Origin of the sequence: Pseudidiomarina aquimaris (assembly GCF_003987395.1) — a bacterium.
GTDB classification, from domain to species: domain Bacteria; phylum Pseudomonadota; class Gammaproteobacteria; order Enterobacterales; family Alteromonadaceae; genus Pseudidiomarina; species Pseudidiomarina aquimaris.
The window spans coordinates 56,782-114,452 of the sequence record NZ_PIPT01000004.1; the positions used below are offsets into that span (position 1 = coordinate 56,782).

Here is a 57,671-nt window from a genome sequence, read left to right on the forward strand (position 1 = left end):
GTAACAGGGCGCGTAAATACAGATCGTTTTGCAAAGTGCTCATAGCGTTAGGTTACCTATCTTGCGGTGCGACTCATAAAATAAAGGCCGTATTCTACCAGCCTCACGCAGAGGATTCTCGATCTATTTGCGCTTTTACGGCTTGGATCAACTTATTTGCGATAGTGCCGGGTAATGGAATATCTGGCAGCTCTGCAAAGCTATACCAAGCGCCGTCTTCGAGCTCGAACGGGTCGAAGTGCAAGTCGCCAGCAGCCCACTCTGCAGTGAAACCCATCATCAGCGAATTGGGGAATGGCCAGGGTTGACTACAAACATACTGTAGATTTTTCACTTCAATCCCAGCTTCTTCCATCACTTCGCGCGCGAGTGTTTGCTCTAAGCTTTCTCCGGCTTCCACAAAGCCCGCCAGCACCGAGTAGAGGCCTGGACGATGCCGCTCGCCGCGCGCCAGTAATATCTTGTCACCTTTACGAATAGCTACAATAATGCACGGCGAAATCCGCGGGTAGCAACGATGCTGACAAGCGTTGCATTGCATCGCTAGTTCCCAGTCAACTGCCTGCATGCGGGTACCACAACGGCCACAGTAACGATGTGTAGTTAGAAACTCGGTCACTTGTTTAGCTCGCGACGCCATCATGAACATTTCTTCATCGTTGGCAGCGACCAACGGGCGCAGAGACTTGAATTCACCTAACGCACTAAAAGCATCATCATTCAGATCGGCAACGACGAGGTAACAACTGCGTTCACGCAACTCGCCGAGCCATACCACTTGATAGTCATCGAGCTCGGGCATAGGCAGGTCTTGCAGACGCCCATGCGGAGGTAAGTCTTTGTCATCTAATGTGAGTTCGCCTGCTGAACAAATAAACCACCAAGCCGGTTCATCTGCTGAGGGGCGTTGATAAGGTTTTGTCATAACAGCCATTTATCGGTAAAGTAAAAACTATTGACGTAAGCTTAACATCATCGGTAGATTGACGGTAAGCATAAAAACTGGGAGTAAACCATGCTAAAGCGACAACAGGAAGCCAAACAACGCTGGGGTGGTGCCCATAAAGCAGTCGATACTTGGTTACATGAACGCCAAGCCCTATTGATTGAGTATTTTAAACTCGCTGGGTTGCCGCCTTATGAGCGCGATAACCATGCCCTCCCGGCACTACCAGATATTCGCAGTTTTTGTGGCTTACTCATGGATTATGTGTCAGCCGGCCACTTTGAGATCTACGAACAAATCATTTCGAACTGCCAAGATGCGCCGCAGGCAACCCAAGAACTTGCCGAGGAAGTCTTCCCCCTGATCAGCGATACCACTGAAATCGCCTTAGACTTTAACGATAGTTACGGCGATTTGGATGACGATAATCACCTCAATGGCTTTGACCAGGATCTTTCTTCTCTGGGCGAGGCCTTAGAATTGCGGATGGGTTTCGAAGACCGTTTGCTGCATGCGCTGGAGCAACACCGTTTACTCTAAACTGAATACTTTAAAACAAAAAACGCCGCTCAAATGAGCGGCGTTTTGCTATGCTAATTCAGGTCGACTTACGCGCCGCCCTCACCTTCAGCTTCAACTTCAACGTCTGCTTTTGGTGCTTCTGGTTTATCTTTTACGTCAATCAACTCAACTTCAAAGATAAGCGTCGATTTCGGCGGAATCGTACCACCACCTACTTCACGATCACCGTAAGCCAATTCAGGCGGAATCACAAAGCGGTACTTGTCACCAACACTCATTAATTGAACGCCTTCAGTCCAACCTGGAATCACACGATTCAGCGGGAATACTGCTGGTTCACCACGCTCAATTGAGCTGTCGAATACCGTACCGTCAACCAAGGTACCTTCGTAATGAACTTCAACAATATCGTCGGCTGCAGGCTGTTTACCGCCGTCTTCACCTTCAGTCAGGATCTCATATTGCAAGCCAGACTCAGTGACCATGACGCCTTCTTTCTTCTCGTTTTCAGCGCGATAAGCGTCGCCTTCAGCTTGAGATTCAGCACCCAAAGTTGCAGTTTTGGTTTCGGTATACTGCTGCTGCATTGCTGTCAGCAGTTGCTCCGTTTCTTCTTCAGTCAGCTTTGACTTGTCTTTCAGCGAGTCAACAAAACCAGCAATGACCAAGTTACGGTCAAGCACCATTTCCATTTTGTCTTGCTCGTCGAGATTATTACCGACAAAAGTCCCAACTGATGCACCTAATGCGTAAGCCATTTTCGCTTGCTCTTCGGTCGGAGCTTGCTCACTTACCGGATACGCTTCTTGCTTCTCTTGTGTACACCCAGTAATTGCGAGAGCGACAAGGCTGACCGCAAAGGTTTTCTTTAAATAACTCATTCCTTTCTACTCCAAGATTGAATTCTTGCTATTAACAAGGTCTAATGCGTTGCATTCCTATACTACACATAAACAGGGGCCTTTGCCTATGCCTGAGCAACACTCTGACACAATACTCACACAACTTGCTGACCTTGAGAGTCGCTTGGCATTTCAAGATGATACTATCGAGACACTCAATCAGCTGGTGATCCAACAATCTGACCAACTGCAGCGCTTGGAACAAAAGATGAAACTCTTGGGCCAACGACTCCAGCAATTACAAGAACGTAACGATGACCAGCAAGGGAACGACCCAGCCGACGAAGTCCCGCCGCATTATTAATTGCTTCGCCATAGTGTGCATATATAGGCTAACTTGACCCCAGTCGCCTGACCCCGTATAACAATCATTCTACTTTTACGGAGTCACTATGTCGGTCAAACATCCAATCATTGCGGTTACAGGCTCTTCCGGTGCGGGTACTACCACCACCAGTCAGGCCTTACGCCATATTTTCCGCTCTCAGCATATCAATGCAGCGTGCGTTGAAGGCGACAGCTTTCATCGTTATTCACGCCCGGAAATGGATGTCGCTATTCGTAAAGCACAAGAGCAGGGCCGACACATCAGTTATTTCGGGCCTGAGGCCAATGATTTTGATCGCCTCGAAGCACTCTTCCGAGAATATGGGGACTGCGGCAATGGTGAGGTCCGCCGTTACCTGCATAGCTTCGACGATGCCGTGCCTTACCATCAGATGCCTGGCACTTTTACTCCTTGGGAAGCGCTGCAGGACGATACCGATCTGTTGTTCTACGAGGGGTTGCATGGTGGCGTGAAAACCACCGAGTACGATGTAGCGAAGTATGTCGATTTGCTTATCGGCATGGTACCCATCGTTAACTTGGAGTGGATTCAAAAGCTTCTGCGCGATACGGCCGAGCGTGGACACAGCCGCGAAGCCGTGACACAGAGTATTGTGCGCAGTATGGAAGATTACATCCACCATATCGTGCCACAGTTTTCGCGAACGCATATTAACTTTCAGCGCGTCCCAACGGTAGATACGTCCAACCCTTTTAGCGCCAAAGATATTCCATCACTGGACGAGAGCTTTGTGGTCATTCGCTTTCGCGGTATGCGCAACGTCAACTTCCCATATTACCTGCAGATGATCGACGGTTCGTTTATGTCGCGCATGAACACCTTGGTTGTGCCGGGCGGCAAAATGGTTTTTGCGATGGAGTTGATTCTAGCGCCGCTCATTGAAGAAATGATGTTTGCCAAGCAGCACGGCGGCAAACCTGGCTGGCTGAAAAGCTAACCCTCGAGCAGCCAACTGCCCTGCCATTCGGCCCCTTGGTCCTGAGCTAACAATGGCGTAATAAAGTCCATAATGGTCGCCATTTGCTGCACCACCCCATAAGGTGGATTCACAAACAACATCCCGCAGCCATTCATTTTGCTTGGGTCTTGCGCAGTGCGCACGAGCATATCGGTGCAATACACTTTACTCACCGTAGTCAGGTCGGCAACTCGCTGCTGAAACTCACTCACCGCTACTGGGTCTTTTATCGGGTACCACACCACATAGCTGCCATTCGCCCAACGCTTCGTTCCTTCGTGCAGCGCTTGCACTACTTGAGCAAATTCGTCGCGTTGCTCAAATGGCGGGTCAATCAACACCATGCCGCGCTTTATCGGGGGTGGTGTTAATGCTTTTAGCGCTGCATAACCATTACGGCCAGCTTCAACGTGTATCGTCCCATTGTGCGGAAAGTCATTGGCGACATTCTCGCTGAGTTCTTGTGCATCTGCAGGGTGCAATTCACATAACGTCAGCGCATCTTGCGCGCGCAACTGCAATGCCGCGAGATAGGGTGAGCCTAGGTACCAACGCAACGCTTGGTCTGGATTGAGCTGTCTTACTGCTGCAAGATATCCCGCGAGCTCGTCCGGTGGGTTAGGGGCTGCTAACACCTTAGCTATACCCGCTTGCCACTCACCGGTTTTGCTGGCTTGCTCGCCCAGCAAGTCATACATGCCGATACCTGCATGGGTATCAAGCAACCAAAAAGGTTTGTCTTTCTGCTGTAAATACGACAAACACGCCCATTGCAGGGCGTGTTTCATAACGTCGGCGAAGTTACCGGCATGATAGCTGTGGCGATAATTCATCGTGCAGTTTAATCAGCTTGTTCGATACTAAAGCTATGCGTCAAGGTAACCGAAGCCTCGAGCATCTTCGCGACTGAGCAATATTTCTCAGCAGACAACTGTACCGCACGCTCAACATGCTTCTCGGCAACGTCACGGCCAGTTACTACAAAGTGCAGATGAATCTTGGTAAACACGGCTGGTACCGCATCGGCGCGTTCACCGTGAACTTCACAACGACAGGCCGTGACTTCTTGACGAGCTTTTTCCAAAATACTAACTACATCGACCGAAGAACAGCCACCCGCAGCTGCAAGCACCAGCTCCATCGGTGATGCTGCCTCAGTCTTGTTGCCATCCATGTGGACGGTTTGTCCTGAGCCAGTCGTAGCAGTAAAAACCAAGTCCTTCTGCCACTGAACATTTGCTTGCATTGCTGCGGCCATCAGTTAGCCCTCACTCTTATTAAAGTGTAAGCCCGGTGCGGTTTTCTCTGGCATCGTGACCTGCTCTGCTTCTACTGAAGCAACAGGATATGCGCAGTAGTCTGCTGCATAGTAAGCGCTCGCACGATGGTTACCGCTAGCACCGATGCCACCAAATGGAGCAGCACTACTTGCGCCCGTGATTGGCTTATTCCAGTTCACGATGCCGGCACGGATACGCTTGAAGAAGTAGCGATAGGTACTTTCTTCGTCACAAAGAATACCTGCCGAAAGGCCGAAACTAGTATTGTTAGCTTCTTTGATAGCAGCATCGAAATCAGTGTAACGATACACTTTCAAAAGCGGCCCGAAGTGCTCGATGTCAGGCATTTTTTCGACATTGGTGACGTCCAAAATACCAGGTGTAACAAAGCCTAAGTTGTGGTCTTTCTGCTGCATACGCAGCAATACGTTAGCACCGGCTTCAGCCAAGTCATTTTGCGCCTTGACCATATCGTTTGCAGCCTTCGCAGAAATCATTGCGCCCATGAACGGCTGAGGATCTGCTTCGTAGTCACCCACTTCGATTTGCTTGGTAACTTCGAGTAAGCGCTCAAGAATCGCATCGCCATTTTCGCTGCGCTCGATGAACAAGCGGCGCGCACAGGTGCAGCGCTGACCTGAGGTAATAAACGCCGACTGCACGATGTCATGCACAGCACCATCGATATCTTTCACATCTTTGACGATCAATGGATTGTTACCACCCATTTCCAGTGCCAAGATTTTGTCTGGGCGACCGGCGAATTGTTTGTGCAATAAATGTCCAGTGGTCGAAGAACCAGTGAAGAACAAGCCATCAATTTGTGGATGTGCAGAAAGTGCTTTGCCGGTTTCTACTAAACCTTGTACAAGGTTAATAGCGCCCTTCGGCAAGCCTGCTTTTTCCCACAGTTTCACGGTGAATTCAGCTACTTTTGGCGTCATTTCACTTGGTTTGAACACAACTGTGTTACCCGCCAATAACGAAGGCACAATGTGACCGTTTGGTAGGTGTCCAGGGAAGTTGTAAGGGCCGTAAACAGCGACCACACCATGCGGCTTATGACGAATAAACGCTTTACCAGCAGGCATTGGGTTTTCAACGGTACCCGTGCGTTCGTGGTAAGCGCGCTCAGATATCGCCACTTTCCCGATCATGGCACCCACTTCGGTTAAGGTTTCCCACACCGGCTTACCGGTTTCTTCGGCAATGATCTTGGCGAATTCTTGTTTGTTTTCTTCCAGCAACTCCGCGAACTTTTTACAAATTGCCAAGCGCTCTTCAAATTCACGATCGGCCCAATCAACAAAGGCTTCTCGCGCAGCCATGATGGCTGCTTCGACTTGTGCTTCCGTCGCACAGCGACCTTTCCAGACCTCTTCGTTACGGGCAGGATCAATCGACTTAAATTCGTCACCTTCACCAGCGACCCATTGGCCACCAATATAGAGATTCTGTTCTGACATCTTATGCTCCTTGTATGACTAGAGTGCAACGCAACGCGCTGCATCGCCCTCGCTCAAGCGCAAGGCTTGGGCAGTCTCAGGGCTCATAATAATGGTATCGTCGACGAGTTCGACGCGTGCTTGAGCGGCGCGGAAATCACTCACCCGTGTATTACAGACAATGTAACGTGTCGCCTTTGCACTATCTACCGTATCAATGCGCACCTTCATGCGGCGGCTCTCACGCACACTCTTGATGTTGGCAACTTCAACTTCAACGGTAGGACCGGCATCAAAAATATCGACGTAACCACGGAAGCGAAAACCTTCATTTTCAAGCATCCGCAGGGCTGGACGCGTATTTTCATGGACCTTACCAATCACTGCCTGCGCTTCTGGCTCTAACATCTTCACATAGAGTGGAAAGGTTGGCATCAGTTCAGCAACAAAGGCCTTTTCACCAATCCCCGTAAGATAGTCAGCTTGGTTAAAGTCCATGTTGAAAAAGTGCTTTTCAAGCCAACTCCAAAACGGTGACTCGCCATTTTCGTTCGACACGCCGCGCATTTCTGCAATCGCAAATTGACTGAAACGTTCGCGGAACTCAGCCATAAACAACATACGAAAACGCGAGAGCACGCGGCCATTTTGGTTCTTTCGAAATGGCTCACGCAAAAACAAGGTGCACAACTCACTCACACCGGTGTAATCGTTACACAGCGTTAATGTTTCGAGTGCGTTGTAGACATCGAGACTTTTCGAGTGATGAACAACCTTTCCCAAGTGATAGTGATAGAAAGCTTCAGTTAACCCGACCGCAGCTTCAATACCGCTGCAGCCAACCACTTCGCCCGTCTCCGTATCTTCCATGACGAACAAATAGCCTTCTTCACCCGGTTCACTTACGTGCTCGCGAGCAAAGGCTTCTTGTGCACGCGCAATACGGCGTTTCAACAAGCCTTCATCGACTGGCAATGAAGTAAAGCCGTAGCCTGACTCCACTGCGCAGGTGTAGAGCGCCGCATAGTCCTGCGGCGTTATCGGACGTACCACTAACATAAAGGCTCCGCGGACTTAACCGACGATCTTCGCGATCGCTTTTTCAAAACGCGCTAAACCTTCTAACACGTCCGCTTCAGGAATAATCAATGATGGCGTGAAACGCACCACGTTTGGCCCCGCAACCAAGACCATCACGCCTTCATCGGCGCCAGCATTGAGGAAGTCACGAGCCTTACCGGCATATTCTTCTGTCAATTCAGCGCCTAACAACAAGCCTTTACCACGGATATCTTGGAAAATACCGTAACGCTCGTTGATTTCATTTAATTTGCTTTTGAAAAGCTCTTCCCGTGCTTTCACGCCTGCCAACACTTCGTCAGTGTGCACCACATCAAAAACCGCTTCGGCGACTGCACAAGCCAACGGGTTACCACCATAGGTACTACCATGCGTGCCAGGTTTAAGATGTTCAGCAATGGCCGCAGTCGTTAGCATGGCGCCGATTGGGAAGCCACCGCCTAGCGACTTCGCTGAAGCTAAGATATCAGGAGTCACGCCTAACTGTTGATAAGCATATAGGCTGCCAGTACGGCCGAAGCCTGTTTGTACTTCATCAAAAATCAACAGTGCGTTGTACTTATCGCAAAGCTCGCGCACGCCTTTTACAAATTCTGCATCAGGACTAATTACGCCGCCTTCACCTTGCAGAGGTTCCATCATTACCGCACAGGTTTTTTCTGACATCTGTGCTTCTAACGCTGCCAAGTCGTTGTAATCAACGTGCTCAATGGCACCAGGTTTAGGTCCGAAACCATCTGAGTAAGCTGGCTGTCCGCCAACGGTCACGGTGAAGAAAGTACGGCCGTGGAAGCCTTTGGTAAAGGCAATAATTTGGTTCTTTTCGGCACCATGCTTATCCAATGCCCAGCGACGCGCCAGCTTCAGCGCAGCTTCGTTGGCTTCGGCGCCTGAGTTGGCGAAATAAACGCGATCTGCAAAGGTGGCATCGGTAAGCTTTTTCGCTAGACGGATAGCAGGCTCGTTGGTGAACACATTACTCAAGTGCCACAGTTTGTTGCCTTGCTCGGTCAAAGCGTTCACCATCGCTGGATGGCAATGACCCAGACAGTTAACGGCGATACCACCAGCAAAGTCGATGTACTCTTTGCCTTCTTGGTCCCAAACACGAGAACCTTCACCTTTCACAGGGATCATTTTCGCTGGGTTGTAGTTGGGTACCATTACGTCATCGAAGGTAGCACGGGTAACTTTCATGTGTTCTGCCATAAATTCCTCTCATTCGGATTCATATACGGGGATTTGAGTGGCCGTATTATGGCAGAAATTAACTCGTTTGTCGTGGCTACAGAGCAGAAAAAACAGGCGTTTCAGCTTGTTGCGTTAAGCTTGCGGGGATGCTGCATAACTATGCATAGGGTACGAGGATCAATGAATAGTTAACGCTGGAAATCGCCGCAAAATTGCACAAAGTTTTGCAAAACCTGATGACCATATTCTGTTTCGATGGCTTCAGGATGATATTGCACCCCCCAAATCGGCAGGTCACGGTGGTGAATTGCCATGATCTCCTCGGGCTGCTCGGACGTCCACGCATCAACAATCAAGGCGTCAGGTAAACTTTCGGGCGCTAGAACTAAGGAGTGATAGCGCGCTACTTTGAAGCTTTCCGGCAGGCCCTGCATCAAGCCACTGTTGTTATGTCGTATAGTTGACGTTTTGCCGTGCATGATTTGTTGAGCGCGCACGACCTGAGCTCCGAATGCCTGACCGATCGCTTGGTGCCCCAAACATACACCTAACAAGGGCACCAAACCCGCAAATTCGCGAATAGCCGCCAAGGTTATGCCGGCGTCATTGGGTGTGCATGGGCCGGGCGACAAAATGATGCCGGATAATTGCAGTTCATGTATTTCTGCCAGAGTGATTTCATCGTTTCGCGCAACTTTAACCGTACACCCGAGCTCGCGCATGTAACGCACAACATTGTGGGTGAATGAGTCATAGTTATCGATCATTAAAAACATAGCACGGCTCACGAACCTAAAGAGGCGTGCTATTCAGGACGAGGGACGAAGCCAATGACGTCATAAACTTTACGTAACGTTTCCGCTGCATGCGCGCTAGCTTGATTAGCGCCCTTCGCCATGACTTCATTGAGGAAGTCCATGTTGTTGCGATAGTCATGATAACGCTGTTGAATCGGTTCAAGCATGGCTACCACTGCTTCGGCAGTATCGGTTTTCAAATGACCATACATTTTGTCTTCATAGGCCGGCACTAAATCGGCAATCGGCGTGCCGGTCGCAGCAGATAAAATCGACAAGAGATTAGAGACACCAGGCTTTTCTTCTACATCAAAATAGATGCGTGCTTGCTCGTCGGAGTCCGTCACCGCACGCTTTAGTTTCTTGGTGATTTTCTTCGGCTCTTCAAGCAGGCCAATAAAGTTGTTTGGATTGTCATCCGACTTCGACATTTTTTTCAATGGATCTTGAAGGCTCATTACCCGTGCGCCGACCTCAGGAATAAACGGGTCAGGGATGGTAAAGACATCACCATAAATATTATTAAAACGCGTAGCCACATCCCTTGCCAGCTCAAGGTGTTGCTTCTGATCGTTACCGACAGGAACTTGGTTCGCTTGATACAGCAAGATATCGGCGGCCATGAGAGCTGGATAGGTAAATAGCCCAGCATTGATGTTGTGCGCATGACGGTCTGACTTGTCCTTAAACTGCGTCATACGGTTTAACTCGCCCATTTGCGTGTAGCAGTTCAAAATCCAGGCCAGCTGCGCATGCTCAGGTACATGTGACTGTACGAAGATAGTGCTTTTCTCTGGATCAAGGCCGCATGCCATGTACAGCGCTAAGCCATCTAGCGTTGCTTCGCGTAATTTTTCTGGTTCTTGGCGCACGGTAATGGCGTGGAGATCAACCAACATAAAACGGCAATCATGGGTATCTTGCATGCGCACCCACTGACGCAGAGCGCCAATATAGTTACCAATAGAGAGTTGTCCAGATGGCTGGCAGCCGCTTAATACAATGGGTTGACTCATGATTATTTCCGTTACTTCACTTAAGTTAATTAATTGACCGAGGCCAATTCGGCACGCATGTCGTTAATGACTTGGGCATAATCGGCTTGATTGAAAATGGCAGACCCCGCAACAAACATATCAGCACCTGCGGCGGCAATTTCGGCGATGTTTTCCGTCTTCACACCACCGTCGATTTCGAGGCGGATATCGAAACCACTGGCATCGATGCGCTGACGCGCTTTGCGCAGCTTATCAAGTGTCGCGGGAATAAACTTTTGCCCGCCGAAGCCCGGGTTAACTGACATCAATAAGACTACATCGACTTTGTCCATGACATAATCGAGATAGTGTAAAGGTGTTGCCGGATTAAAGACGAGCCCCGCTTTGCAGCCATGATCGCGAATTTGCTGCAAGCAGCGGTCGACATGGGTCGCAGCTTCGGGATGGAAAGTGATAATCGAGGCGCCAGCATTGGCAAACTCGTCGATCATTCGCTCCACTGGCTCTACCATCAGGTGCACATCGATAGGAGCCTCAATGCCGTAATCTCGTAACGCCTTACACACCATTGGGCCAATGGTTAGATTGGGGACAAAATGATTGTCCATCACATCGAAGTGGACCACGTCGGCACCCGCCTTCAATACAGCATCGACTTCTTCGCCTAAGCGCGCAAAATCTGCGGACAAGATTGACGGGGCGATAAGATAATCAGCCATAACAAACTCCGATGTAATGAAAGTGACCCAAATCACGCGTAAGCTGCGTAGAAAGTGCACTAGTGTACCAGACCTATGAGCGCTTGCCAGTCAAAAAAATACGCTATAATGCTTGGCAAATACCTCTAGTTACTGTTAAATTGTACGTAATTCACACAATTGGTGTAGGAGTGTCGAACGTGGCAAAACACGTCGCAAAAGCTACCATACAAAAAGCCAAGCAGCACAAGAAAGCCTTTTCCGGGTTTGTTGTGGCGGGGCTCTTTGTGTCTATGGCGATGTTTGGCACCGACAGCACTGGTACTATTACGGCTTCTGAAGAAGCGTGTAAGAAACTTCTGAATAACTCCGAGCAACCAGCAGCAGTACAACAATGCATTGAAAGCAATACAACCAGTACTTTAAGCTGGTCAAGCTGGTTCCGTGGCGGCAGTCGATCTACCCAATTCCACTTCCTTGATTTGTTCGAGTTGCTGTTTGGTGATAGTGAACAACAAGCGCATAAGTACGGCAGCAACAAGAAAGTCAGCCTCTGATCATGAGCGCTAACCAACCTAATTTCTTCAGTGTTATTGTTAGCGTACTTGCTGCACTCTTTGGGGTGCAAACTGAACAGAATCGCCAGCGCGATTTCACCAAAGGTCACCCAGGCATTTTCATCGCGGTAGGCGTATTCTTTATCGTTCTCTTCGTTGCGACCTTACTCTTAGTGGTCAACCTAGTCCTGCCCTAGGCGCATCATCTAGGGCAGCTAAAGTGCCGCCCCAGCCTGTTCTAATGACTCAATGCCTGAATGGCGTAACAGTGCTTCGACATCTGGCTCGCGACCACGAAACTCTTTGAATAGCGCCATCGCGTCACGCGTACCACCGCGCTCCAGAATGGCATGCAAGAAATCTTGACCTACCTCGCGACTAAAAATACCTTCTTCTTCAAAACGGCTGAACGCATCAGCAGAAAGAACTTCAGCCCACTTGTAGCTGTAGTAACCCGCCGCATAGCCGCCAGCGAAAATGTGCCCGAAACTATGCTGAAAACGGTTGTATTCAGGTGGTTTTCGCACCGCGACTTGCGCTCGAACTTGATCGAGAATGCTTTGGATTTGATCGCCTTGTTGCGGGTCATAATCGCGGTGAATACGCAAATCAAAAAGACTAAATTCTAGCTGCCGCACCATTTGCATCGCTGACTGGAAGTTTCGCGCCGCAAGCATACGATCTAACATTTCCTGTGGTAGCGACTCACCGGTTTCGTAATGACCGGAAATAATGGCCAAAGCATCCGGCTCCCAGCACCAGTTTTCAAGAAACTGTGAGGGCAACTCTACGGCGTCCCAAGCGACCCCGTTAATGCCTGATACGCCGGCAACATCAACTTGCGTTAGCATATGATGTAAGCCATGTCCAAACTCGTGGAACAAGGTTAATACCTCGTCGTGGGTGAACAATGCCGGCTTGTCACCTTGCGGCTTATTGAAGTTACAGGTCAGATAAGCCACTGGCCGTTGCAGCTGTTGCTGCTGGGTCACGCGTCGTACAGCACATTCAGCCATCCACGCGCCACCACGCTTACCGCTGCGGGCATAGAGATCTAAAAAGAAGCTGCCACGCGGCTCGCCATTGCTATCGGTGATTTCGAAATAGCGCACATGTTCATGATATTGAGAAGGCGCTGAGGTCTCACTAATTTGCATTCCAAACAGGCTTTCTACGACGCTGAACAAGCCTTTCAGAACTTGCCCTTCTGGAAAGTACGGGCGGAGTTCTTCATCGGAAATCGAATATTTTTGTTGTTTCAACTTCTCGCTGAAGTAGGCAACATCCCAAGCTTCCAGTTGAGCTACGCCAAAGGTTTCACGCGCGAAATCAACAACCTCTTGATAGTCTTGTTTGGCCTGAGGGAGTGAGCGGCTGGCGAGATCCTGCAGAAAACCCTCGACCTGCTCGGGTGACTCAGCCATTTTGGTTGCTAAGCTCAACTCAGCGTAATCTTTAAAACCCAGCAATTGTGCTAACTCATGACGCAAGGCCAAGGTTTCCGCCATGATCTCAGTGTTATCATAGTTGCCAGCTTCTGGGCCCTGATCGGAAGCTCGCGTAGTAAAAGCTTGGTACATGACTTTGCGCAATTCGCTGTCGTCGGCATACATCATGACCGGCAAGTAGCTCGGAATCGATAAACCAAAGCGCCAGCCTTGCTGTTCATTTTCCTCTGCGGCACTTGCGGCGGCTGCAATGGCACTCTCAGGCAGGCCAGCCAAACGCTTCTCGTCCGTCACCAGATAGTGCCAACCATCGGTGGCATCCAACAAGTTGTTGCTGAACTTCGATGCTAAATCAGAGAGGCGCGTCTGAATTTCCGCGTAGCGCTTTTTCTCATCTGCCGGCAAGGCAACACCGGAGAGTTTGAAGTCACGTAATGTATCGCTGACCACTCTGCGTTGCGCTTCGCTTAATTCAGCGAATTCGTCGCTATCCGCCAGAGCTTTGAAGGCTTTGTACAAACCTTCATGTTGACCAACAAAGGTGCCGTAATCGCTTAACATAGGTAAACATGCGTCATGCGCCTCACGCAATTCTGGCGAGCTCACGACCGCGTTCATATGCGACACTGGCGACCAACTGCGTTCCAGCAAGTCGTCGACCTCTTCCAGAGGCGCCACAAGGCCTTGCCATGAGAAGTCGCCAGCCGCGATCACTTGCTCTATGGTCGCTTTGCAAGCTGCAATACGTTGCTCAATTGCAGGCACGATATGCTCTGGTTGAATAGCAGCAAATGGCGGCAAATGGTAATCACCTAATAAAGGGTTTTGACTCATGCGGCTTCCTCTTGAATAATGCGCTGTGTAAGTACTCTACAGCAGATGTTTGGCCGAAGTTCAATTTTTCAAGGCGGCAACTGCCCAAACAGGACAACAATAATCATGAAACTTACCCAAGTTACCCGTCGGCACGCCCGAAATACGTTGGGTGCAGGCCTTGCACTCATTGTCTTAGTCGGTTGTAGCAGTATGTCTACAGCGCCAGCGACTTCCACTTCTGTCGCCAATGGCACCACAGGTGAACAGTTAACACTCGAGCGACTCTATACTGACGCAACTTTACATGCTGGCGGGGTACCGCCCACCCGTTGGCTCGCCGATGGCAGTGGCTATACTACGCTCGAAGCTGCGTCTCAAGGCGAAGGCAATGACCTCGTTCGTTACCACCCCGAAACGCAGGCACGTGAAGTTCTCATTAGTGCCGCTGAGCTTACGCCGAGCGGACGCAACGAACCGCTTGCGCTAGCCGACTACCACTGGTCAAACGATGGCAGTAAGCTACTGATCTTTACCAACACCAAACGTTCATGGCGCACCCACACCTTGGGTGACTATTGGGTCTTCGATCTCGACACGCGCAAATTGCAGCAGCTTGGGCAATTTGCCGATGCGTCGACTCTGCAATTCGCCAAATTCGACCCGGCAGCTCAGCGCGTGGCTTATGTCGTCAAGAACAACATCTATGTTGAAGCTCTGGCCACCGGCGAAGTGACGCAACTTACCCATGACGGCAACGATACCATCGTCAATGGCACCTTCGACTGGGTAAACGAAGAAGAGTTTTTCTTACGAGACGGCTTCCGCTGGAGCCCGGACGGCGAACATATTGCGTATTGGCAATTAGACACCGAAGGTACGCCGATCTTCACTATGATCAACAATACCGATTCGCTGTATCCGACCTTAAAAACCTTTCCCTACCCTAAGGTAGGTGAAACCAATGCAGCCATGCGCATTGGTGTGATGGATGCCGATGATGGCGACACCACTTGGATGCAGGTACCAGGCGATCCGCGTCAGCATTACTTAGTCCGGATGCAATGGGCAGGTAACTCTGAAGAACTATTGATTCAGCAGCTGACACGGTCACAAGCGATCAACAAGACTTTCATTGCTGATGCGGGTAACGGCGAAGTCAGCGAACTGTTACGGGAAACGACAGAAAGCTGGGCCGAGTATGTCGACGAAGTTAAGTTCTTCGATAACGGCGACTTTACTTGGTTAAGCGAGCGCAGCGGCTACCGCCATATTTATCGCGTTGATCGTGACAGCGGTCGTCTCAATGCCATCACGCGCGGTAATTGGGATGTCGTCGAGGTGCTGCAAATCAACCAGCAACAGGGCTGGGTTTATTTTATCGCCTCACCGGAAACACCGCTCGAGCGCTATCTGTTCCGTGCCAGCCTTGATGGCTCGGGCAAGCTTGAGCGACTCACACCAGCAGCACCGGGTACCCACAGCTACCAATTGTCGGCCAATGCCGACTACGCTGTGCATACCTACTCACATGCTATGCAAGTACCACAAGTTGATATGGTGAGCCTACCAGACCACCAGCAGATCCGAATGATTAAAGACAACGCCAGTGCTCAGCAAGCCTTTAACGACCTTGCGAAAGGCTCTTTCGAGTTTTTCCAAGTGCCGGCTCGTGACGGTCTTCTGCTCGACGGTTTTTTAATGAAGCCAGTCGATTTTGACCCTAGCAAAGAGTACCCAATTGTCTTTTACGTATACGGCGAACCTTGGGGCCAAACCGTGAGCAATAGCTGGGGCGGTGAACGCTTTCTTTGGCACACTTACTTAACTCAGCAGGGCTATATTGTTGCCTCCATCGATAACCGCGGCACGCGCTCACCGCGTGGTTTTGAATGGCGACGTTCGATCTATAAGAACCTCGGCGTAGTGACTGTGCGTGACCAGTACGATGCACTACAAGCGATGACCGAACGTTGGGACTTTATCGACGAAGAACGTGTCGGTATTTGGGGTCACAGTGGTGGTGGTTCGCAAACCTTGAACGCCTTGTTCCGTTACCCTGAAAGCTACCATGTTGGGCTAGCTTTAGCTCCAGTACCTGATTTGACGCTCTATGACACTATCTACCAAGAGCGCTACTCTGGTTTGTTACCTGAATCGGCTGAACGTTATGCTGAAACCTCAGCTATCACTCTCGCTGAGAACTTGCAAGGTGATTTGCTGTTAGTACATGGAACCGGCGATGACAACGTGCATTTTCAAGGATCAGAGCGCTTAGTCAACGAACTGATCAAACATGGTAAGCAATTTGAATATTTTGCCTACCCGAATCGCACGCATGGCATTCGCGAGGGCGAAGGCACAACACTGCATTTGCGCACCATGATGACTGACTTCCTTCGGGAAAACTTACCAACCGGCGCCCGTTAAGGCGCATCGTTGTAGTCTAAATAGGCTTCGTTCAGTACGGTCATACCGTGCTGGCGGAGCCATTTTTCTGCTTGCTGATAGTCTTCTGAATACCCCGCTACGAGTTGCCAAAAGCGTGCACTGTGGTTGAATTCTCGTAAGTGGCATAGCTCATGAATGACGACATTGCGTATCACCCACTCCGGCGCTAACCACAACTTCCAACTGAATTTAAGCTCGCCACGGCGATTGCAATGCCCCCATTTACTTGAGAAATTTCCCACATCCCAACTTTGCGGCTGCAATTCATGCGTGCTCGGCCAAACTCGAAAGAAATCATCGAGCCACTGCTGTGCTTGTTGCTGGTACCATTTTCGCACCAGTTCGCGGGGTTCTTTGGCTGGATTACTCCTTGGCGTAACAGTGGCAACCAGGTTCTGGCCGATGCGCTCGCAGGATTTTCGCGAGGCTTGCTTAACCACTAAATGCAATGGCTCGCCCAGCCAGCGTAATCGTTCACCAGACTGCCACGCCCTCTTATTCAACTGATGTAGCACCGCGCGCTGCTCGCGTAAGTGACGCTCGATCCACGCTTGCTTAGCTTGCACGAACGCATACACTTGCCGCTCCGGCATTCGCTGCGGGGCCTGCACGAGGACTTCACCGTCCCGAACTTTTATGGCAATCGAGCGACGGCGACGACTGCGTTGAATTGGATAGATTGCGCTCATCGATTTTTTCAGCTTAAGGATTGACCTAGTTACGTTGCACAGACACCCATTTTAGGTGATCATACTGCCTTTCGTTTTTCCAAGACTAGCATGTTACAGGAGTACAACGCATGACTCGACATTACGATTATTTAGCCATCGGCGCTGGCAGCGGCGGTATTGCCTCTGCAAACCGTGCCGCCATTCGTGGCGCGAAAGCTGCGGTTATTGAAGCCAAAGCCGTTGGCGGAACTTGTGTCAATGTCGGTTGTGTTCCGAAAAAAGTCATGTGGTATGGCGCACACATTGCTGAAGCCATCAAATACAGTGAAGCCTATGGCTTTGACCTGAAACAAAATGGCTTCGATTGGGGTACCTTGGTGCGTAACCGCGAAGCCTACATCGAGCGGATTCACGGTGGCTATAAGCGTGGCTTTGAAAGTAATGGCGTGGAGTATATCGAGGGCTTCGCACGCTTCGTCGACAAAAATACCGTGGAAGTGAATGGTGAGAAAATCACTGCCGACCATATTACTATCGCGGTAGGCGGTCGAGCTATTATTCCAAGCTGTGAAGGTGCCGAATACGGTATCGACTCTGATGGCTTCTTCGCTTTAGAAGAGCGGCCGAATAAGGCTGTGGTCGTTGGTGCCGGCTATATCGCCGTCGAAATCGCTGGCGTGCTGCATGCCTTAGGTGCCGACAGCCATCTCCTAGTGCGTCGTGACCGCCCCTTGCGCTACTTCGACGAAGATATTACCGATGCTTTACTCGAACGCTTAGCGCAGGATGGCCCGACCCTCCACACCAATACCGTGGTACAAAAAGTCGAGAAAGGTGATGATGGCCTGCTGACGATTCACACCGAAACTGGCGATGCTATTGAAGGCGTGGACTGCCTCGTGTGGGCGATTGGTCGCGAGCCGGCAACAGACAAAATTAATCTTGAAGCCGCAGGCGTAGAAGTCGATCCGGTTGGCTTCATCCGCACCGATAAATATCAAAACACCAATGTCGAAGGTATCTATGCCGTTGGTGATATTACCGGTGAAGCACAACTGACCCCGGTGGCGATTAAGGCAGGGCGATTACTGTCAGAACGTTTATTCAACCCTGAGTTACCCGACGCACACATGGATTACACACAGATCCCAACCATTGTGTTCAGTCATCCACCTATCGGCACGGTCGGCTTAACCGAGGTTGAAGCGATCGCTAAATATGGCGAGGGCAATGTGAAAGTTTATCGCTCTAAATTCGCAGCGATGTACAACGCCGTTACTCCTCACCGTGCGCTAAGCACGTTCAAGCTTGTTTGTACGGGCCCAGAGGAAAAAGTGGTTGGTATTCATGGTATTGGCGAAGGTATGGATGAAATTCTACAAGGCTTCGCGGTGGCAATGAAGATGGGCGCCACCAAAGCAGATTTTGACGCTACCGTCGCCTTGCACCCTACCAGTGCAGAAGAGTTCGTGACCTTACGCTAATAGCGTTAGTAAGACTCTTACCTGACCTGGCTTTGCACCTTCAAAAGCAGCTCTTGGAGCTGCTTTTGTTCGTTAGGGCTCAAGCCCGCCATAATTTGCTCAGCTAGTTGAAAACGTGTCGTGGTTATCTCGTCAATCAACGCTTTGCCCTGTGCCGTTAGCGCTAATACCCGCGAACGTTTGTCATCCTGAGCATGTGTTCGCGTCAACAGACCGCGTTGAATCAAGCGGTCACAACAAAGCGTCAATGCCCCCGACGTGATGCGCACCTCTTCCAGTAATAAACTCGGCGTTCCTTGAAAAGGCTCACCTTGGCGTCGCAAGCAGGCTAAAACATCGTGTTCACGTTGACTTAAGCCTGCCTCTTTTAACGCGACACCACCTAGATCTTCAAGGTTCGCGGCCACCCCAAGTATACATCCAATAAGGCCAGCTTCTGCTACTGGCAGATCAGGACGTTGCGCTTGCCACTGCTCAGTGACACGCGCAAGTAAATCAGGAAAGCGATTGAGGTTATTAATTGCCAAAGCATGAACTCAGTTATGACTTTGCACAAAGATTATTCCCTTCGTGCAAAGTCTGCAAGACTCTTTAGTCGGAAGCCAGTTGAAAAGCCAGAGCGACTTGGTGTCCTTCACCAGCAAAACGTGGATCGTACCGCCATTTACTGAGTGCTGTTTTTGCTGCCTCGTTAAAGATATCGGCTGGTTTAGCATTAAGTATCTCAATATTGGCTACTTTACCATCTGTGGTAACGCTGAAGCGCATGACCACCTGGCCTTCGATACCTTGCTGCGCAGCCGCGACTGGATAGCTCGGATTCACACGTACTATGGGTCGTGCGTCCTCTTTTGCCTGTCCAGCGGCCATAACCGGTGACTGCCACGCAATAATGAATGTCATCGTCAAAAGACTCAGTACCAACAAGGGCCAGTAACGTAAGGGTCTTGCTGATTGCAGTTGTAAAATACGTTCTTTCATAGTTGTGTTTGCTCCGTAGCGGTAATGATGAGGGCTCAACGTCCCCTCGGTAATTGCAGTAGCCGCTACCTGCACTAACGTCTGACCATATTGCGCCCGCTCAGTAACCGAGGCACGTGCGAGCACTTGAGCATCACAAGCAAGCTCCTGATCATAACGAAAGCGGCGGTAACACAACCAAGCTACTGGATGAAACCAGAAAATTGCGCAGATCCCATAGGCGAGAGCGTTCGCCAATAAGTCTCCGCGCTGCCAATGTTGTTTTTCATGCGCCAACATTAACTGGCGTTGCTGCCTATTAAAGCGCTGGGCAAAATCGCGCGGCAGATACAATATTGGCCGCAGTAGACCCGCGATGGCTGGCCCTGCGCCAGCATTTGTGCGGACCACGCGTAACCTACCGATCCGCCAGTAACGCCGTTCACGCGGCCACTGCAGCAGTAACACTGTCAATGCTACCGCCACCCCCAACAACCAAATCCAGTAAAACGTCATACTATACGATGCTGCAACAACTGTTGTTATTTGCTGCTGAGCTTGGACCAAGACCAACCAAGCCGCGCTGCTTTCGTGCCACTGTGGCCACCATTGTTGTGGCAACGCGCTGACAATCAACGCTAAGGGTAAGAGAGCCCAAAGACTATAAAGGGTTCTGGCGCCGAAGTTTCTTAACAACCAGCGGTGGCAGCCGAGTCTGACTGCGCCGAAGCAGATAAGAATTAAACTACTACTGAGTACCCAATCAATCATTCGAGCCTTCCTGCTCGAGCTTGTCGAGTAAGGCTTTAAGTTCACGAATATCGTCGTCACTCAGGTTGTCGGTCGCCGCAAAACTGGCTACCAAAGGTGCAACTTTTCCAGAGAACAAGCGCTTTACGAAGTTCTTGCCGGCATGGCGCTGATAGTCTTGCTCGGTGATGGTCGGGTGATAAAGGTAGGCGCGCCCTTGTTGTTGATAGTCAAGCGCGCCCTTTTGTACCAATCGATTGAGCATGGTTTTGATAGTCTTCGCTTGCCAATCAGAGGTATTTTGTAAACGCTCGACAATTGCGATGGCGGGAAGTGGTGCTTCTTGCCAGAGTACCTTCATGACTTCCAGTTCGGCATTGCTGATCTCGATCATCGGAAAACCCTTACGATTACACTTGTAAGCAAAAGGATTACAGACGTAATCTAAACTGTCAAACTTTTTTTCTTGTCGGTTCTGCCGCAGTTGCGTCAACGGTCATTGAGAGAATCCGTGACAAGTGACTAAACGGTAGCCCCGTCTCTTCATGCCAGCCATTAAAAACGCTTTGGATTTGCTTTAGGCCGCGCTGGCTGGTTTCGCTACCTTCAAGCAATTTATGATTCCGCAAGGCAGTGAGGACGTCTGGAGAGAGTACGTAGCCATCCCAGCCGACGCGCCGTAAGAAGTGCTGTGCGGTAGCACCGCCTAAGCGTGAACCATGCTTTTTAAAATAAGTGAGCAATTGCGCTTGTTGTTCGGATGGGTACTGCGCCAAAAATTCGCCGAAACTTCCGTATTCTTCGCTAATTTCGACGATCATGCGGGCATTTACGGGGACAGTTTCAATTTTCTGCCAATTGCGGATGATCCGTGTGTCGTCGGCAAGTTGCTCGAGACGCTCAGGCGGCACCTGCTGCCAATAAAGCGGCACAAAGCCACTAAAAGCCTCTTCAAAACCGGGCCACTTGGCGTCGATAATGCGCCACACAAATCCAGCACGAAAAATGCCGCGGGTCATTTCAGCCAAGTAAAAAGCGTCTGACTGTTCACGTAGCTGCGCTGCGGAGGCAAGTTTGGGCAACCGTGCATTAAGTTCTTTCTCGCCTTTGCGGGCAAGTGCTCGTTCATAAAAATACGCAAACTTCACCTTAGACTCCTTCGTTTTAACTTCGCTCTTTATCGTATTTCTAGCGCATACGGCAGAACTTATGGTAGCTTCAGCATAACCGAATCAAGAAACTGGATACGAATGTTTTTACTAATTGTTTTTGCTTTTATCGCCATTGGTGTTTCCTTTTTATGCTCGGTGCTTGAGGCCGCTTTACTCTCGATAACACCAAGCTATATCGCACAACAAAAAGCGACGAAACCTAAACTGCACAAAAACTTACAACGTTTAAAAGCGAATATTGACCGCCCGCTCGCAGCAATTTTGACTCTGAACACTATCGCCCATACTGTCGGTGCAGCAGGCGTTGGTGCGCAAGTAGGTGTGGTGTTTGGTGATGGCTATTTGGCGATTGCTTCGGCGGTGATGACGCTGCTGATTTTGGTTCTCTCAGAGATCATTCCAAAGACGATTGGTGCGAAATTTTGGCGTGGGCTCGCCCCGATGTTGCCGCCGACACTGAATTTCATGATTCTCAGCCTGAAGCCTTTCATTTGGCTATCGGACCAAGTTACCAAGCGCATTGGCGGTGAATCGCATGACATCGATGTGCGCAACGAAATTAAAGCACTGGCAATTGTCGGCAACGAGCAAAACGTTATCGATAGTGACGAGAAACGTGTGATCAGTAATATTCTTGACCTTCATGCCATCAAAGTAAGTAAGGCCATGACCCCGCGTACGGTAAGCGAGTCCGTGCGCCCCGACTGTACGGTTGCTGAGTTCCTCGAGCAGGTCAAAGCGATGCCTTACTCACGCTTTCCGGTGATTGACACAGACGAAGTGCCGCACGGTTTGATTTTGCGTAACGAAGCACTCGAATCGCATCGCGACGAGAAAATAAGCACCTTGGTTCGCGACATCGAGGTGTTATCACCTTCAGTGGATTTGGAAAGTGCGTTAACGCGTTTTCTCGAAACACGGCAACATATGGCGGTGGTTTACGACGAGCATGGAACATGGCTCGGTGTGATCACGCTGGAGGACATCATTGAAACAATTCTAGGCCAGCCGATTATGGATGAAACTGATACCGTGCCAAGCTTGCGTCGCTATGCGAAACAACGTTGGGGGCAGCGTATCAAGGCCGATTCTGACGCCAACGAAAAGGAATAGTCTTTTGCTGACGGCAACGACGCATCAGTCAATACGGCATCAAGCTCAGTTACTCAAAGCGGTACTGAAAATTGTGGTGCTGTTTTCACTTTTGATCGGAAGTTTGAACGTTTTCGTTTTTGCCGCCTTTATGGTCGCGACCTTCAACTTTTTAACCGCTTTTTTTGCCAGCGCCATTCTATTTTTTTACAACCGCAGCGCGAATCTAAGGTTGGCCTCATGGCTGACCTGTTTAGCGGTCATCTTTAATGTCGCGGTATTTATTCATCTAGCGGACGGACGCAATTACTCGATTTTATGGGTAATGATCATCCCCCCGATCGTATTTTTCCTTCTTGGCAAGCAGATAGGCGCTTGGCTGACCGCTGGCGTATTTGCCTACAGCATTGCCCTCATGGCTTACCAACTGCAACAACCACGGCAAGAAACGCAAGGCTTAGGCGCACTGCTGAATATCATTGAAGTATGCACAGCTTTATGGTTCTTATTTCGCTTTTACGAAGGCTCTCGGCAGGCAGCCTACCGCGAGCTTGAGAGCCTCTCCGCAACTGATAAACTCACTGGACTCGCCAATCGCAGCAAGCTAGATAACTTATTACTCGACGTTCATCAAAAAAGACGCGACGCTGAAATTAGCTCGGCAACCGTGGTGATTTGTGACATCGATCACTTCAAACGCATCAATGATGAATTCGGGCATCTAGAAGGGGACCGGGTACTTCAAGCCCTCGCGCGCCAACTCAAGGCTGAAGTCGGTGATCAAGGCGTGGTCGGCCGTTGGGGCGGCGAAGAGTTCATGTTCATATTCTCTGAGCGTGACGTCGCGTCTACCGTGCAATTTTGTGAACACCTTCGCACAACGATTCAGAATCATAGCCCATCGAGCAAACGTGCGTTGACCCTCAGTTTTGGGATTGCCCAATTGCACCCTCAACACTCAATTGAGCACGCGCTCTTGTGCGCCGACCGTGCGCTCTATCGCGCCAAGCAAGACGGAAGAAATTGTGTACGATGTGCTGAGCGCGACGTTTAGTTTTTCAAATTTTGTTACAAAGCTCTTTGCTCGTTTACTTTCAAACGCTCTACAACTCGCAATTTAGCCCCTAAACTCAGACCTGACTTATTTCTTCATTCATCCGTTTTTAAGAGCAACCGACCATGAAACGATTATTTTTGAGTAGTGCCATAAGCTTGGCGCTGTTAAGCGGCTGTAGCACACAGACCGTTATGCCAGAACCGACGACGCAGGTTGAGCAGGCACAAGCCAAAGTCGTGAAATCACCGAACGACGACCGTGAGTACCGCGTCATCACCTTACCAAACCAGATCGAAATCATGCTGGTTTCTGACCCAAGTACTGAAAAGTCAGCTGCATCGTTGAGTGTTGGCGTGGGATTATTACAAGATCCAATGACTCAACAAGGCATGGCCCACTACCTTGAGCACATGCTCTTCCTTGGTACTGAAGATTATCCGGATACCAAGGGCTATTCGGAATTTATGACCGCCAACGGTGGTTCGCAGAATGCCTACACGTGGCTCGACATTACCAACTACATGTTTAGTGTGAACAACGACGCAGTCGACGAGGCTTTGGATCGTTTCTCAGACTTTTTTAAAGCCCCTATGCTTTACCCGGAATACACCGATAAAGAGAAAAATGCCGTCAATGCAGAATGGTCAATGCGCCGTGAAATGGACTTTTTTGGCCAATTTAAACTGGCACGAAACTTATTGGGCGATCACCCAGCGAATCGCTTTTTGATCGGTAACCTTGAGTCGTTAGGTGACAAAGAAGGTAGTCAATTACATGCCGAAACCGTCGCCTTTTATGAGCGCTACTATTCAGCGAATATTATGAAAGTCGCGCTGTTAGGAAATCAGTCGCTGGATGAACTCGAAGCTTTGGCACGTGAACACTTTAGCGAAATTGAAAACCAAGCGATTGCCGAGCCTGAAGTGACGGCGAGCATCGACTTTACAGAAGTTGGCGGTAAGCGTATTCACTATGTTCCAAACCAAGACGTTAAGCAGTTACGGTTGGAATTTATTATCGACGACAACAGCGATGACTTTGCCGTTAAACCTAATCAATTCATCTCTTATTTGATCGGCTCTGAAATGCCTGGAACACCGGCATTTTTGCTTAAGAATAGTGGCATGATTTCAAGCCTCAACGCTTCTGCCAGCCCGACTTACTACGGTAATTACGGCACGCTCTCTATTGACGTCAACCTTACCGATGCAGGCATGCAAAATCGCGAAATGATAACTGCCATGCTATTGCAATATATCGAGCTGATTAAAGCCGAAGGCGTTGATGCGAAATACTACGACGAGATCAAAACGAGTCTTGATAACCAATTCCGCTTCTTAGAAAAGTCGGATGAGTTTGGCTATGTTTCGAATCTTGCTGAAGCTATGCAGAATGTACCAGCAAGTATGGCGATTGCAGCGCCTTACCATTACGAGCGCTTCGACGCCGCTGCTATCCGTAGCGTACTCGACCAACTCACACCAGAACGTTTGCGCGTTTGGTACGTGAGTAAGCAAGAGCCGCACGACAGTGAATTGCACTACTATGACGGTAAATACCAAGTGGTGGATATCAGTGCGGAAGAGCAAGCTAGCTGGCAACAAGCACTGAACATTCCGATGCAACTCCCGGCAGTGAATAATATGCTGCCAGAGAACTTTGAGCTAGTTGCGGATAGCCAACGCGATAAGCCAGAAGTTGTTGTCGAGCAAGACGGTATTCGCGCATGGCATTATCCGAGTCAGGATTTTGCTGACCAACCACGCGGCTGGCTCGATATTCATATGAATTACCCTGCTGCGTTGTCATCTGCGAAAGCCGATGTGCTGTTGTCGCTTTGGCGCGATCTCTATACCTTGCAGCAAAGTGCGCTCGCTACTGAAGCGGGCATCGCCGGCATGAATATGAGCCTTTCAGCAGGTACCGGTTTGACCATGCGCGTCGGCGGCTTTACCGATAAGCAGTCCATGTTATTGGAAAAAGCACTCGCGGGGCTGGTCGTCAATGTCGACGAGCAAGGTTTCGCCCAAGCGGTTGATCGTTATGTTCGTGCGCTGCAAAACCAAGGGAAGCAGTTCCCGTTTTACCAAGCGTTTGGCGCCTATAACAAACTGATTCGCGAAGGTAGTTTTAACACTGAACAGCTTATCAAAACGGCACAGGAATTAACGCCGGCTGATCTGACTAGTTTCATGAGCGAGTTTTTACAAGCGAACCACACACGCATTTTCGCCTTTGGTAACTACAATCAAGCAGCACTGGAAAACGTCGTCAGTACCGTTGCCGATGCGTTACCAGAGGAGCGTGATAACTTTGCCTATCGCCGCGCAGCATTCTGGCGTCCCCAAGTAGGTGAAACACTGGTGTGGCAGCAAGATATTGATGTTGCCGATGTTGGCCTTATCGACGTTAAGGTGAATCCAACCCCAGGTTACGCAACCTTTGCGGCGGCAACTGTTCTCAAAGATCACTTCAGTAATGTGGCCTTTGACCGCCTGCGTACGGAAGAGCAACTTGCTTATGCCGTTGGCGGCACTGCGACGCGACTGGATGATTACACTGGTTTCGCCATGTACATTCAAACCCCAGTTAAAGACGCAGCAGCCATGCAAGCCCGTTTCGATAAGTTCCGCGACGAGTATGCTGCCGTTCTTGCTGAATTAACGGAAGAAGAGTTCGCGCAACTGAAGGCAAGTACACTGGTAACCCTGAAAGAGCCACCGAAGAATATGTCAGAAGAAGCGCAGCCGCTAATCAGCGATTGGTATCGTGAAGAGTTCGACTTTGACAGCAAACAGCAACTGATTGACGCTGTGGAACAGGTCACTCTGGCTGACGTTCAAGCTTTCTATCAGGAAACGATGATGAACTCTGAGGCTGCACGGATTAACGTGCAAATGCGTGGTACGAAGTTTGTCGAACAGCCATTTGCCAATTTCGAGCAGCAAACTCAGGTTGAGAACTTAGCTGACTTCCACAAGGACATGGAAAAGCAGTAACTAAGTTTTAGAACGACTGCGGGAGCAGCGTTGGGAGCAGTATTTCACCTGCTCCCAATCGCGCTCCCATTTTTTTCGCCAAGTAAAAGGACGTTGGCATACCGGGCAAACTTTACTCGGCAAGTGCGCCTTCTTAATCAATTTCCCTTACATCTCCTCGTTGTGGACTTGGCCGCTTAACCGCAGGCTTAGGCCTTTCAACACGCTCAGGCTTGCGCACCACCGGCTTAGGTTGTTGCGGCTTCGACTCGAAGCGCGGTTGCTGACGAATAACCCGCTGCTCTGGACGCGGTTCGACGCGCGGCTGCTGACGGATAACACGCTGCTCCGGACGCGGCTCTATACGCGGTGGCTGACGCACCACAGGCCGATCTGGCTGCGGTTCAACTCGTGGCTGCCGTACAATCGGCTGTTCCGGCTTCGCAGGTTTCGCCGGTTGCGGACCAAACCGCGGTTCACGGCGTAGTTCAGGCTGCTCAGCACGCGCTTCTAACCGCGGCTGTGCGGGTCGACGCATACGTGGCTCTGCCTCAGCTTCGAATAACCGACGACGCAACTCTACTTGTGGTGGACGTTGTTCACGCACAGGCTTACGCACAATACGACCCGGCTCGTCCGCGCGATCAAATTTTGGCGGATTTTGTACTAGGTCACGATGACGGTAGTCGACGTTACGACGATGACGCGGATCATGGCGCCAGCGGTCACCATCACCAGGGCGCGGTCGATAATAATCACGGCGGTCACGACGATCACGACGGTCGCGATCGTGATAATGATGGTGATGAATCACGACATAACGGTTGCGCCAATAAAAGTCGCTAAAGAAATACCAACTTGGCACGTTGTACGAGAGTGTCCAGTGCACGCCTCGGCCAAAACTTACCGAAACGCCAAAACCATCCCAATACACCGGAGGCCGACGATGCCACCATGAACCATACACATAACGGCTATCGTAAACCGGTACATAGACATATTCACGACGCACCGTTTCAATACGGATCACCTCTGGCTCACGCTGCACTACTACGCGCTCGTCAGTACGCAAATTACCGGCCGCATAAGCACGGTCACGCAGCACTTGAATGCTCGCTAAGACATCTTCTTGTTGTGCTAAAAATGCTTCGCCGACGGCTTGGGTCCACTCCAGATCTTCACTCATACGTTTCAGCACGTCAGGCGTTGCGACCAGAGCTTTGACGCTTGGGTCCCAATCTTGCGCATCAGCTTCATCTAAACGGCGCTCGGCCGACCAATGCTGGTGGCGTTCGACCCAGCGCTCAGCTTGGATAACCTCCAGCGGATAGGTCGCCGCAATCAGGATATGTGACAACAAACTATCAGGATAAAGCGCGATCGGAGCGAGCATGCGGTCCAGATCTGCACGTTCATAGAAACCATCCACAGCGTAGGCCGTGTAGTTCTCCGTCGAGTTTGCGTAGGCTTGGGGTACCGTAGTACAACCCACGGAAGCTGCCAAAGCCAAGGACACGACACTTAACTTCAACAACGGTAGTTTGGCTAATTTTGCTTGTCTCATCTGAGAGCCTCCGTTTGTTGGATGGTTCTACCATCAGTAACAGTATAGACGCTCATCAGCTCATGACCGTGACCTAATACGAGTAAAGGGAATGTAAATAAGTGTTTCTGAGACCATAAAAAAAGCCGCTCTGCTGAGCGGCTTTTCCCGAGCTTTTATTTAATTCCAAGCTCTTTCAGAAGGTTATCTGCTGCGTCTACATGTTGCATTTGCCACAACATAAAACGGCTATCGACTTGGATCGAACGGGTATTATCAATATTGAAGTCCCAATCCGAAATAATCGAGTCCAAGGTGCCGTCAAACGCTAAGCCAACAAGTTCTGCTTTGCCGTTTAGCACGGCTGAGCCCGAGTTACCGCCAGTAATATCAAGCGTAGCCAAGAAGTTCACCGGCACCGAGTTAAGGCTTTCTACGTAATAATCGCCATATTCTTTGGCAGCAATCGCGTCGAGCTGCTCTTGTGGCGCATTGAACTCACCTTCACCGGTCGCTTTTTGCTGAATACCACGCAGCGTTGTGAAAGCTGTCCATGCAGTCCCGTCATAGGTACCGTGGTCACGGCCAGTCACCGTGCCGTAAGTGACACGAAGGGTACTATTGGCATCAGGATAAACCGCTTCGCCTTGCTCATTCATGAAGGCAATTTTCGCTTTCATATAATTTGCATACGCTTCTTGGATCTTGCCCGATAGCTCCTCGCTTTTATCTTGTTCTGCTTCCTGCTGAGGGTACAAAGCCACCGCAGCTTTAACAAAAACGTCTTGGCTGTCGCCAAACTGGCTTGGCTTCGCGGCTAACAGTTCATTGCGCGTATCGAGTTCGGTCAGGTCCGTTGCGGCATACCACGAAGCAATCAATTCGCGAAGTTCGGCATCGCTCATATCATCGGCGAGGCCGAGCACCTCATCAAAAGTACTGTCGCGTTGCGCCGCTGGCACTTGCAGGTAGTTCTTCAAATTATAAAAGTCGAGTGCTTGCTCAACGCTACTATCAAAACTACGGTCGAGACCCGCCATGTAGGCTTTATAGCGCGGCAGATCGCGCTCCTGGTAGCCGACTTCACGCTCGGCATCTGGCTTGGTCTGCTCTTGGCTGAGTTTATACAAAGCTTGTGCTACACCGAGTAAACGTGGTGTGGCCAACGAACGATAATAATCATTACGATCTCCTTCGTGGCGCTCTGCTAATAGGGCTTCAATTGCCTGCAAGTCTTCCGCATAAGCCGCACGGTTCTCAGCAGATTTATTCACCCATTCCGTCAAGGCAGCATGCTCCGCCTTTTTCCGCTCGAGCAAGTCTGAGTTGGCAAAGCTATCAAGCATCCCCTGACGATTTTTCAAGTAGTTGTTCAAACCGGCAACTCGGCTAGCATACTTCAACTCGGCATCTTTGTTGTCAGCGGTTTGCGCAGCAATAATATCGAGGTTTTCACGGAAACGCTGGACGGTATTCGGATAGCTCCACTCAAAAGTGTTCTCAACCTCACTTGGCAAGCGGTGGCGGTTGGTGCGACCCGGATAGCCCAAGGCCATCACAAAATCACCTTCATTAAGTGCGTCTTGGCTGATTTTTAGGTGAAAATCAGGCTGGTACGGAACATTTTCTTCTGAAAATTCAGCGGACTCGCCTTCAGGACTTACATAAGCACGATAGAACGAGTAGTCGCCAGTATGTCGTGGCCACATCCAGTTGTCGGTATCGCCACCAAATTTACCCACACCTTCAGCAGGCGCATGAACTAAACGTACATCTTTAATTTCAAGTTGCTTGATCAGATAGTACTCAAGACCACCATAGAAAGAGGAGACACTACAGCGGTGTCCAGCATCTTCTTCGCAGGCTGCCACAATTTGCTTGTAGTTGTTTTCGATAGCGTCAACGCGCTCCTTGCCAGTGAGGGCTGCGGTTTCACTGTCAATAACTTGGGCCGTGACATTTTCAACTGCTTTGGTCACGTAGATGCGCGAACCCGGCGCTGCGGCGACTTCGTCGGCCATTGTTTCGGCAAGAAAGCCATTGGCAAGCAGGTCGTTTTCTGGCGTTGAGTTGTAAGCAATGCTGTTATAAACACAGTGATGGTTAGTTACCACTAATCCCTGCGGCGAAACAAATGAGGCCGAACATCCACCTAAGCTCACCACGGCTCCCATCGGAAACTCAGTGAGCTTGGTCAAGCTAGCGGGATCAAGCTCTAACCCAGCGGCTTGCAGTTTGTCGGCAATTTCAGGGAGCTGTTGAGGCATCCACATGCCTTCGTCAGCCAGTGCTGTGGTACTCAAAAGCGCCAGCGCAATCAATGACTTTTTCATAGTTATTCTCGTGTTGATGAACCAATGACGTTAATAAAAAGTTGGCCACCATGATTGTCGCAGATGCGCTGAATGTCAACGGCTGTCAGCACCACTCAGAAGGCCTAGTTCAATTGCTTTGAGCACTGCGCGGGTGCGGTCGTTGACACCAAGTTTGGCCAAAATCGCTGAAACTTGGTTTTTAACGGTACCGGTCGACTTGTAAAGACATTCTGCAATTTCTTGATTACTGAGCCCCGCTGCGAGTAAACGTAAAACCGCCAGCTCTTTATTGGTAAGGGCTTCAGTCGGGTTCATCGCTTGCTGTTGGGGTTGGCTTTGCAGGCCTTCAACGATTCGAGTCGTGAGGGTTGGTTCCAACCAAGTGCCACCTTTGTGCAGGCACTCGATCGCTTGCACCAAGGTCTCGAGTGCAACATCTTTTAACAAATAACCTTTCGCACCTGCTTTTATCGCGGCCAAAATACTCTCATGGTCATCAAATGTGGTGAGCATCAACACCGGCGGTGGCGTAGCAAATTCTTGCAAGCGCTGCACGGCAGTGATGCCATCGCACTCTGGCATGCGAATATCCATCAACACCACATCGGGTGTTAATGCCGCAATCTGAGTAAGTGCTTGCTCACCATTTGTTGCCTGTCCAACAACCTCTACTGAATCATCCAGCGCCAGTAGACTTTGCAAGCCTTGGCGTACTAAGTTCTGATCATCGACCAGCACTACCTTTATTGGCATTGCTCCTCCATCGGCAAATGCACCGCAATTCGCAAACCTGATTCCGTCGTCAGCATGAATGTTCCGCCGAGTTGTGCCACACGTTCTTGCATGCCACGCAAACCATTGCTTGGGGTAATGGCCACATTGACGTGACCATTGTCCTGCAGCTCTATTACAAGCTCATCGGCGACCTGTTGCACACAAACTTTAAGCGTATCGCCATTGGAGTGCCGCATAAAATTGGTGATGCCCTCTTGGATAATTCTCAGCACGGCATCAGCAACTTCCATTTGGCGCACATGGAATCCATCAGGAATAGAAAATGCGACACGCTTCCCTGGTACCTCGTAGACTAATTCCTGCAAGACCTTCTGCAGCGGCAACACACTCGCCGAGCGTATTTCAGTGACTGCTTCGCGCACATCTGCTAACAACAATTTGGCAATGCTCTGACTCTGCTGCAGAAGCCCTTTCACTTCACCTTCACTTTTTCGTTCCGCTACCTGCAACTGAATGGTCAACGCAGTTAAATGATGACCGAGTAAATCATGAATGTTACGCGCAATACGCGTGCGCTCTTGTTGTTTATTTGCCTCACTTAATAGCGCCTGCGTTGCCCGTAATTCGCGATTGGTTGCTTCTTCACGTTGGCGGGCCCGACTCTCACGCAGTTGGCTCGCCATCATCAGAATCGCAAACAAATGAAAAGCCCAAAACAGTAGCGCTGTCAGCCACGCTCCCGAATGGCCCCAATGGAATTGGAAGATCAGTGCCTGCGGTAGACATACGACGAGAGCGATAATGATCGAGGTGCGCACCGTTACGAAGTAGGGTAGCTGCGCACACCACATGGTAATTAGCACTGCAATAAAGTTGAACGGTAGCAGCCAAAACAAGCCATACACGCAGCCCAGTTGTAGCGCCAACAAAAGAAGACGGGAACGCGGTTCACCCGGAAGACGTTCATCGCTGGTGGCGAAAGAGAAAGCCACGATAAAGAGCACAAATAGCGCGGCAGTTACCAGCCAAAGCGGTGAGAACCAGGCAAATCCATCCCGCTCAGTGGTGAGCGCTAACGACATGGCCGCAAGCATGAACCAGGTAAGCAGTCCTGCCCAACGCTCAAAGCCATAATCTCGGAGCGTGTGTGTGATTTGCATGTGCAAGTACACCTTATGCCTAAACTAGATAAGCACAGCTTATGTTACTTTTGCACTCGGCGCATATGCCAAAAGTCACATCTTAAACAACACCCTGCTCAATCATGGCATCAGCAACGCGCCGAAAACCGGCGATATTCGCACCCAAAACGAGACTATTAGGTTGATCGAACTCTTCTGCTGTTTGCTTCGCATCATTGTAAATACGTCGCATAATACACTGCAGTTGTTCATCTACTTCGTCTTGCGTCCAGCGCGTCATACTAGCATTTTGCGCCATCTCTAATTGACTCGTGGCAACGCCACCGGCATTGGCTGCTTTACCGGGGCCAAACAAGGTACGCTGTTCAACGAACAGGTCGATGGCTTTTTGCGTACATGGCATATTTGCGCCCTCGACCACCGCTTTCACACCGTTTTCGAGCAAGCATTGTGCATCATGTTCATTGAGCTCATTCTGCGTCGCACATGGAAACGCAACATCGGCTTTATAACGCCAAATTTGCTCACCATCCTCAGGATAGTCTTCGCGCGCGGTAAATTCGGCATCTTCATGGGTGTCACAGTATTCGCTGAGACGCGCGTGACGAACCTCTTTAATTTCTTTCACCAAATCAAGATCGATACCTTGTTCGTGATAAATCGTACCGTTCGAGTCTGAGCAGGCAACGGGTTTAGCACCCAGCTCGTACAGCTTTTCCATCGTATAAATAGCGACATTACCCGAACCCGACACCAAACAGCGTTTGTTCTCTAGACCACTGTCTTCATCTTCCAACATATTTTGGGCGAAATAGACGCAGCCGAAGCCGGTCGCCTCTTTCCGCAGGGCCGAGCCGCCCCACAACGTACTCTTGCCGGTAAGCACGCCGTCGAACCGGTTGACCAGTCGTTTGTATTGTCCAAATAGATAGCCAATTTCACGCGTACCCACACCAATATCGCCCGCTGGAACGTCGGTATTCGGGCCAATATGCCGATGCAGCTCGGTCATAAAGGACTGACAAAAGCGCATGATCTCGGCATCGGATTTACCTTTTGGATCGAAGTTTGCGCCGCCTTTACCGCCGCCAATCGGCAGTCCGGTCAGGGCGTTCTTGAAAATTTGCTCGAACCCTAAGAACTTCACGATTGAAGCATTAACACTGGGGTGAAAACGCAGTCCGCCTTTGTAGGGGCCTAACGCCGAGTTAAACTCGATGCGATAGCCTTTATTCACCTGTATCTTGCCGTCATCATCAACCCACGGCACACGAAACATGATTTGCCGCTCAGGTTCTAATAGACGCTCAATAATCGAGTGCTGACGATATTTGGGGTTTTTCTCTAACAGCGGCGCCAAAGATTCAAGGATCTCCTCCACCGCTTGATAGAATTCGGTCTGTGCAGGGCTGGTTTTCTTCAGTTGTTCAATACTATCGTGAATGTAGGTCATTCATCCTCCTTGTTTAAACTACTTTCGATACGCGGCGCCGGCATATTTTGACCACCTTGAATTAAATTCAATTGCGTCGCTACCCCTTGCTCTGGTAATTCGAATTCCATCACGATACCAAACTGTTCATTAAATAAAACATCTGTCGCCGATGCCTCGACCAGAAATGCAGACTGCCCTGTCGCCTGCGCCGTAATGCCTGCATCGGTGGCGCGAATGCTAATGACAAAATTCGGTTGCAGCTGGTAATCACCAACCAATCGGGCAATTTGCTCGTCGGTTAATTCGACTTTTTCACGCAAAGTCACTTCGCTACTGACTTTGGCGCTAAATTCGGGCTCGGCGTCTTCCAGTTGGTAATAGTTGAGCCCTGTAACGCTGCCATCGGCGTCACGCACGACCTCAAAGTAAACCAAGGTGTCCGCAAAAACGAACTGTCCATCACCTACATATCGTGCCGCATAAGGGCGCCCTTCACCACGCTTGCTGTGTAATACCCCGTCCTTAAGAAACACAACACGCTCGGTCGACTCATCAATTTGATAGGTACCCACGAGCTCCTGCAGCTCAGCTTCAGCTATTGATACCGTGTCCTTCTCGATAGGAAATGGCTGATTTATAAGATGTGCGGCAATACGAAAAGCCGTACCGGACGCCCCCATTGGCCGCCCCATGCTATTCGTCAGTGCCACCACCGACAACTCATACTCAGGCAACCATAGCGCAAAAGCGTTGAACCCATGAATACCGCCGCCATGACTGATCATTTTCGTGCCACGCAGACTGATAATATCAAGTGCATAGGCGTAGTTGTTTAGACCTTGGCTGGCATCAATCATCTGCGCATAACTTGAGTCCGTAAGAACTTGCCCTGTGTGTAACGCATACTGCCACTGGGCAAGCTCTTTAGCAGTTGAGTACATAGCGCCAGCTGCATGCGGTTGCGTCATACTGATATAAGGCGCATTGGTATAGCCGTTGTCATCATACATGTAGCCAGGTACGCGCCCCTGCACCAGTTCAGCCTCATTGAAGTAGCCAGTTTTAGCGAGTTGCAATGGCTGCGTTAGTTCCTGCGCAATATACTCATGCCAGCTCATGCCACTGAGCTCTTCAATAATCGCGCCGAGTACCACATAGCCTGAATTGCTGTAGCGCCAGTCTTCACCTGGCACAAAGAGCAAAGGCTGATCGGACGTTAAAGCAATAATCTCAGCAGCATCGACATCTGCGCGAATTTCTTCGCCCATCATGTAACCACCAATGTCGGTATAGCTTGGCAATCCCGAGGTATGATTCAGTAGCTGATGAACCGTGAGATCAGGTTCGTGAAAATTGGGTAGCAGCTCACCTACTTTGCTCTGCATCGTAAGTTTACCTTGCTCGGCTAGACGCAAGATTGCGGCAGCCGTAAATTGCTTGGTAATCGAGCCGATTTTTAATACATGCTCTGGCTGCATCGCCACGTCCAGCTCAAGATCAGCCATACCGTAAGCGGCTTGGTAAACAACCTCGCCGCTACGTGACGCTACCACGGTAACCCCCGGCTCATCGGTTGCATAACTACGCGCAAGTATGGCATCAAGCTGTTGCGTGGGACTGGCTTGCTGCTGTGCTGAGATGGACTGCTCTGCAGCCTGCGGTTCGACACTTGGATTGCAGCCCATTAAACTGAGGCTGAAGAACGAAATTAGAACAAGGTGAGTACGCATACTCGTCTCCTTTTATTATTTTTTTACTAATAATAGACGAGGTTTGGCGCTTCGTTATTCCAGAACAGGAGAATTTCAATGTGCGGTCGGATGAATGTAATAGCAGCCCCCATCACACAGTACTTGCGGGAACAGCTCCATCTCGACTTTTCCACCGTCGACAATCATGACTTACGCCCGACACAGCGCGTCGATACGCTTATGGCTACCGCCAAAGGTTTGCGGCAAATCACCACCCATTGGGGAATTCAACCTCGATGGTCAAAGCGCCTGCTCATCAATGCCAAGATCGAAACCGCCGCCGAAAAACCAACCTTTAAGAAAGCCTTCGCGCAAGCGCGCTGCGTGATCCCTGTCACGGGATGGTACGAATGGCGTACCGAAGGCACGAAAAAACAGAAGTACCTTTTTGCCGATGCTAAATCAGAGCCAATGTTTATGGGAGGCATCGTCTTCAAAAGTGAAGACGGCCCCCGTTTGGTTACCTTCACTACGGCACCTACCGCTCAATGCGCTGAGTATCATGACCGTATGCCGCTCATTCTCCCTCCTGACACTCTCGATTTTTGGTTGCACTCTTCTGTTGAAGAGCTAGCGCCGTTGTTCCAAACTCATCCCACAAACGCCCTAAGCATTTCAGAGGCGCCATAAAAAACGCTGACCGAAGTCAGCGTTTTTGATCATTTAGCGTTCAAGCCGCAGTTTAAACTCGGCGACGACGCACCAATGCTAAGAACAACGCACCTAAGCCCAACCCAAACGGGAATGAACCACTGGTTGTTGCATGGTCGATATTTGGCGCTTCACCACCACCTGGAGGAGCTGAGCCACCATCGTCAACATCTGGGTCACCGCCATCGTTGTCGCCGGTATCACCTTCAACCGTGGCAATGGCAACGATCACAGGGTCGTGGTCTGAGCTGCGGTACGGGTCAGCGTTATAGAACGCCGCCTGATTGGCTTCACTCTTGTACTCAACGTTGTAGTCGAGTGCCACTGGCTCATCGGCGTTGATATGCCAGTTCGCGACGGCAACGACTTTATCGGTCAGGCTTGCCGAAGCCAATGCGTGATCTATTGAACCTGAGAGGCCTTGATACAAGTAGGTGTGATTTTCTGCACCTAACTCAGCCATTTGCAGGTCGGTCATGCCGCCATCGATAAGTGCTTGGATTGGATCTTCCATACCATAGGCATTCAAGTCACCAATGACCAATACGTCTTCGACATCACGACCGGTTGGGTCGCCAGCAACCCATTCAAGCAGAGTTTCAGCTGCTTGCACGCGAGTTGCATTCCAACAGCCTTGGCCATCATCATTGTCTTGATCACCCGCTGCGGCGCTATCGCTACAACCGCCTTTCGAACGGAAGTGGTTCACAACTACCGTCACTTCATCTTCATTCAACAAATCATGGAAGGTTTGTGCGATCGGTGGACGGTTACCGAAATCAAACGGCGCATCGGTAGTGAACACCGCAGTGCCCGTTTCTGCTACACGGTCGGTGCGATACATCATTGCATTGGTGATTGAGTCGCTACCGACAAAGTCAGAGCCTTCAAATACCACATACGCCCAATCAACACCGCTTTGCGCACTTACTTCAGCAGTAAGTTGTGCGATTGCACTATTCTCACCGAAACCGTCATTTTCGATTTCGTTAAGACCGACGATGTCGGCATTCATGTTCACGATTGCCGCAACGATCTTCGCCAATTGACGCTGATACTCAGCTTCCGTATCGGCACCGCGGTCGGTTGGGAAGCCACCGCCTTGGCCGTCACCGTTGTAGAGGTTGTCAACGTTGAAAGAAGCAATACGTAGATCGCCCTCGTCGGCAAGCTCAGGGCTATCGGTGCGTGGGTTGGTTTCGATGTACTGCAGTTCAGCTGTTGGAACCAAACGGTACTCGCTGAACGAGTAATTGATAACACCCGTTGGGTTGGTAATTTCCGTACCAACACGCAATGAGTTCATCGCACTTAGACCACCTGCTGGGAAAGGCACTACCTCTGGGTTGCTACCACCCATTGCATCATCAATGAGCATAGAACTCAGGCCAATATTTGGCTCGTCCATTTCACCCGCTGCTGCGACTTGAGTAGGCGTGTAAAGACGTTCGCTGGTGATCCAGAACTCGCCATAACGGCTGAGCGTATCAACGTTGTTTACGACAACAGCGTGATCAAATGTCACCAACATACCTTCGATAGCTTCAAACTCAGCCATATCGCTTACTGGTAATGCAAAGCTTGCTGCAGTTACTGAATTACCTGAACTACAAACGGTGATGCCAGTTAAGTTACTGATTTGCGTAGAGTCATAATACTCACTTACCGGACCGGCCAAACGTACACGGTCGCCGACGCTCACGTCAGTATCTTGATGGTAAACAAAAATACCTTCTGAGGTGCTTGGATCGCCATCTTGATCGGCGTCTTCTTCTTGCAAGAAGAAACCACCTAACGAACCACTGCCACCTTGGTGGTCAGCAGTGACGATCGCTTCAACAACAACTTCTTGGTCAACCATCGGGCTGCTGTAGCCTGAGCCTTGTACTTCAGAAATCAGCGTTGCCGCGTCACCACAGGCACCAAATTCAGGTGCTGGCTCTGGTTCAGGTTCTGGCTGAGCTTCGCCAAAGCCGAGGTGGAAGCCAAGGTTACTAATGTCATCACGCTCGTAACTGTCGAATTCTACATGCGGCTCATAAACATCGCTTGGGTCTGTGTCACCAGCGGTGATGCTATCTTTACGACGCAACGTTTGCTCCGCCATCGCCACGCCTTCGCTAGCCCAGTCCTCATCGACGCCAACCTGGCCCATCGAATCAACGGTCGTCTCGCCATTTTTCAAAACTAAGGCATCGTTACCGTTGTAATAAAGGTTGCCGGTTTTATCGGCAATAGCCTGAATCGCATCGCTCGCTTGCGGATGCGCTACAACAAATAATCCGTTTGGCGGCAAAGTGCCTTCTAAAGGCACGGTGTTACCAGCTTCGGTGTCGCCGTTTGAATAGATTTCAAGCACGTACGTGCTTAAGTCAACTTCTGTGCTGCCAGCATTAAAAAACTCAACAGCCTTGTTGTTCGAACTACCTTCGATATACTCGGAGATAATGATGTCCGCATTAGCGGCGCCACTCGCAAGGAGCGCTGATAATGCGATTGCAATATTATGACGTTTCATAATCCATTCTCTTATTGTTTTAGTCCACATTTGATATGCGCTAAGCACTATAACGCAAATTTTGTAACAACTTAATGACTTTTTATTACGAGCGGATGACAATATGACGAAGACGTATGACATTAGAATGAAGCGCATTTATACCGATGCTTCGCAAGCCGATGGCACACGGGCACTTGCTGATAGATTGTGGCCGCGAGGTATTAAAAAGGCAGAGGCCAAAATTGATTTGTGGTGTAAAAAAGTAACCCCTTCAAATGAACTACGCAAAAGCTATCACAGCAAAGAAATTAAGTTTGAAGCGTTCGCCGAGCGCTATTTAAATGAGCTCAATACCCACGCCGATGAACTCTTACCCTTAATGCGAGCAGCACGGCAAGGCACTTTAACGTTGCTCAGCGCGGTTAAAGAGCTCGAACACTCACATGTCCCTGTGCTACGTTATGCCATCGAAAGCGCATTACGCCATGAAGACGAGCAAGCCGACGGCAGCGAGCCCAGTTCCCCCGTCTGCTTCGCCACCTCCTTCACGAATAACGAGTAACGAACAACGCCATGACGCAAGATTTCATTGAAGTTTACGACAACGCGCTAAGTACTGATTTTTGTAATTCTTTCATGCAAACCTTTGATAACAGTCCGCATCTACAGGCGGGCCGCACGGGTGGCGGCGTGGACGTGAGCAAGAAACTCAGCAGCGATCTTTATTTAAATCAGCATACCGAGTACCAAGAGCAACTTAAGCTCATCCAGGAAACAACTTTCCGCTATGCGCTGCAGTACTTCAAAAAGTATCACTTTGCGCTGATCGCACCGTTAGCACTCCAAGTACGCCATCCGAAAACAGGCGAAGCAGTAGCGTTGACGCATGAAAATTTTGACGAAGTAGCAGCCGGTAATGAAGCTGCTTATATGCAGTTACTGTATCGTTTAGGCCCGATTCAGGCGCAAAAATATGAACAAGGGAAAGGCAACTACAATTACTGGCATTGCGAGGTTTTTCCGGAAAAGAATAGTGTCGAAGCACTTCACCGTACCTTGCTGTTCATGTTCTATTTAAACGATGTTGAGGAAGGCGGAAGTACTGATTTTTATTATCAACAACGCAGCATCAAGCCGAAGCAAGGGCGTATGGTGATCGCTCCAGGCTACTTCACCCACACCCATCGGGGCAGCACGCCAGTTTCTAACGATAAATATATTCTTACCAGTTGGATCTTGATGAACCCTGGCGCGCGTATTTTTGGCTGAGGGTATTATTCTTCCTCAGGCAGCGCTAAGCCCGTTCCATCTTGGTCACGCACGCGCACATTGACGTCAATGCCGCTGCGAACGCTCTGCGTGACCACACAAAAGTCCTCAAATTGCGCTAGCACGCGGTCGAGCTTTTCAATGTTCATGGCGCTATTTCCGAGCCGCAAATCAACATCCATACTGGTGACCCGCCAGCGCCCATCCACACGTTCAAGGTGGCCCTCGACCGTCGCCGTGACTTTACCGGGGTCGCCCTTGTATTTGCGAATGGCAAACATCAAACTAGCCGCTAGGCAGTTCGCTGTAGCTGCTGCTAATAAACGGCTTGGATTTGGCCCTTCGCCGTCACCAAGAGGTTCTGGTTCGTCCGTCACTATTTCACCGAATTCCCCAAAGTCGATCGCAAATTTATAGTTGTCGAGTAACTCAAGTTTTACCTCAAACGTCGGATTTTCCATGTGATCCTCTCTTATTTCTGCCATAATAACTGACTCAATTTTTACCATTAAATTTGCCAAAATCGTATGCGCCAGGAGAATGCCTCTATGTCGAAGAGTCCGCTGTACATTCCCTATGCTGGGCCAAACCTACTGGAAACACCATTGCTCAATAAAGGTAGTGCGTTTACCCGTGAAGAGCGAGCGATGTTTAATCTCACCGGTTTGTTACCACCGCGCTACGAAACCATCGAAGAGCAGGTGAAGCGCTGCTATATGCAGTATTCAAGTTTCGATACAGCACTTAATAAGCACATTTATTTGCGCGCGATCCAGGACAACAATGAAACGCTTTTCTACAGATTACTACAAGATAATCTCGAAGAAATGATGCCGATCATTTACACGCCGACTGTTGGCGATGCCTGTGAGCAATTTTCTGATATTTATCGCAGTTCACGCGGACTCTTTATTTCCTACGAAGAACGCGATCAACTCGATGATATTCTGCGCAACGCTACCAAGCGCAAAGTTAAAGTCATCGTGGTGACCGACGGCGAGCGCATTCTTGGACTTGGCGACCAAGGCATTGGTGGCATGGGTATTCCCATTGGTAAGCTAAGTCTCTATACCGCCTGTGGCGGTATCAGTCCTGCCTATACCTTACCCGTGTGTCTCGACGTCGGCACCAATAACGAAAAGCTCTTGAACGACCCGATGTACATGGGGGCGCGTCATAAGCGCATCGACCAAGAGAGCTACGATGAGTTTATCGAAAAGTTCATGCATGCGGTTCGCCGTCGCTGGCCGGAAGCCATGATTCAATTCGAGGATTTTGCCCAACCGAACGCCATGCCGATTTTACAGCGCTACCGTGACGACTTCTGCTGTTTCAACGACGATATTCAAGGTACCGCAGCGGTCACCGTGGGAACTCTGCTCGCCGCTTGTAAAGTCAAAGGTGTAGCGCTAAAAGATCAACGCGTAGCTTTTGTGGGCGCAGGCTCAGCGGGCTGTGGAATTGCCGAGCAAGTCATCGCACAAATGGTCGCCGAGGGACTCAGTGACGAAGAGGCGCGGGCGCAGATTTATATGGTCGATCGGTTTGGCTTGCTGACCGAGGGTATGGAAGGTTTACGCGACTTCCAGCAAGCATTAGTTCAGCCGCAAAAGCATCTCGAAGACTGGCAGCATAGTGGCGATTACCCGTCTCTACTCGATGTCATGCATTGTGGTAAGCCTACCATTTTGATTGGTGTCTCTGGGCAACCCGGATTGTTTACCGAGCAAGTTATCCGGGCGATGCACCAGTACACACAGCAGCCTATTATTTTTCCACTTTCGAATCCGTCACGACAAATCGAGGCACACCCAGCTCACGTTATCGAATGGACCAACGGCGAAGCTATTGTTGCTACCGGTAGCCCTTATGATCCTATCAAGTTTAATGGTGGCATTTATCCTATTGCCCAATGCAATAATAGTTATATTTTCCCAGGCATTGGACTCGGTGTGTTGGCGGTAAAAGCTCAGGTTATTAGCGATGAAATGCTAATGGCGGCAAGTAATACACTCGCTGATGCCTCGCCGCGAGCTAATGGCGAAGGCGAAACTTTGCTACCGCCGCTTACTGAGATCGCTGAGTTAAGTAAACGCATCGCCTTTGCGGTCGCGAAAGTAGCACAAGCTCAGGGTCATGCACTTGAAATTAGTGACGAAAAACTTATGGAGCGTATTGAGGGGCACTTCTGGTCTCCCGAATACCGCCACTATAAGCGCGTCAGTATTTAATCGTTCTTGACTGGCAACATCGCTCGTTTCCTTGTATGTTCAATAACATAGCAATGAGGAAATCGAGCGATGCGGCAATCCACAGCCTTTTTGCAACTCAGTTGGTTGGTGCTCTCACTGAGCGTTGCGATGCCGTGCGCTTTGGCACTAGAACAACAAGGGCCTCCCACCGACGAACCACCTGCTAAAACCAGCGAAAAAGAACTGATCGATGACGTTCGCAGTGGCTTGCATAGCTCTGTCAGCACCACAGCGGCGTGGCTCGACTCTTTCTTCACTGACGCTATCGATCGCAGTGCATATGACGATGTTTATGGTAGCCTGACTTTGGCTCCACAATGGGACGAATATGATGGTTTTGAGGTGGACTCAAGCTTTCGCGCACGGGTGGTGCTGCCGCACGCGGAGCGCAAATTCTCAGCTGTCATTGGTCGCGGCGATTTTGATGACTTTATTAATGATCAGCAGACCACTCGCCCCACTGTCATTCGCCGCGAAGAAGCTGACGACGAATGGATGGTCGGTTTAGGCTTCGACCCCGTTGTGGAAGATGACCATAGTATTTCTTTTGGTGCAGGATTCCGCGGTGGTATTGATCTTGACCCCTATGTGCGAGCCCGCTACCGCTTCGAGCAAATACTCAATGAACGCAGTGAGCTGCACATGCAAAGCGTTGGGTTTTGGCGCGATAGCGATGGTTTTGGTATTGCCCAAACCATCGAGCACGACTATGCCCTGAGCGAACATTGGTTCAATAAATTTTGGCTGCGCGCCACGTTTGCTGAGCGCACTGAAGGTGTGCGCTGGCATGCTTCGGAAAAAGTCTATTACATCTACCAACCGGAGCGCGCATTAGGCGCCGAAGTTTGGTGGTATGGTGAAACCGAACGTGCCGTGCCATTGCAAGATTACGGCTTAAAAGCCCTGCACCGCTCGCGTTTTCTCCGTGATTGGCTCTACTTAGAAAGCTGGGTCGGCGTCCATTGGCCCCGTGAGCAGCTCGACGAGTCTCGTAAACCGCGCTGGCTTGTAGGTATTGAGCTTGAGCTTCACTTCGGCAAATAAGGCTGCACTACCAAAGCTGTAATGCAGCGCCAATGCTGCGCACACCAAGCCCCACCGCCACCAACACGACAAGCATTGCTAACAAGTTTTGCCGCCAGCTATTGCGATAGCGCCCCATCATGCTGTGATTGCATGCCCACACGAGAAACAGCGCCATAATTGGCAACAGTAAGCCATTAGCTACTTGTGCGAACCAAATCACCGTCACTGGCTTAATTTGCAGTGAGGCTATGATCACACCGATGGCAATGATACCCATCCAAGTGAGACGAAATGGTAACCCTTTTAAGTCGCCACCACGGCCAAGGATGCCACTGAGCGCATAAGCCGACGCAAGTGGTGCGGTAATCGACGACGAGAGTCCTGCGGCGAACAAACCCAAGGCCATTAACCAGGTCGCCCAGTCGCCAGCAAGCGGCCGTAATGACTCACTTAAATCAGCCGCACCCTCAATCGTTAACGCCTTACCAAAAAATGCCGCAGCGGCGGTCGAAACAATCGCCACTGAAATAAGGCCACCTAACGGAATCGAAACCCATAAATCGCTCCGTGCTTCACTCAACTGTTCTGGCTGCTGCCACTTCTTGGCAGAGCTCGCCGCATGCAAAAACAGGTTATAGGGCACTACCGTGGTACCGATCAAGGCAATGACCGTGAGCACTGAACCCGTGGGTAAAGATGGTATTAGTAAGCCCTCAAAAAATGCCCCCCAGTCCGGCTGCACCAGCAAAAAGGTCGCGACAAAGGTCATGCTCATCAGTAACACCAAAGCTATCAGCACGCGTTCTAACAAGACATAGCTACCCCGCCACAACAAAGCAGCGGCCAAAATTCCCAAGACCAACGGCAACCATGCAGCCTGCTCCCCCAATACGCCAGCGATGCCCATGCTGGCTCCTGTAAGGTTACCGCCTTGATAAACACTGTTACCAATAATGACCGCACCGATGATGAGTGCAACAGCGCCCCAGCGCAGGAGAGGGTTTTGCACTTGTCGCCGTATCGCTTCGCCTAGCCCTTGTTGCGTAACAACCCCTAAACGCGCCGCCATTTCTTGCAAGATAATGGTCGCAAGCACCGAAAACACCAGAGCCCAAAGTAGCGCATAGCCGAAATTTGCCCCAGCAAGACTGGCTGTTACGACCGTCCCTGGACCTATGAATGCCGCAGCTACAAGGGTCGCGGGCCCTAAACTTATACCTTTGCCTTTACGCATGACAAGCGATGCCTCTTGCTTGTCCCCTAACTTGGGGTATCCTAAATCAATGTAATGTTTCTAAGTTACGTAATCATGATGAGAACCGCAATGTATCAAGCTCAGCTTTCTTCGCCTCTTGGCCCAATATCTGTCCGCAGTGACGGCGCATGTGTAACTGCAGTGGAGTTTTGCGACGAGAGTTCTAAGGAAGGATCCAAATGCGAAGTATTGTCTGCGGCTATCGCTCAACTCGAAGACTATTTTGCTGGCCGCTTGCAAACTTTCGATTTACCCCTCAGCCCGGAAGGTACCGCTTTTCAGCAACGCGTCTGGCAGGCGCTAACAAAAGTGCCGTATGGCACAACAAGTAGCTATGCGAAAATCGCACAAGCCATTGAAAACCCAAAAGGAGTTCGTGCGGTAGGAATGGCGAACAGTAAAAACCCAATTGCAATTGTCATACCTTGTCACCGAATTATCGGCGCCAACGGCACGCTAACAGGCTACGCAGGTGGTCTTGATAAAAAAGCTTGGCTGCTGCAGCACGAAGGCTGTCACTGGTCAAAGTAATAACGGTACATGGCTTCAGCATGTTCCGCGACTTCAGTTCTGAGGCTTGTCGGCGCAACCACCTCAATCTGCGCACCATAGCTCAGAATCCATACCAGTAACTCAGTAGATAACTCTGCTTCGGCCTTGAGGCTAAACTTGTCGCCGAGCATTTCAAGCTTTTGGGAATTGTTGAGAGGGCACGCCTCAAGTTGCGGTTGCAATGCTTTATCGCAGTTCAACTCAATCTGCACTCGCTCACCGGTTAAGCGACTCGCATGTGACGCACCGTTTCCGTTATGCCGACGGGTTACCCCACCATCGGCAACCAATGACAACAAAGGCGCATCGGCCAGCAAACTCCAACCGAAGGGTTTATTGCGCTCGTCGGTGGTGAGCGGAAACACTTCTGATAACTCTACAAGGTTGCGTTGAATCGTGCGAACACTTACGTCAACGCCCTGTTCAGCGAGGCGCTCACGCAAGGTATTTACGTCAATCTTTTGCGGCTGTTTGGGTATATGCCGTAACATCAATAAATAACGCAGTACCGTTTGCATGACTGAACTCCCTTTCTGATTCAGTTTCGGTTTAGTTCAAGGTTATACCCCTCCTGCGACATGTTACGTCGCAGCATTTAAATTTTGTAAAACTATCGCAAACTTTTAGGTTACATGCTTCATTTTTAGGCAAGCAACCGCGAATTGCGTTAGACTGTCTACACCATAAACGGAGGTACATTCTATGAACCGCTTACTGATGTTACTGGTGGTTGGTATTGGTCTTTTCACCGTGCAAACCACAACTGCACTGGCGCAAAATGCGTCAGAACAGCAAGAAAAAGCTGAAGATGCGAAAAAGTCAGCCGAAGAACGTAAGGCTGAGTTGCGCGAGAAGATGAAAGCTGAGCACGAAGCCATGAAGGCTGAGCGCGAAGCGCAACGTAAAGCTTTGCAAGAAGAAAGTAAGAAAAAGAAAGATAACGGCAAGAAAAAAGACAACGGCGATAATCGTTAATCGTTTTTCGTGATTCGTAAAAACAAAAGTCGACCTTGAGGTCGGCTTTTTTTGTGCTCAACGAATAACTTAGGCTACACTGTGGTTACTAAAATTATAATAAATCCACCACTATGACCGAATTAAGCCAAGCAGCTCTTGAGCACGAGCCGAATCAATCGACTCCCTACAAGGATGACCCATCGCAGCGTTGCAAAAACTGCGACAGCGAGCTTTTAGGTGAATTTTGTCATACCTGCGGCCAACAAGATCGTCACTACATTCGCAGTGTTTTCGCCGTAGTGGGTGATTTGATGGGCGAGATTAGCCATTGGGACTCTCGGTTTTATCGCACCTTAATAAATTTATTTGTCCGCCCTGCGTTTTTAACGCAGGAGTTCGTGAAAGGTCGACATGCCTCTTACGTGCCGCCTTTACGACTCTATTTTTTCATCTCGCTTATTTCATTTTTAGTGCTGACGACGTTGATTGATTTCGACAATGTCGCAGCAGTTCAATCCGACTTAACTCCTGAGCAACAGGCCGAAGTCGAAAAGACCATTGCGGAAACACGGCAAGAGCTCGAGGCTCAGGGACAAGAAGTCCCGCCCATACCAGAAGGCACGAACTACGAAAACGCCTTTGACAATTTACAGGTCTCACTACCTTTTGCGACAGAGGAAGAAGAACAACAGATCGCTGAACGCATTCGCGAGTTAGCCGAAGACCCCAAAATTCTGATTAAACGCTTAGTTTCATTAGCTCCGCAGATGATGCTTATTATGCTCCCGTTTTGGGCATTGTTTTTAAAACTGATTTATATCTTTTCAGGTCGCTATTACCTTGAGCATCTGAGTGCGGCACTCCATACCCACGCCTTCTTGTTGCTGTCACTGATGATACTAACCGTGTTATCTAAAGGTTCAGCTTGGGCCGCAGACGCGACCGGTTATGCGGTCATTGAAGATACAATTGATTACGCAGAGAATATTTTATTGGTGTGGATGGTGAGTTACATGCTGTTTACGCAAAAGCTGTTTTATGCGCAAAGTTGGCCCATGACTTTGTTTAAGTTTGCGTTATCAGGCTTGGCTTACATTGTTTTACTCAGCTTTGCCTTTGTAATTATGCTTTTCATAGGCATACTAACCGCATAATAATAAAAATTAACGAGAGGCTACTTTGCCCACAACACAACCGATCATTGTTATTCCTGCCTATAATCCCGATGAGCGCTTGCTCACGTTAGTCAGATCATTGCTGCAAGAAGCGGAAAACGATCAATTCATCTTGATTATCGATGACGGTAGTGAAAACAGTTCGTTGTTTGCGCAGTTGCCAGTAGGACCAAATATAAAGGTCCTTCGTCACGAAATGAATCAGGGGAAAGGTGGAGCACTTAAAACGGCCTTTCGCTGGGTTTTAGAGAATTGCCCAGATACCATTGGTGTCGTCACCGCTGACGCCGACGGTCAACACCTTCCCGAAGATATTTTCGCAGTTATGCGCGCTTTTTCTCAGCAACCCAATGCACTTTGGTTAGGTAGCCGTAATTTCTCTGAAAAAGGAATCCCTTTTCGTTCATGGCTGGGCAATAATTTTGCCCGCATTACCTTTCGATTTGGTTTACGTATTAACATTCCAGACACCCAAACCGGCTTGCGAGGGATACCGCGCTCGCTACTAAAAGACCTCATTGAAGTATCAAGTAACCGTTTTGAGTTTGAATTAGATATGCTCATGATTGCGAAACGAGAGGAACTCGAGTTTGAAAGTGTTCGCATTCAGACAGTTTATGAGCATGGGAATAAAACGAGTAACTTCAAACCATTAAAAGACTCGGCTCTCATTTATAAGAAATTCTTGAAATTTTCTGGGGTGGGAATTGCCTCGGCGGCGATTGATTATGGCCTCTTTGCGCTTATTTACGGCTTTACCGGAGAGATCCTTCTAGCTATCGCTTTAGCACGCCTATGTTCAGGTATCTTTAATTTTAGCCTCAACCGCCAGTGGGTCTTCGGTCGTGGCGGTTCGCTCTGGCGTGACGCATCACAATATACGCTCCTTGCAGCGCTGTTAGTGGCTACCAACTACGTATTGACCAAGTCATTGCTCTGGCTGGGGATTTCACCCTTTATCGGCAAACCCGCAGCCGAAATCATTATCTTTATGGCTAGCTACCGATTGCAAAAAAAGCTGGTATTTAGGTCAGCTTAATTGCGAATTCCCTGCAATTAACCTGCATTTTTATTCTGAATAAATTATTTCAATAAATCATTGCACAACTTTTTATCATCATGCTACCTTGCTCATTAGCATGGTAAGCGGTGTGTGCTATAGCGAAATTTAGCCCCTTCTAAAGTTGACTATACAAGACTCTCAAACGCTGCGAAAAAGGCTATTCCTTATACAACTTTACGTGCGCGACAACTTTACAGAGCTCCAAATTCAGCTATCGTTGAGTTGTATACACAAGTATTCACTCTTGTGTTAATGCAAGAACGACATAAGTTCATAAAAAATATAATTATTCAGGGTGACAACATGAAAAAACATCTGATCTCTCCACTCGCGGTCGCCATATCCCTCGCGTTGGTGCCAAGTGCGCAGGTAGCCGCACAAGAAGCATCAAGCGAGACGAATGCTAGCGCCGACGAGCGTATTACCGTTACTGGCTCGCGCTTACAACGTGTTGAAGCCGAAAGCGCAGCGCCGGTACAAGTTTTCACTGCCGAAGATATCGAAGTTTCTGGTGTCACCTCGGTAGAACTTATTCTTCAAAAAATGTCAGCTTCAGCCGGCTTTGCCGGTAACCAGAGCAACGCCTACTGGACGGGTAATGGGTACGGGACCGCACAAGTTAACTTACGCGGCTTAGGTATTAACCGTACTTTGGTGCTTTTGAATGGTCGTCGCATTGTTAATGGCGGTACCGGTGCGAACAGCTCTGTCGATTTGAACATGATTCCAGTCGAAGTGATTCAGCGCATAGAAGTATTGAAAGATGGCGCATCGGCCATCTATGGTGCTGACGCTGTTGCTGGCGTAGTTAACATCATCACCAAGAAGGGCTATGAAGGCTTCAGCATCGAAGCTCGCGTCGGTAGCACCGACGAAGGTGATGGCCAAGACCGTAACGTGAATATGATTATCGGTGCCAGCAGCGACAAAGGTCGTGTGATGGCAACCGTCGGCTACCGCTCATCAGACGAAATCAATATGGCTGATGCCGCAGGTTGTGCGTTAGGCGAATTAACTCCGGGTCAACTCGATTGCTTCGGTAGCTCAAGCACCATCGGTGGTCGTGCGACGATTTTGACCGGTCCAAATGCTGGCGACCGCATCAACTTTAACCAAGATCCGAATGGCGACGGTGATTTCTATGAACCGTACAGCTCGGCCAAACACAATTTTGCATTCTTCCCTTACTTGAATGCGGTCAACCCAATCACGAACTGGAACTTCTCAACGTTTGCTGATTATCAGTTGACGCCGAGCACAACTGTTTTTGCTGAGGTGCTTTACAACAACCGTAAGTCCGATCAGCTGGCCACCCCTGGCACACTCCGTGGCATCGAGTTTGCTGCTGACCATCCAACGAACCCAGTAGGTGAGGCGATTCGCCTAGACGGTCGTCGTCTGCTTGAAGGCGGCCCACGTATCTTCTTCCAAGACGTCAACACCTTCCGCACCGTCGTCGGCTTAAACGGTTACCTCGATAACGGTTGGCAATGGGATGTTGCCTATAACTATGGCCGCAACACTGCGATTGATGGTATGACCAACATCGTCAATATGGAGCGTTTAGCGCAAGGTCTTGATGCCGAAAACTGTGGCTCAAACGGTGCACCATGTATCGACTTACTCGGTTATGGTGGCATCAGCGATGAAGCACTCGACCACATCATGTTCCGCACCACTGATAACGGCGGTAATGAGCAGCGTTCATTAACTGCGAATATCTCTGGTGACTTATTTGACCTCCCTGCGGGATGGGTACCGTTTGCCGTCGGTGTTGAACACCGTAAAGAAAAAGGCTGGCGCCATCCCGACTCTTCTATTGCTGCCGGTATCATGAATACCAACCAGGCAGAGCCAATTGAAGGTAGCTACACCGTAAACGAGGTTTACGCAGAGACCGCGCTACCTTTACTTCGCGATAAAGCTTTTGCACAGGACTTGAGTCTTGAGTTGGCATACCGTTACAGCGACTACGATTCATTCGGTAGCGACGGCAACTACAAGGTTGGCTTGCAATGGCGCATTAATGACGCATTCAAAGTGCGCGCAACGCAATCAACAGCCTTCCGTATTCCAAACATCCCTGAATTGTTTGGTGGTGTAGCTGAAGGTAACCTGACCACCACCGATCCATGTGACGGTTGGGATCAAGCAGGTGCCGATCCAACAGTTGCCGCGAACTGTCAAGCTGATGGCGTTCCTGCTGGTTATGAACAGTTCGGCGCGACTGTACTGACCACAGTAGGTGGTAACCCGAACCTGAAGCCAGAAGATGCTGAAACCTTCACTGCTGGATTCGTATGGGATGTACAGTTCGTTGAAAACCTACAAGTAACCTTGGACTACTACAACATCGATATCGAAGATGCGATTCAAACGATTCCTGGTTCAACGAAGCTAGCTGCATGTTACAACTCAGAAAACCTGTCACATCCGTTCTGTAGCCCTGAGCACTTCACTCGCGACAGTTTGACTGGCGACATCAACTTCTTGTCTGCTCAGCCAACTAACGCAGCCACAGAGAAAGTGTCAGGCCTTGACCTTGCGGTCTTCTACAAAACGGATATTGCGGGTTGGGCAAGTGACTTCTCATGGAATACGAGTTATCTCGATGAGTACACCTTTGCACCATTCGCGGGGGCACCTGAAATCGAATACGCAGGCTACATTACTGGTGGCCGCGGTAGTTACACGCACTTGCGTTCAAACGCTACCGCAACCTTCGTGAAGGACGCATGGCGTTTCCATTACGGTGTTCAGTACATCGGCGGTGCAGATGACATCAACGCTTCACCAGGCGATATCGGCGACCACGCGCCAAGTGTGTTCTATCACAATGCACAAGGTACGTACTTCGTGAACGAGAAGCTTAGCATCACTGCCGGTGCCAACAACTTGTTCGACAAGCAACCGCCGTACATCCAAAGCTGGACCGATGCCAACACAGATACAATGACTTACGACTTGCTCGGCCGTCAGTTGTACCTGAAAGTTCGGTATAGCTTCTAATCCCTGTAGCACTTGGGTTGCCACTTACTATAAAGTGGGTGGCAACTCCTTCTTCGTAAGTTTCCGAGGTACTCATGACGCAGGTTACGCGTTCAAGCCGGTGGCGCGTTTGGCACCGTTGGCTGTCTTTGATATTTGGCGTACAGATGGTCTTATGGGCCATCAGTGGCGCTTACATGGTCTTTTTTGACCTCGACTACATTCACGGTGATCACCTGGTACAAGAGATCACGCAGCCCGTCGCGCAAGAGGTTGATGTTCGACCTATCGACGATGTCTTGGCAGCCTATCCACATACCCAGAATATCACCTTTAAAACACTTTGGTATCAAGGCCAACAGCAAGCGGTTTACAAACTTAGCGGGCACAACGGCGAGCAATTGCTCAACGCGAGCACGTTAATGCCGATTGCACTTTCGGCTGAGGATATTGAAGCGCTTGCCATACGTTATTACGCCTTAGACGACCCTAAGGTCGAGTCAGTCGTGTATATGACAGAGAATCCGCCGACTGAATTAAACCCTGCGCTTTTGCCCATCTGGCAGGTTAACTTTGACGATTTTGGCAGCACCAGCCTTTACCTTTCTGAAAATACTGGCGAAATGCTGGTCAAACGTCATACCTTTTGGCGCGGATTCGATATCTTTTGGATGATTCATATCATGGATTATGAAGATCGCGTGGATATTGAGTCATGGTGGTTGCAAGCGTTTATTATCGGCACCTTTATTCTGATGATCACCGGCGCCGTTCTGCTCGTGTACACCATCAGCTTCAAGCGCAAATCATCTGGAGGTGCGGCATGATGCGGTTTATGCAATGGCTGCACCGTTGGGTCAGCCTGATTCTTATCATTCAGGTTCTATTATGGATTGTCAGTGCCGCGGCATTCAGCTTGATGGGGCATCATGCGATGTCGGGTCATCAGTATATGCGTCACGTCCATCCTGAGATGCTCAGTGAACAAGCGCCACAATGGTCACTGGACGAGGTACGTCGTCGCTTCCCTGCCGCCGACAGTATTGTACTGAGTAACGTGCTGGGGTATCCACAGTATCAAGTCAAAGAGGGTACCGAGTGGAGCTATGTGGACGGTCATACTGGCGCTGCGTGGCAAACCGATGCGCAATTGGCGCAAGCAGTTGCTGCGGCAAGCTATGAAGGGCCAGGTGTAATTGTTGACGTAGAGGCCATTGAGCGCTCAGACGAAGTTATTAAATGGCAGGGGCCAGGTTATCGCATTGATTTTGCCGATGATCTTAATACCCGAGTTTATGTTGATGCTGCTTCAGGTCAGGTGGTCGATCATCGCAACACCCAATGGGTGATCGCAGACTGGGCCTTTAAGTTGCACTTTATGGACTACAGTGGCGAACGTAGCTTTAATCATTTGTTGATTTGGAGTGCAGGGCTGTTTGCGCTTTGGTTCTCTTTGTCGGGTCTTATTTTGCTAGTGCGCAACGTCGCTCAAGGTGACTTCAACCCACGGCGTAAGCCTACTTGGCTTGAGCAGTTGCAGCGTGACGAAAAACCCATCGCCAGTAGTTGTGGTGGTGGTGGTACTTGCGGATTATGCAAAGTGACCTTCGACAATGCACAACAACCGGCACCAACGGCTGCAGAACGCGTGATGCTCAGTGAGGCTGAACTCGCTTCAGGCCTACGCTTAGCTTGCCAACACAAAGTACAGGCAAGCGATAAGGTTGAACTAGCGAACGGAGATGTCGCTAGCCATACCTTGAATCTGCAGCGTAAACGCGATTTAACACCGAGTATCGCTGAGCTGACCTTTTCCAGCTCCCAGCCACTCACGTATCGCGCCGGGCAGTTCTTGCAATTTAAGATACCGCACGAAAATGCTGTACTTGAGCGCCATTATTCATTCGCCACAGCGCCAACTGATGACGGCTTGCTGACCTTTACCGTGCGCCATATGCCAGCGCCACGAAGCGGCGTACCGGCAGGTATTGGTTCAGGCTTCCTGTGTCGCTTAAAAGCGGGCGATCAGGTTGAAGCCATTGGCCCATTTGGCGATTTCGTTCTAACCGAGGCACAAGAACGACAGCAAGTATTCATTGGCGGCGGTGCGGGTATTGCGCCGTTGCGCGCCTTGCTGCAAGCTGAAAAGCAAGCTGAGTCACCGCGTCCATGTAAATTCTTTTACGGTGCACGAAACGGTTCAGAACTCTGCTATGTAGACGAGTTCGCTGCTGATGAGCAGGTTGATTATGTACCAGTTCTATCTGAGTCAGTTTCAGAGGACTGGAACGGTCGCACCGGATTTGTGCATGCGGTCGCTGCAGAGTGGCTACGTAGCCAAGATTTATCGAACCTAGATGTGTATGTTTGTGGGCCGCCTGCGATGCTGAAGGCGACCATGGATATGTTGGCAGAACTAGGTGTACCTCGAAACCAAATCAAGTTCGATGATTTTGGTATCTAAGCAAGTACGGGCTCGAGCGCTTGAATTATTTCAAGCGCTTGAGGCCCATCATTCTTAAGCCAACCTTCTCATAGACGGGTTCGCTAGTACCGCGGCGGACTTTATACATAAAGTACTTTTCAAACGCCACCTTCGCCCAATGAACCCAACGTCCTGAACCTGTCCAATTGCGGTTGCGCGGTGGATTTTGCGGCACAGCCAAAAACGCTGCACCGGTATTACCCATATCAGCCAAGCAAAGAGCGCTCAGCGTCGGCTCAACCCAAGCTTCACTGCCTTCAAGGCTCGCATGAATATTCTTCACAATGGCCGAGGTCATCGACTCTATCATCAAGCCGGTTTTGGGGGCGCCCACTGGCACTGGGGTTTCTTCAATTGGCGCAATAGCAACACAGACACCAGCCGCATAAATTTCCGGATAGGCTTGTGCCCGTTGAAAGGTATTGGTTTTAACAAAGCCCTTGGGATTGCAAAGATCCGCAACCTCCGCCACCGCGGGTGAGCCTTTAAATGCTGGTAAAAACATCGCTAATTTAAAGGGTGCTTGCTCTTGTGCCTTCTCAACGCCATCGTCGTTGTACACGGTGAAATGAGCTTGCTCTTGGGTGAACTCCGTTACCTTGGCGTTGCATACCCATTTGATACCATGTTCACGAAACTTGTGTTCCATGAGGCTTTTGGAGTCGCCGACGCCACCCAAGCCCATATGGCCAAGGTAAGGCTCAGGTGTGACAAAAGTAATCGGGACTTTGTCGCGGATTTTGCGCTTGCGAAGTTCGTATTCAAGCGACAGAACATACTCATAGGCTGGACCAAAGCAGCTCGCACCTGGTAAAGCGCCGACTAACACCGGACCAGGGTTTTCCAACAATTGATTAAAAGCGGAGTGTGCATGCACCGCGTGATCAACCGTACAAATCGACTCGGTAAAGCCGGTTTCAGGACCCGCACCAGGAATGTTTTCAAAGGCCAGTTTAGGCCCTGTACAGAGCACTAAGAAGTCATAGCTTTGCTCTGAGGCATCACCCAACTTGAGCTTGCGCTGCTCCGCATCGACATGCGCAACCCCAGAGCCATTAAACTCAATTGCGTGTTTCTCAAATATAGAGGCAATCGGCATCACTACTTGTTCGCGCGTTCGGGAGCCAAGCGCAACCCAGGGATTCGATGGAACAAAGTTAAACTCGTCGCCCTCGCCAACCACCATTATTTCGTGCTGTTTCGATAAAACTTCACGCAATTCAAAAGCAACAGATACACCGCCTAAACCAGCGCCCACTACAATAACCTTAGCCATGCTGCCTCCTTTATTTTAGTAATTGCTAAAATATGGTTTAGCGAGCTTTATTCGTCAAGTTTATTTTTTCACCGCGGCAAAATTGCGCTGGGTTGGCACCTGTAGTTGTTCGCTCTCAAAATTAGCAAGTGCACGCCGCAGTTCTTCTTGAAATTTATCGCGGAACTCACTCGGCGCCAAAATTTTCAGGTAAGCCGCACGCGCCAGCAACCATTGCACTAAATTCAGGGTGTAAGGCACTGTGACACGTAGGAGGCGACAGTTCGGTTGGCCTTCGAGAGGCAGCAACTCTTGATTATCGCCTAAGGGTGCGTCTTCTATTTCACGTCTGATGGAATTGAAAATAATGGCCTCGAGGCGGAATGGTTCGCCAAATTTATAAGCTAGGGCTCCACTTGCAGCGTAACTGTCTAGCTCGAAGTCGCCGACCCGTGGATCATCAGTGACAATTTCGCGCACCTCACTGATGCGTGAAAACGGCAGTTGTCGCACGCGGTCATTGGCATGATCACGGATCACCAAATACGCCACTGCGCCCCGATAAAAAACCGCCAGAGCGGTGGCCCGCAAGGTTTGCCCCGGATCGCCTTGGTGCGGGTGATAACACAGACGCACAGCCACTTGCTTCAAGGCCACTTCAAGTAAACGCTGACTTTTCTCGCTATCAAGTTCAGGCCCGGTCAACCGATGAGAGGCGCCGGTGACTTTAACCCGTTGGTACCAAAGTGATGCTAAGCTCTTGCGCACAGCAAGCTGTTCACGCGCCCGTTGAAAGAGCCCTTCAACCGGCTTGAATACGCTCATCGGCCCAAGTTCGGCAAGTTGTTGCTGAGCGATGACCAACGCTAACGCTACGGGGTCCTCAAGCTCCAACAGTCGTTCGAATTCTTGCTGCTGGAGTTGCCAAATATCCGGCTCACTCGCGGCTGTCTTGGGTTTCCGCGAGAGTCCAAAATGGCCCTCGAGATCTTCTAAATTACGTTGAATGGTACGTTTTGAAACGCTGGCCAATTCTTTTTCCGCAAGATACTCGAGCAACTCTGCGGTGGTGCGATCTTTCTCATACAAGGCCAACAACATATAGATGCAACGAATTGTGAGGCTTGCATTTGCAGTGGTATGTCCTTCCATCGTGCGATTCCATGTATACTAGTTGTAAGTCTGATGCTACTTAGCTATACCGGCAAAAGTCAAAATTATGTTATAGTTGCAGCAGTTGATTAAAGGAATTCTCATGCAGGAAGTATCGTCACCTATGGAACAAGCAGCACAGCTACCAAAATTACCGGGCATGTTTTTCCGCTCGCTTTTCACCGTAGCCCGCAATGATCAGGCGGAGGCGGCGGCGACGACCTTGCAGGACACCTTTACTGCGCCGGCGCTCACTGCGTCACAGGTTGCGCGTTATAAAGAAGCATTCCCGGGCTTTGTCAGTGAGGTTCCGCTTACTCTGATGTACTGCTTAGCGCAGCGCGTTCATCTCGCACAGATGCTCGGTGACGAATTCCCATGGCCGGCTCCCGGCTTAGTTCATGTTAGCAACGAGCTTGAGCAGCATGCCGATATCGAGCTGAATAAAGCATTTCATATCCAAGCGCACATTAAATTGCCGGCGCGCGGCCCAAAAGTTTCACCACGTCGATTGCGTCCGCTCTTTACCGTCATTTTCTTACAAGACGATAAGCCTATCGTTACCTGTAAAAGCGAATATCAGGTGATGCCAAAGGCAAGCAATAAGCCGGCCAAGCCACGTGAGCAAAAGCAAGGGCAGCGTCCAAGTGATGACTGGCACGCCGTAAACGAGTGGCAATTGGATGCAACGAGTGGCCGCAACTACGCTCGCCTCTCGGGTGACTTCAACCCTATTCATCTGCACCCGCTACTGTCGCGGTGGTTTGGTTTTGAGAAGCCGATCATTCACGGCATGTACATGGCAGGACGCGCACAAGCGGAAATTGAGAAGAAGCATGGCAAAGCTGTGCAGCGTATTGATGTTACGTTTAAGCGCCCGGTGCCGCTACCCGCAACGATTACCCTATGGCAAACCGCTGACGCAGATACCGAGGGTAAATATCAGGTGTGTGGCGCTGAAGACTTGCTTCAGCGCCTTGAAGGAAGTTATACCCTCGTCTCCAGTGAAGAGTGAGCTTAACGCACACTCTCCCCAGTTAACGTTACCTGCTCCTCAGCCACTGCAGCGACATCATCATTACTAAAGTGTAATGGACGCAACTGTGGTTCTGAAGAGTACAGCAGGGTCTGATCAAGGTAATGATCAGAACTGCTATCGGATGCTTGTGAATAGCTCAATAAACCGTTCGCAACCGGTCCTTCTGGCGTGAATTCCATAGCGAACATCCAGCTTGAACCATAGGTAATATGGTAACCACCCGCAGCTTCACTCAACACCGAGCCCGGCAAGAGTGGATACGTATGGCGTGGTAGCACGGTACCATCGTTACCCATGTTGCTATTGAACACGTTGAAGCCACCTTCAATATTGTTGGCACCGCCCCATGGGAGCTTCTGTCCTGATGGCTGGCCATTTGGCAAGCTACGCTCAACAAACTGCACTTCACCTAAGGTTGCATCAACTGCTAAGCCAGCATTTTGAATACGTTCTTGCGCAGTGGCTAGCTGGCTTAACACAACGTCATTGGCTAACAAGGTGTTCGGTGTGGTCACCGGTTGCGATGGATCAT

Annotated in this window: 54 protein-coding genes (2 of these 54 only partly in view); 23 read left to right on the top strand and 31 right to left on the bottom strand. The window is 49.9% G+C overall.

Features of this window, described 5'->3' with window-relative positions:
• Positions 1-43: the 5' end (the start) of a uroporphyrinogen decarboxylase gene (gene hemE, locus CWE21_RS06155; RefSeq protein WP_126833577.1), read on the bottom strand. 1,022 nt of this gene lie to the left of the window's left edge; only the first 43 of its 1,065 coding nucleotides appear in the window; its start codon is at positions 41-43; its stop codon lies beyond the left edge, outside the window.
• A 60-nt stretch (positions 44-103) separates the two neighbouring features.
• A complete protein-coding gene (gene nudC, locus CWE21_RS06160; protein ID WP_126833578.1) occupies positions 104-925 on the bottom strand; it encodes an NAD(+) diphosphatase in 822 nt (273 codons plus the stop codon).
• Between the two features lie 90 nt (positions 926-1,015).
• Between nudC and rsd the strand changes: the two genes are divergently transcribed.
• On the top strand, positions 1,016-1,486 hold the full coding sequence (gene rsd / locus CWE21_RS06165) for a sigma D regulator (RefSeq protein WP_126833579.1): 471 nt from the start codon (positions 1,016-1,018) through the stop codon (positions 1,484-1,486).
• Between the two features lie 68 nt (positions 1,487-1,554).
• Here rsd and fkpA read toward each other — a convergent pair whose 3' ends face one another.
• Positions 1,555-2,349, bottom strand: coding sequence for an FKBP-type peptidyl-prolyl cis-trans isomerase (fkpA, locus tag CWE21_RS06170; RefSeq protein WP_126833580.1), 795 nt, complete (start codon positions 2,347-2,349; stop codon positions 1,555-1,557).
• 88 nt (positions 2,350-2,437) lie between these two features.
• On the opposite strand from fkpA, the gene CWE21_RS06175 reads away from it, so the two are divergent.
• Positions 2,438-2,674, top strand: coding sequence for a SlyX family protein (locus tag CWE21_RS06175; protein ID WP_126833581.1), 237 nt, complete (start codon positions 2,438-2,440; stop codon positions 2,672-2,674).
• Between the two features lie 88 nt (positions 2,675-2,762).
• Positions 2,763-3,656 (top strand): phosphoribulokinase, encoded by an 894-nt coding sequence (locus CWE21_RS06180; protein ID WP_126833582.1) that lies wholly within the window; start codon positions 2,763-2,765, stop codon positions 3,654-3,656.
• Here CWE21_RS06180 and CWE21_RS06185 read toward each other — a convergent pair.
• The 8 genes from CWE21_RS06185 to rpe form a co-directional block, all read right to left on the bottom strand.
• The gene (locus CWE21_RS06185; RefSeq protein WP_126833583.1) at positions 3,653-4,510 is read right to left on the bottom strand and encodes a 23S rRNA (adenine(2030)-N(6))-methyltransferase RlmJ; all 858 of its coding nucleotides are present in this window, start codon (positions 4,508-4,510) and stop codon (positions 3,653-3,655) included. The genes CWE21_RS06180 and CWE21_RS06185 overlap by 4 nt on opposite strands.
• 8 nt (positions 4,511-4,518) lie before the next feature.
• Positions 4,519-4,923: an OsmC family protein gene (locus CWE21_RS06190; protein WP_126833745.1), complete on the bottom strand. Its 405-nt coding sequence runs from the start codon at positions 4,921-4,923 to the stop codon at positions 4,519-4,521.
• Between the two features lie 15 nt (positions 4,924-4,938).
• Entirely contained in the window at positions 4,939-6,423 is a 1,485-nt protein-coding gene (astD, locus tag CWE21_RS06195) for a succinylglutamate-semialdehyde dehydrogenase (protein WP_126833584.1), read from the bottom strand.
• Between the two features lie 18 nt (positions 6,424-6,441).
• The gene (gene astA / locus CWE21_RS06200) at positions 6,442-7,461 is read right to left on the bottom strand and encodes an arginine N-succinyltransferase (protein ID WP_126833585.1); all 1,020 of its coding nucleotides are present in this window, start codon (positions 7,459-7,461) and stop codon (positions 6,442-6,444) included.
• Between the two features lie 15 nt (positions 7,462-7,476).
• On the bottom strand, positions 7,477-8,679 hold the full coding sequence (locus CWE21_RS06205) for an aspartate aminotransferase family protein (protein ID WP_126833746.1): 1,203 nt from the start codon (positions 8,677-8,679) through the stop codon (positions 7,477-7,479).
• Between the two features lie 182 nt (positions 8,680-8,861).
• The gene (locus CWE21_RS06210; protein ID WP_126833586.1) at positions 8,862-9,449 is read right to left on the bottom strand and encodes an anthranilate synthase component II; all 588 of its coding nucleotides are present in this window, start codon (positions 9,447-9,449) and stop codon (positions 8,862-8,864) included.
• 29 nt (positions 9,450-9,478) lie between these two features.
• Positions 9,479-10,486, bottom strand: a complete 1,008-nt coding sequence (trpS, locus tag CWE21_RS06215; protein WP_126833587.1) for a tryptophan--tRNA ligase — start codon at positions 10,484-10,486, stop codon at positions 9,479-9,481.
• A 29-nt stretch (positions 10,487-10,515) separates the two neighbouring features.
• Positions 10,516-11,187, bottom strand: coding sequence for a ribulose-phosphate 3-epimerase (gene rpe, locus CWE21_RS06220; RefSeq protein WP_126833588.1), 672 nt, complete (start codon positions 11,185-11,187; stop codon positions 10,516-10,518).
• 62 nt (positions 11,188-11,249) lie between these two features.
• Here rpe and CWE21_RS06225 point away from each other — a divergent pair, with 62 nt between their 5' ends.
• Together CWE21_RS06225 and CWE21_RS06230 are read left to right on the top strand one after the other, a co-directional pair.
• Positions 11,250-11,723 (top strand): hypothetical protein, encoded by a 474-nt coding sequence (locus tag CWE21_RS06225; RefSeq protein WP_126833589.1) that lies wholly within the window; start codon positions 11,250-11,252, stop codon positions 11,721-11,723.
• Positions 11,724-11,725: 2 nt separating this feature from the next.
• Positions 11,726-11,920: a DUF2970 domain-containing protein gene (locus tag CWE21_RS06230; protein WP_126833590.1), complete on the top strand. Its 195-nt coding sequence runs from the start codon at positions 11,726-11,728 to the stop codon at positions 11,918-11,920.
• 18 nt (positions 11,921-11,938) lie between these two features.
• Here CWE21_RS06230 and prlC read toward each other — a convergent pair whose 3' ends face one another.
• Positions 11,939-14,005, bottom strand: coding sequence for an oligopeptidase A (gene prlC / locus CWE21_RS06235; protein ID WP_126833591.1), 2,067 nt, complete (start codon positions 14,003-14,005; stop codon positions 11,939-11,941).
• A gap of 105 nt (positions 14,006-14,110) precedes the next feature.
• Between prlC and CWE21_RS06240 the strand changes: the two genes are divergently transcribed.
• Positions 14,111-16,414: a S9 family peptidase gene (locus tag CWE21_RS06240; RefSeq protein WP_126833592.1), complete on the top strand. Its 2,304-nt coding sequence runs from the start codon at positions 14,111-14,113 to the stop codon at positions 16,412-16,414.
• On the opposite strand, the gene CWE21_RS06245 is transcribed toward CWE21_RS06240, so the two are convergent.
• Entirely contained in the window at positions 16,411-17,124 is a 714-nt protein-coding gene (locus CWE21_RS06245; protein ID WP_126833593.1) for a M48 family metallopeptidase, read from the bottom strand. The genes CWE21_RS06240 and CWE21_RS06245 overlap by 4 nt on opposite strands.
• 110 nt (positions 17,125-17,234) lie before the next feature.
• Between CWE21_RS06245 and gorA the strand changes: the two genes are divergently transcribed.
• Positions 17,235-18,590 (top strand): glutathione-disulfide reductase, encoded by a 1,356-nt coding sequence (gene gorA, locus CWE21_RS06250; protein WP_126833594.1) that lies wholly within the window; start codon positions 17,235-17,237, stop codon positions 18,588-18,590.
• 17 nt (positions 18,591-18,607) lie between these two features.
• On the opposite strand, the gene CWE21_RS06255 is transcribed toward gorA, so the two are convergent.
• From CWE21_RS06255 to CWE21_RS06270, 4 genes are all read right to left on the bottom strand, one after another.
• Positions 18,608-19,117, bottom strand: a complete 510-nt coding sequence (locus CWE21_RS06255; protein WP_126833595.1) for a MarR family winged helix-turn-helix transcriptional regulator — start codon at positions 19,115-19,117, stop codon at positions 18,608-18,610.
• A gap of 64 nt (positions 19,118-19,181) precedes the next feature.
• Positions 19,182-20,321 carry a M56 family metallopeptidase gene (locus CWE21_RS06260; protein WP_126833596.1) on the bottom strand — a complete coding sequence of 380 codons (1,140 nt, stop codon included), beginning with the start codon at positions 20,319-20,321 and terminating at the stop codon, positions 19,182-19,184.
• On the bottom strand, positions 20,314-20,694 hold the full coding sequence (locus CWE21_RS06265) for a BlaI/MecI/CopY family transcriptional regulator (protein WP_126833597.1): 381 nt from the start codon (positions 20,692-20,694) through the stop codon (positions 20,314-20,316). The genes CWE21_RS06260 and CWE21_RS06265 overlap by 8 nt, the downstream gene beginning before the upstream one ends.
• A gap of 58 nt (positions 20,695-20,752) precedes the next feature.
• Positions 20,753-21,448, bottom strand: coding sequence for a DNA-3-methyladenine glycosylase I (locus CWE21_RS06270; protein ID WP_126833598.1), 696 nt, complete (start codon positions 21,446-21,448; stop codon positions 20,753-20,755).
• A 102-nt stretch (positions 21,449-21,550) separates the two neighbouring features.
• On the opposite strand from CWE21_RS06270, the gene CWE21_RS06275 reads away from it, so the two are divergent.
• The 3 genes from CWE21_RS06275 (at position 21,551) to CWE21_RS06285 (ending at position 26,620) form a co-directional block, all read left to right on the top strand.
• On the top strand, positions 21,551-22,585 hold the full coding sequence (locus CWE21_RS06275; protein WP_126833599.1) for a CNNM domain-containing protein: 1,035 nt from the start codon (positions 21,551-21,553) through the stop codon (positions 22,583-22,585).
• 4 nt (positions 22,586-22,589) lie between these two features.
• Positions 22,590-23,618, top strand: coding sequence for a GGDEF domain-containing protein (locus CWE21_RS06280; protein ID WP_157982737.1), 1,029 nt, complete (start codon positions 22,590-22,592; stop codon positions 23,616-23,618).
• A gap of 125 nt (positions 23,619-23,743) precedes the next feature.
• On the top strand, positions 23,744-26,620 hold the full coding sequence (locus CWE21_RS06285) for an insulinase family protein (RefSeq protein ID WP_126833601.1): 2,877 nt from the start codon (positions 23,744-23,746) through the stop codon (positions 26,618-26,620).
• On the opposite strand, the gene CWE21_RS06290 is transcribed toward CWE21_RS06285, so the two are convergent.
• From CWE21_RS06290 to CWE21_RS06320, 7 genes are all read right to left on the bottom strand, one after another.
• A complete protein-coding gene (locus CWE21_RS06290) occupies positions 26,621-26,758 on the bottom strand; it encodes a DUF2256 domain-containing protein (protein ID WP_126833747.1) in 138 nt (45 codons plus the stop codon).
• On the bottom strand, positions 26,754-28,163 hold the full coding sequence (locus CWE21_RS06295; protein WP_126833602.1) for a DUF3300 domain-containing protein: 1,410 nt from the start codon (positions 28,161-28,163) through the stop codon (positions 26,754-26,756). Before CWE21_RS06295 ends, CWE21_RS06290 begins: the two co-directional genes overlap by 5 nt.
• A 155-nt stretch (positions 28,164-28,318) precedes the next feature.
• Positions 28,319-30,475, bottom strand: a complete 2,157-nt coding sequence (locus CWE21_RS06300; protein ID WP_126833603.1) for a S46 family peptidase — start codon at positions 30,473-30,475, stop codon at positions 28,319-28,321.
• Between the two features lie 75 nt (positions 30,476-30,550).
• The gene (locus CWE21_RS06305; RefSeq protein WP_126833604.1) at positions 30,551-31,210 is read right to left on the bottom strand and encodes a response regulator transcription factor; all 660 of its coding nucleotides are present in this window, start codon (positions 31,208-31,210) and stop codon (positions 30,551-30,553) included.
• The gene (locus CWE21_RS06310) at positions 31,201-32,352 is read right to left on the bottom strand and encodes a sensor histidine kinase (RefSeq protein ID WP_126833605.1); all 1,152 of its coding nucleotides are present in this window, start codon (positions 32,350-32,352) and stop codon (positions 31,201-31,203) included. The genes CWE21_RS06305 and CWE21_RS06310 overlap by 10 nt, the downstream gene beginning before the upstream one ends.
• A gap of 82 nt (positions 32,353-32,434) precedes the next feature.
• Entirely contained in the window at positions 32,435-33,787 is a 1,353-nt protein-coding gene (gene gdhA, locus CWE21_RS06315) for an NADP-specific glutamate dehydrogenase (protein WP_126833606.1), read from the bottom strand.
• A complete protein-coding gene (locus CWE21_RS06320; RefSeq protein ID WP_126833607.1) occupies positions 33,784-35,499 on the bottom strand; it encodes a serine hydrolase domain-containing protein in 1,716 nt (571 codons plus the stop codon). Before CWE21_RS06320 ends, gdhA begins: the two co-directional genes overlap by 4 nt.
• A 90-nt stretch (positions 35,500-35,589) precedes the next feature.
• Here CWE21_RS06320 and CWE21_RS06325 point away from each other — a divergent pair, with 90 nt between their 5' ends.
• Positions 35,590-36,150: an SOS response-associated peptidase gene (locus tag CWE21_RS06325; protein WP_241970232.1), complete on the top strand. Its 561-nt coding sequence runs from the start codon at positions 35,590-35,592 to the stop codon at positions 36,148-36,150.
• A gap of 52 nt (positions 36,151-36,202) precedes the next feature.
• Here the strand turns inward: CWE21_RS06325 and CWE21_RS06330 are convergent, their stop codons facing one another.
• Positions 36,203-38,689: an ExeM/NucH family extracellular endonuclease gene (locus tag CWE21_RS06330; protein ID WP_198675077.1), complete on the bottom strand. Its 2,487-nt coding sequence runs from the start codon at positions 38,687-38,689 to the stop codon at positions 36,203-36,205.
• Between the two features lie 103 nt (positions 38,690-38,792).
• On the opposite strand from CWE21_RS06330, the gene CWE21_RS06335 reads away from it, so the two are divergent.
• Complete coding sequence (locus CWE21_RS06335; protein WP_126833610.1) at positions 38,793-39,233, top strand: DUF488 domain-containing protein; 441 nt, start codon at positions 38,793-38,795, stop codon at positions 39,231-39,233.
• 11 nt (positions 39,234-39,244) lie between these two features.
• Entirely contained in the window at positions 39,245-39,940 is a 696-nt protein-coding gene (locus CWE21_RS06340) for a 2OG-Fe(II) oxygenase (RefSeq protein WP_126833611.1), read from the top strand.
• A 5-nt stretch (positions 39,941-39,945) separates the two neighbouring features.
• On the opposite strand, the gene CWE21_RS06345 is transcribed toward CWE21_RS06340, so the two are convergent.
• Positions 39,946-40,401: an OsmC family protein gene (locus tag CWE21_RS06345; protein ID WP_126833612.1), complete on the bottom strand. Its 456-nt coding sequence runs from the start codon at positions 40,399-40,401 to the stop codon at positions 39,946-39,948.
• Positions 40,402-40,488: 87 nt separating this feature from the next.
• Here CWE21_RS06345 and CWE21_RS06350 point away from each other — a divergent pair, with 87 nt between their 5' ends.
• Positions 40,489-42,171 carry an NAD-dependent malic enzyme gene (locus tag CWE21_RS06350; RefSeq protein ID WP_198675078.1) on the top strand — a complete coding sequence of 561 codons (1,683 nt, stop codon included), beginning with the start codon at positions 40,489-40,491 and terminating at the stop codon, positions 42,169-42,171.
• 69 nt (positions 42,172-42,240) lie between these two features.
• Positions 42,241-43,236, top strand: coding sequence for a hypothetical protein (locus tag CWE21_RS06355; protein ID WP_126833614.1), 996 nt, complete (start codon positions 42,241-42,243; stop codon positions 43,234-43,236).
• A 7-nt stretch (positions 43,237-43,243) separates the two neighbouring features.
• On the opposite strand, the gene CWE21_RS06360 is transcribed toward CWE21_RS06355, so the two are convergent.
• Positions 43,244-44,452: an Nramp family divalent metal transporter gene (locus CWE21_RS06360; protein ID WP_126833615.1), complete on the bottom strand. Its 1,209-nt coding sequence runs from the start codon at positions 44,450-44,452 to the stop codon at positions 43,244-43,246.
• A 75-nt stretch (positions 44,453-44,527) separates the two neighbouring features.
• Here CWE21_RS06360 and CWE21_RS06365 point away from each other — a divergent pair, with 75 nt between their 5' ends.
• Positions 44,528-45,004, top strand: coding sequence for a methylated-DNA--[protein]-cysteine S-methyltransferase (locus tag CWE21_RS06365; protein WP_241970233.1), 477 nt, complete (start codon positions 44,528-44,530; stop codon positions 45,002-45,004).
• Here the strand turns inward: CWE21_RS06365 and CWE21_RS06370 are convergent.
• The gene (locus tag CWE21_RS06370; protein ID WP_126833616.1) at positions 44,989-45,543 is read right to left on the bottom strand and encodes a WYL domain-containing transcriptional regulator; all 555 of its coding nucleotides are present in this window, start codon (positions 45,541-45,543) and stop codon (positions 44,989-44,991) included. The two genes, CWE21_RS06365 and CWE21_RS06370, sit on opposite strands and share 16 nt — an antisense overlap.
• A gap of 184 nt (positions 45,544-45,727) precedes the next feature.
• On the opposite strand from CWE21_RS06370, the gene CWE21_RS06375 reads away from it, so the two are divergent.
• From CWE21_RS06375 to CWE21_RS06400, 6 genes are all read left to right on the top strand, one after another.
• Positions 45,728-46,000, top strand: coding sequence for a hypothetical protein (locus CWE21_RS06375; RefSeq protein ID WP_126833617.1), 273 nt, complete (start codon positions 45,728-45,730; stop codon positions 45,998-46,000).
• A 113-nt stretch (positions 46,001-46,113) separates the two neighbouring features.
• Positions 46,114-47,136, top strand: a complete 1,023-nt coding sequence (locus tag CWE21_RS06380) for a DUF3667 domain-containing protein (RefSeq protein WP_126833618.1) — start codon at positions 46,114-46,116, stop codon at positions 47,134-47,136.
• A 25-nt stretch (positions 47,137-47,161) separates the two neighbouring features.
• Positions 47,162-48,196, top strand: a complete 1,035-nt coding sequence (locus CWE21_RS06385) for a bifunctional glycosyltransferase family 2/GtrA family protein (protein WP_126833619.1) — start codon at positions 47,162-47,164, stop codon at positions 48,194-48,196.
• Between the two features lie 327 nt (positions 48,197-48,523).
• On the top strand, positions 48,524-51,229 hold the full coding sequence (locus CWE21_RS06390; RefSeq protein ID WP_126833620.1) for a TonB-dependent receptor plug domain-containing protein: 2,706 nt from the start codon (positions 48,524-48,526) through the stop codon (positions 51,227-51,229).
• Positions 51,230-51,303: 74 nt separating this feature from the next.
• Positions 51,304-52,035, top strand: coding sequence for a hypothetical protein (locus tag CWE21_RS06395; RefSeq protein ID WP_126833621.1), 732 nt, complete (start codon positions 51,304-51,306; stop codon positions 52,033-52,035).
• Complete coding sequence (locus CWE21_RS06400; RefSeq protein WP_126833622.1) at positions 52,032-53,672, top strand: PepSY domain-containing protein; 1,641 nt, start codon at positions 52,032-52,034, stop codon at positions 53,670-53,672. The genes CWE21_RS06395 and CWE21_RS06400 overlap by 4 nt, the downstream gene beginning before the upstream one ends.
• A gap of 25 nt (positions 53,673-53,697) precedes the next feature.
• Here CWE21_RS06400 and CWE21_RS06405 read toward each other — a convergent pair whose 3' ends face one another.
• Positions 53,698-54,969, bottom strand: a complete 1,272-nt coding sequence (locus CWE21_RS06405) for an NAD(P)/FAD-dependent oxidoreductase (protein ID WP_126833623.1) — start codon at positions 54,967-54,969, stop codon at positions 53,698-53,700.
• Between the two features lie 60 nt (positions 54,970-55,029).
• The gene (locus tag CWE21_RS06410; RefSeq protein ID WP_126833624.1) at positions 55,030-56,100 is read right to left on the bottom strand and encodes a helix-turn-helix transcriptional regulator; all 1,071 of its coding nucleotides are present in this window, start codon (positions 56,098-56,100) and stop codon (positions 55,030-55,032) included.
• A 103-nt stretch (positions 56,101-56,203) separates the two neighbouring features.
• Here CWE21_RS06410 and CWE21_RS06415 point away from each other — a divergent pair, with 103 nt between their 5' ends.
• On the top strand, positions 56,204-57,115 hold the full coding sequence (locus tag CWE21_RS06415) for a MaoC family dehydratase (RefSeq protein WP_126833625.1): 912 nt from the start codon (positions 56,204-56,206) through the stop codon (positions 57,113-57,115).
• A gap of 2 nt (positions 57,116-57,117) precedes the next feature.
• Here the strand turns inward: CWE21_RS06415 and CWE21_RS06420 are convergent, their stop codons facing one another.
• On the bottom strand, positions 57,118-57,671 hold the final stretch of the coding sequence (locus CWE21_RS06420; RefSeq protein WP_126833626.1) for a penicillin acylase family protein. The gene runs 1,981 nt beyond the window's last position; 554 of the gene's 2,535 nt are visible here — the last part of the coding sequence; the start codon falls outside the window, past its right edge; its stop codon occupies positions 57,118-57,120.

Coding starts and splice junctions, on each gene's coding strand:
- nudC (WP_126833578.1), bottom strand. CDS start 925: ATGACAAAACCTTATCAACGCCCCTCAGCAGATGAACCGGCTTGGTGG.
- rsd (WP_126833579.1), top strand. CDS start 1,016: ATGCTAAAGCGACAACAGGAAGCCAAACAACGCTGGGGTGGTGCCCAT.
- fkpA (WP_126833580.1), bottom strand. CDS start 2,349: ATGAGTTATTTAAAGAAAACCTTTGCGGTCAGCCTTGTCGCTCTCGCA.
- CWE21_RS06175 (WP_126833581.1), top strand. CDS start 2,438: ATGCCTGAGCAACACTCTGACACAATACTCACACAACTTGCTGACCTT.
- CWE21_RS06180 (WP_126833582.1), top strand. CDS start 2,763: ATGTCGGTCAAACATCCAATCATTGCGGTTACAGGCTCTTCCGGTGCG.
- CWE21_RS06185 (WP_126833583.1), bottom strand. CDS start 4,510: ATGAATTATCGCCACAGCTATCATGCCGGTAACTTCGCCGACGTTATG.
- CWE21_RS06190 (WP_126833745.1), bottom strand. CDS start 4,923: ATGCAAGCAAATGTTCAGTGGCAGAAGGACTTGGTTTTTACTGCTACG.
- astD (WP_126833584.1), bottom strand. CDS start 6,423: ATGTCAGAACAGAATCTCTATATTGGTGGCCAATGGGTCGCTGGTGAA.
- astA (WP_126833585.1), bottom strand. CDS start 7,461: ATGTTAGTGGTACGTCCGATAACGCCGCAGGACTATGCGGCGCTCTAC.
- CWE21_RS06205 (WP_126833746.1), bottom strand. CDS start 8,679: ATGAAAGTTACCCGTGCTACCTTCGATGACGTAATGGTACCCAACTAC.
- CWE21_RS06210 (WP_126833586.1), bottom strand. CDS start 9,449: ATGTTTTTAATGATCGATAACTATGACTCATTCACCCACAATGTTGTG.
- trpS (WP_126833587.1), bottom strand. CDS start 10,486: ATGAGTCAACCCATTGTATTAAGCGGCTGCCAGCCATCTGGACAACTC.
- rpe (WP_126833588.1), bottom strand. CDS start 11,187: ATGGCTGATTATCTTATCGCCCCGTCAATCTTGTCCGCAGATTTTGCG.
- CWE21_RS06230 (WP_126833590.1), top strand. CDS start 11,726: ATGAGCGCTAACCAACCTAATTTCTTCAGTGTTATTGTTAGCGTACTT.
- prlC (WP_126833591.1), bottom strand. CDS start 14,005: ATGAGTCAAAACCCTTTATTAGGTGATTACCATTTGCCGCCATTTGCT.
- CWE21_RS06240 (WP_126833592.1), top strand. CDS start 14,111: ATGAAACTTACCCAAGTTACCCGTCGGCACGCCCGAAATACGTTGGGT.
- CWE21_RS06245 (WP_126833593.1), bottom strand. CDS start 17,124: ATGAGCGCAATCTATCCAATTCAACGCAGTCGTCGCCGTCGCTCGATT.
- gorA (WP_126833594.1), top strand. CDS start 17,235: ATGACTCGACATTACGATTATTTAGCCATCGGCGCTGGCAGCGGCGGT.
- CWE21_RS06260 (WP_126833596.1), bottom strand. CDS start 20,321: ATGATTGATTGGGTACTCAGTAGTAGTTTAATTCTTATCTGCTTCGGC.
- CWE21_RS06265 (WP_126833597.1), bottom strand. CDS start 20,694: ATGATCGAGATCAGCAATGCCGAACTGGAAGTCATGAAGGTACTCTGG.
- CWE21_RS06275 (WP_126833599.1), top strand. CDS start 21,551: ATGTTTTTACTAATTGTTTTTGCTTTTATCGCCATTGGTGTTTCCTTT.
- CWE21_RS06285 (WP_126833601.1), top strand. CDS start 23,744: ATGAAACGATTATTTTTGAGTAGTGCCATAAGCTTGGCGCTGTTAAGC.
- CWE21_RS06295 (WP_126833602.1), bottom strand. CDS start 28,163: ATGAGACAAGCAAAATTAGCCAAACTACCGTTGTTGAAGTTAAGTGTC.
- CWE21_RS06300 (WP_126833603.1), bottom strand. CDS start 30,475: ATGAAAAAGTCATTGATTGCGCTGGCGCTTTTGAGTACCACAGCACTG.
- CWE21_RS06305 (WP_126833604.1), bottom strand. CDS start 31,210: ATGCCAATAAAGGTAGTGCTGGTCGATGATCAGAACTTAGTACGCCAA.
- CWE21_RS06310 (WP_126833605.1), bottom strand. CDS start 32,352: ATGCAAATCACACACACGCTCCGAGATTATGGCTTTGAGCGTTGGGCA.
- gdhA (WP_126833606.1), bottom strand. CDS start 33,787: ATGACCTACATTCACGATAGTATTGAACAACTGAAGAAAACCAGCCCT.
- CWE21_RS06320 (WP_126833607.1), bottom strand. CDS start 35,499: ATGCGTACTCACCTTGTTCTAATTTCGTTCTTCAGCCTCAGTTTAATG.
- CWE21_RS06325 (WP_241970232.1), top strand. CDS start 35,590: ATGAATGTAATAGCAGCCCCCATCACACAGTACTTGCGGGAACAGCTC.
- CWE21_RS06330 (WP_198675077.1), bottom strand. CDS start 38,689: ATGAAACGTCATAATATTGCAATCGCATTATCAGCGCTCCTTGCGAGT.
- CWE21_RS06335 (WP_126833610.1), top strand. CDS start 38,793: ATGACGAAGACGTATGACATTAGAATGAAGCGCATTTATACCGATGCT.
- CWE21_RS06340 (WP_126833611.1), top strand. CDS start 39,245: ATGACGCAAGATTTCATTGAAGTTTACGACAACGCGCTAAGTACTGAT.
- CWE21_RS06345 (WP_126833612.1), bottom strand. CDS start 40,401: ATGGAAAATCCGACGTTTGAGGTAAAACTTGAGTTACTCGACAACTAT.
- CWE21_RS06350 (WP_198675078.1), top strand. CDS start 40,489: ATGTCGAAGAGTCCGCTGTACATTCCCTATGCTGGGCCAAACCTACTG.
- CWE21_RS06355 (WP_126833614.1), top strand. CDS start 42,241: ATGCGGCAATCCACAGCCTTTTTGCAACTCAGTTGGTTGGTGCTCTCA.
- CWE21_RS06360 (WP_126833615.1), bottom strand. CDS start 44,452: ATGCGTAAAGGCAAAGGTATAAGTTTAGGGCCCGCGACCCTTGTAGCT.
- CWE21_RS06365 (WP_241970233.1), top strand. CDS start 44,528: ATGATGAGAACCGCAATGTATCAAGCTCAGCTTTCTTCGCCTCTTGGC.
- CWE21_RS06370 (WP_126833616.1), bottom strand. CDS start 45,543: ATGCAAACGGTACTGCGTTATTTATTGATGTTACGGCATATACCCAAA.
- CWE21_RS06375 (WP_126833617.1), top strand. CDS start 45,728: ATGAACCGCTTACTGATGTTACTGGTGGTTGGTATTGGTCTTTTCACC.
- CWE21_RS06380 (WP_126833618.1), top strand. CDS start 46,114: ATGACCGAATTAAGCCAAGCAGCTCTTGAGCACGAGCCGAATCAATCG.
- CWE21_RS06390 (WP_126833620.1), top strand. CDS start 48,524: ATGAAAAAACATCTGATCTCTCCACTCGCGGTCGCCATATCCCTCGCG.
- CWE21_RS06395 (WP_126833621.1), top strand. CDS start 51,304: ATGACGCAGGTTACGCGTTCAAGCCGGTGGCGCGTTTGGCACCGTTGG.
- CWE21_RS06400 (WP_126833622.1), top strand. CDS start 52,032: ATGATGCGGTTTATGCAATGGCTGCACCGTTGGGTCAGCCTGATTCTT.
- CWE21_RS06405 (WP_126833623.1), bottom strand. CDS start 54,969: ATGGCTAAGGTTATTGTAGTGGGCGCTGGTTTAGGCGGTGTATCTGTT.
- CWE21_RS06410 (WP_126833624.1), bottom strand. CDS start 56,100: ATGGAAGGACATACCACTGCAAATGCAAGCCTCACAATTCGTTGCATC.
- CWE21_RS06415 (WP_126833625.1), top strand. CDS start 56,204: ATGCAGGAAGTATCGTCACCTATGGAACAAGCAGCACAGCTACCAAAA.